45 protein-coding genes and 1 tRNA gene are annotated in these 43,409 nt (G+C 32.3%); 9 read left to right on the top strand and 37 right to left on the bottom strand.

Annotated features, from left to right (window positions below; all coding sequences use genetic code 11):
* Positions 1–203: 203 nt before the first annotated feature.
* From LQ693_RS08545 to zapA, 17 genes are all read right to left on the bottom strand, one after another.
* Positions 204–398, bottom strand: coding sequence for an LSM domain protein (locus LQ693_RS08545; protein WP_107596691.1), 195 nt, complete (start codon positions 396–398; stop codon positions 204–206).
* Between the two features lie 420 nt (positions 399–818).
* Positions 819–892, bottom strand: a tRNA-Arg gene (locus tag LQ693_RS08550).
* 122 nt (positions 893–1,014) lie between these two features.
* Positions 1,015–1,230, bottom strand: a complete 216-nt coding sequence (locus LQ693_RS08555; RefSeq protein ID WP_037587508.1) for a hypothetical protein — start codon at positions 1,228–1,230, stop codon at positions 1,015–1,017.
* A 182-nt stretch (positions 1,231–1,412) separates the two neighbouring features.
* Positions 1,413–1,919: a metallophosphoesterase family protein gene (locus LQ693_RS08560; RefSeq protein ID WP_037587506.1), complete on the bottom strand. Its 507-nt coding sequence runs from the start codon at positions 1,917–1,919 to the stop codon at positions 1,413–1,415.
* A complete protein-coding gene (locus LQ693_RS08565; protein ID WP_107596692.1) occupies positions 1,916–2,500 on the bottom strand; it encodes an XTP/dITP diphosphatase in 585 nt (194 codons plus the stop codon). Before LQ693_RS08565 ends, LQ693_RS08560 begins: the two co-directional genes overlap by 4 nt.
* Positions 2,501–2,512: 12 nt before the next feature.
* Positions 2,513–3,310 carry a glutamate racemase gene (racE, locus tag LQ693_RS08570; protein ID WP_107596693.1) on the bottom strand — a complete coding sequence of 266 codons (798 nt, stop codon included), beginning with the start codon at positions 3,308–3,310 and terminating at the stop codon, positions 2,513–2,515.
* Positions 3,307–3,741, bottom strand: coding sequence for a MarR family winged helix-turn-helix transcriptional regulator (locus LQ693_RS08575; RefSeq protein WP_025904623.1), 435 nt, complete (start codon positions 3,739–3,741; stop codon positions 3,307–3,309). Before LQ693_RS08575 ends, racE begins: the two co-directional genes overlap by 4 nt.
* 149 nt (positions 3,742–3,890) lie before the next feature.
* Positions 3,891–4,700, bottom strand: a complete 810-nt coding sequence (gene sdhB / locus LQ693_RS08580) for a succinate dehydrogenase iron-sulfur subunit (RefSeq protein WP_037587502.1) — start codon at positions 4,698–4,700, stop codon at positions 3,891–3,893.
* 2 nt (positions 4,701–4,702) lie between these two features.
* Positions 4,703–6,466, bottom strand: coding sequence for a succinate dehydrogenase flavoprotein subunit (gene sdhA / locus LQ693_RS08585; protein ID WP_107596694.1), 1,764 nt, complete (start codon positions 6,464–6,466; stop codon positions 4,703–4,705).
* 32 nt (positions 6,467–6,498) lie between these two features.
* Positions 6,499–7,110: a succinate dehydrogenase cytochrome b558 subunit gene (locus LQ693_RS08590; RefSeq protein ID WP_025904626.1), complete on the bottom strand. Its 612-nt coding sequence runs from the start codon at positions 7,108–7,110 to the stop codon at positions 6,499–6,501.
* Positions 7,111–7,305: 195 nt separating this feature from the next.
* Entirely contained in the window at positions 7,306–9,087 is a 1,782-nt protein-coding gene (uvrC, locus tag LQ693_RS08595; RefSeq protein ID WP_107596695.1) for an excinuclease ABC subunit UvrC, read from the bottom strand.
* A 150-nt stretch (positions 9,088–9,237) separates the two neighbouring features.
* A complete protein-coding gene (trxA, locus tag LQ693_RS08600; RefSeq protein ID WP_025904628.1) occupies positions 9,238–9,552 on the bottom strand; it encodes a thioredoxin in 315 nt (104 codons plus the stop codon).
* 111 nt (positions 9,553–9,663) lie between these two features.
* A complete protein-coding gene (locus LQ693_RS08605; protein WP_107596696.1) occupies positions 9,664–10,410 on the bottom strand; it encodes an enoyl-CoA hydratase/isomerase family protein in 747 nt (248 codons plus the stop codon).
* Between the two features lie 120 nt (positions 10,411–10,530).
* Positions 10,531–12,879: an endonuclease MutS2 gene (locus LQ693_RS08610; RefSeq protein WP_119475373.1), complete on the bottom strand. Its 2,349-nt coding sequence runs from the start codon at positions 12,877–12,879 to the stop codon at positions 10,531–10,533.
* Positions 12,880–12,905: 26 nt separating this feature from the next.
* The gene (polX, locus tag LQ693_RS08615; RefSeq protein ID WP_198472247.1) at positions 12,906–14,609 is read right to left on the bottom strand and encodes a DNA polymerase/3'-5' exonuclease PolX; all 1,704 of its coding nucleotides are present in this window, start codon (positions 14,607–14,609) and stop codon (positions 12,906–12,908) included.
* Between the two features lie 61 nt (positions 14,610–14,670).
* Complete coding sequence (locus LQ693_RS08620) at positions 14,671–15,198, bottom strand: CvpA family protein (RefSeq protein WP_037587489.1); 528 nt, start codon at positions 15,196–15,198, stop codon at positions 14,671–14,673.
* Positions 15,195–15,467 (bottom strand): cell division protein ZapA, encoded by a 273-nt coding sequence (zapA, locus tag LQ693_RS08625; protein ID WP_107596699.1) that lies wholly within the window; start codon positions 15,465–15,467, stop codon positions 15,195–15,197. The genes LQ693_RS08620 and zapA overlap by 4 nt, the downstream gene beginning before the upstream one ends.
* Before the next feature lie 177 nt (positions 15,468–15,644).
* On the opposite strand from zapA, the gene rnhC reads away from it, so the two are divergent.
* On the top strand, positions 15,645–16,571 hold the full coding sequence (gene rnhC, locus LQ693_RS08630; protein ID WP_107596700.1) for a ribonuclease HIII: 927 nt from the start codon (positions 15,645–15,647) through the stop codon (positions 16,569–16,571).
* A 172-nt stretch (positions 16,572–16,743) separates the two neighbouring features.
* Here rnhC and pheT read toward each other — a convergent pair whose 3' ends face one another.
* From pheT to LQ693_RS08655, 5 genes are all read right to left on the bottom strand, one after another.
* On the bottom strand, positions 16,744–19,149 hold the full coding sequence (gene pheT, locus LQ693_RS08635; RefSeq protein ID WP_107596701.1) for a phenylalanine--tRNA ligase subunit beta: 2,406 nt from the start codon (positions 19,147–19,149) through the stop codon (positions 16,744–16,746).
* On the bottom strand, positions 19,149–20,207 hold the full coding sequence (gene pheS / locus LQ693_RS08640) for a phenylalanine--tRNA ligase subunit alpha (RefSeq protein WP_025904636.1): 1,059 nt from the start codon (positions 20,205–20,207) through the stop codon (positions 19,149–19,151). Before pheS ends, pheT begins: the two co-directional genes overlap by 1 nt.
* Positions 20,208–20,504: 297 nt before the next feature.
* Positions 20,505–21,245, bottom strand: a complete 741-nt coding sequence (locus tag LQ693_RS08645) for a TrmH family RNA methyltransferase (protein WP_107596702.1) — start codon at positions 21,243–21,245, stop codon at positions 20,505–20,507.
* A 122-nt stretch (positions 21,246–21,367) separates the two neighbouring features.
* Entirely contained in the window at positions 21,368–21,541 is a 174-nt protein-coding gene (gene rpmF / locus LQ693_RS08650) for a 50S ribosomal protein L32 (RefSeq protein WP_025904638.1), read from the bottom strand.
* Between the two features lie 38 nt (positions 21,542–21,579).
* Positions 21,580–22,122, bottom strand: a complete 543-nt coding sequence (locus LQ693_RS08655) for a YceD family protein (RefSeq protein WP_107596703.1) — start codon at positions 22,120–22,122, stop codon at positions 21,580–21,582.
* Positions 22,123–22,247: 125 nt separating this feature from the next.
* Here LQ693_RS08655 and LQ693_RS08660 point away from each other — a divergent pair, with 125 nt between their 5' ends.
* Entirely contained in the window at positions 22,248–23,393 is a 1,146-nt protein-coding gene (locus tag LQ693_RS08660) for a nucleotidyltransferase (RefSeq protein ID WP_107596704.1), read from the top strand.
* Between the two features lie 19 nt (positions 23,394–23,412).
* Here LQ693_RS08660 and coaD read toward each other — a convergent pair whose 3' ends face one another.
* Positions 23,413–23,907, bottom strand: coding sequence for a pantetheine-phosphate adenylyltransferase (gene coaD, locus LQ693_RS08665; RefSeq protein WP_025904641.1), 495 nt, complete (start codon positions 23,905–23,907; stop codon positions 23,413–23,415).
* On the bottom strand, positions 23,900–24,454 hold the full coding sequence (gene rsmD, locus LQ693_RS08670) for a 16S rRNA (guanine(966)-N(2))-methyltransferase RsmD (RefSeq protein WP_049319326.1): 555 nt from the start codon (positions 24,452–24,454) through the stop codon (positions 23,900–23,902). Before rsmD ends, coaD begins: the two co-directional genes overlap by 8 nt.
* Before the next feature lie 81 nt (positions 24,455–24,535).
* Between rsmD and LQ693_RS08675 the strand changes: the two genes are divergently transcribed.
* Positions 24,536–24,925, top strand: coding sequence for a DUF7147 family protein (locus LQ693_RS08675; protein ID WP_025904643.1), 390 nt, complete (start codon positions 24,536–24,538; stop codon positions 24,923–24,925).
* Here the strand turns inward: LQ693_RS08675 and LQ693_RS08680 are convergent, their stop codons facing one another.
* The gene (locus tag LQ693_RS08680; RefSeq protein ID WP_037587474.1) at positions 24,926–25,192 is read right to left on the bottom strand and encodes a DUF2129 domain-containing protein; all 267 of its coding nucleotides are present in this window, start codon (positions 25,190–25,192) and stop codon (positions 24,926–24,928) included.
* Between the two features lie 158 nt (positions 25,193–25,350).
* Here LQ693_RS08680 and LQ693_RS08685 point away from each other — a divergent pair, with 158 nt between their 5' ends.
* Positions 25,351–26,265 carry a glycerophosphodiester phosphodiesterase family protein gene (locus LQ693_RS08685; RefSeq protein ID WP_107596705.1) on the top strand — a complete coding sequence of 305 codons (915 nt, stop codon included), beginning with the start codon at positions 25,351–25,353 and terminating at the stop codon, positions 26,263–26,265.
* Between the two features lie 49 nt (positions 26,266–26,314).
* Here LQ693_RS08685 and LQ693_RS08690 read toward each other — a convergent pair whose 3' ends face one another.
* Both LQ693_RS08690 and LQ693_RS08695 read right to left on the bottom strand, forming a co-directional pair.
* On the bottom strand, positions 26,315–26,755 hold the full coding sequence (locus LQ693_RS08690) for a YlbF/YmcA family competence regulator (protein WP_037587470.1): 441 nt from the start codon (positions 26,753–26,755) through the stop codon (positions 26,315–26,317).
* Positions 26,756–26,769: 14 nt separating this feature from the next.
* On the bottom strand, positions 26,770–27,837 hold the full coding sequence (locus LQ693_RS08695; protein WP_025904647.1) for a CAP-associated domain-containing protein: 1,068 nt from the start codon (positions 27,835–27,837) through the stop codon (positions 26,770–26,772).
* A gap of 168 nt (positions 27,838–28,005) precedes the next feature.
* Between LQ693_RS08695 and LQ693_RS08700 the strand changes: the two genes are divergently transcribed.
* Together LQ693_RS08700 and ytvI are read left to right on the top strand one after the other, a co-directional pair.
* Positions 28,006–28,377, top strand: coding sequence for a YugN family protein (locus LQ693_RS08700; protein WP_025904648.1), 372 nt, complete (start codon positions 28,006–28,008; stop codon positions 28,375–28,377).
* 80 nt (positions 28,378–28,457) lie between these two features.
* Positions 28,458–29,504, top strand: coding sequence for a sporulation integral membrane protein YtvI (gene ytvI / locus LQ693_RS08705; protein WP_107565744.1), 1,047 nt, complete (start codon positions 28,458–28,460; stop codon positions 29,502–29,504).
* A gap of 51 nt (positions 29,505–29,555) precedes the next feature.
* Here ytvI and LQ693_RS08710 read toward each other — a convergent pair whose 3' ends face one another.
* From LQ693_RS08710 to cyoE, 7 genes are all read right to left on the bottom strand, one after another.
* Positions 29,556–30,017 (bottom strand): DUF420 domain-containing protein, encoded by a 462-nt coding sequence (locus LQ693_RS08710; RefSeq protein WP_180991487.1) that lies wholly within the window; start codon positions 30,015–30,017, stop codon positions 29,556–29,558.
* A gap of 11 nt (positions 30,018–30,028) precedes the next feature.
* Positions 30,029–30,982: a cytochrome c oxidase assembly factor CtaG gene (ctaG, locus tag LQ693_RS08715; protein ID WP_025904651.1), complete on the bottom strand. Its 954-nt coding sequence runs from the start codon at positions 30,980–30,982 to the stop codon at positions 30,029–30,031.
* A gap of 150 nt (positions 30,983–31,132) precedes the next feature.
* The gene (locus LQ693_RS08720; RefSeq protein WP_025904652.1) at positions 31,133–31,486 is read right to left on the bottom strand and encodes a cytochrome C oxidase subunit IV family protein; all 354 of its coding nucleotides are present in this window, start codon (positions 31,484–31,486) and stop codon (positions 31,133–31,135) included.
* A 1-nt stretch (position 31,487) separates the two neighbouring features.
* Positions 31,488–32,117, bottom strand: a complete 630-nt coding sequence (locus LQ693_RS08725) for a cytochrome c oxidase subunit 3 (protein WP_025904653.1) — start codon at positions 32,115–32,117, stop codon at positions 31,488–31,490.
* Positions 32,117–34,018, bottom strand: a complete 1,902-nt coding sequence (gene ctaD, locus LQ693_RS08730; RefSeq protein ID WP_025904654.1) for a cytochrome c oxidase subunit I — start codon at positions 34,016–34,018, stop codon at positions 32,117–32,119. The genes LQ693_RS08725 and ctaD overlap by 1 nt, the downstream gene beginning before the upstream one ends.
* A 23-nt stretch (positions 34,019–34,041) precedes the next feature.
* Positions 34,042–35,109: a cytochrome c oxidase subunit II gene (gene coxB, locus LQ693_RS08735; RefSeq protein ID WP_025904655.1), complete on the bottom strand. Its 1,068-nt coding sequence runs from the start codon at positions 35,107–35,109 to the stop codon at positions 34,042–34,044.
* 38 nt (positions 35,110–35,147) lie between these two features.
* On the bottom strand, positions 35,148–36,053 hold the full coding sequence (cyoE, locus tag LQ693_RS08740) for a heme o synthase (RefSeq protein ID WP_239743665.1): 906 nt from the start codon (positions 36,051–36,053) through the stop codon (positions 35,148–35,150).
* A 357-nt stretch (positions 36,054–36,410) separates the two neighbouring features.
* On the opposite strand from cyoE, the gene LQ693_RS08745 reads away from it, so the two are divergent.
* Positions 36,411–37,322: a COX15/CtaA family protein gene (locus LQ693_RS08745; protein ID WP_107573150.1), complete on the top strand. Its 912-nt coding sequence runs from the start codon at positions 36,411–36,413 to the stop codon at positions 37,320–37,322.
* 51 nt (positions 37,323–37,373) lie between these two features.
* Here the strand turns inward: LQ693_RS08745 and LQ693_RS08750 are convergent, their stop codons facing one another.
* The 3 genes from LQ693_RS08750 to LQ693_RS08760 all read right to left on the bottom strand — a co-directional run bounded on the left by LQ693_RS08750 (position 37,374) and on the right by LQ693_RS08760 (position 42,498).
* A complete protein-coding gene (locus tag LQ693_RS08750) occupies positions 37,374–40,820 on the bottom strand; it encodes a pyruvate carboxylase (RefSeq protein WP_025904658.1) in 3,447 nt (1,148 codons plus the stop codon).
* Between the two features lie 136 nt (positions 40,821–40,956).
* Entirely contained in the window at positions 40,957–42,156 is a 1,200-nt protein-coding gene (locus LQ693_RS08755; protein WP_103360517.1) for an FtsW/RodA/SpoVE family cell cycle protein, read from the bottom strand.
* Between the two features lie 66 nt (positions 42,157–42,222).
* Positions 42,223–42,498, bottom strand: a complete 276-nt coding sequence (locus LQ693_RS08760) for an Fpa/YlaN family protein (RefSeq protein ID WP_025904660.1) — start codon at positions 42,496–42,498, stop codon at positions 42,223–42,225.
* Between the two features lie 142 nt (positions 42,499–42,640).
* Between LQ693_RS08760 and LQ693_RS08765 the strand changes: the two genes are divergently transcribed.
* Together LQ693_RS08765 and LQ693_RS08770 are read left to right on the top strand one after the other, a co-directional pair.
* Entirely contained in the window at positions 42,641–43,123 is a 483-nt protein-coding gene (locus LQ693_RS08765; RefSeq protein WP_107565748.1) for a hypothetical protein, read from the top strand.
* A gap of 5 nt (positions 43,124–43,128) precedes the next feature.
* Positions 43,129–43,281, top strand: coding sequence for a DUF2197 domain-containing protein (locus LQ693_RS08770; protein ID WP_080690503.1), 153 nt, complete (start codon positions 43,129–43,131; stop codon positions 43,279–43,281).
* Positions 43,282–43,409: the final 128 nt, after the last annotated feature.

Genomic DNA, 43,409 nt, shown 5'->3' on the forward strand with positions numbered 1-43,409 from the left:
ATTCGAAGACTACAGGCTGAGAACATGCCCGCGAAAAGCATGCGCATAAAAAAATGCCGGCAAAGTCTAAGACTTTGTCGACACTCTGAAAGCACCTTAGCCAAAAATGGCTAGGTGCTTTATCTTTGACCTTTTATACTATTTATTATTTATTATAATCTTTTGGTTTACTTCATTAACTTCATGTTTAGTTGTCCAGGTACCTAATCTAAGATTTCTATAGATTTTATTTCACTTTCATCAAAATCATATAATGACTTACCGACAGACAAGTGCATAGAATCTTCGCCAGATTCGTTATCTACTTCATCATCGTAATTTGTAACTTTACCAATAAATTCTTGACCATCCTTTAAAGTTACCAATGCATTTTTACCAATATAAGTCCACAATTTCAACGTTGATTTTCCTTTCTTATTAAAGAATATATCATTATAAACCTATAGCGTTTCAATATTTCTAAAGTAATTGTTAAAAAACTTATTCATAAGGACTTTTATTCTTTTAGTACTCTCTCAAATATAATATATTATAAATTTACCTTATTTCCACTTTATGTAAATTACAGAAAATAATCTACAACATAAATACTTGATGATCCATGTTGTACATTATTATACTTTTGACACTTATTTGACACATGCACCCTTCTTTACTATTACTAATCTTCTATAGAATACCCTTTGTAGTTAATACAATTTTTATAACGTTGGCGTAAAAGTTCTAATACCACATATAACAAGGTACAAACATATACAAAAAAATCCCGTCATATCAACGTTACAAGTAACGAGATACAACGGGATATTGGTAATTTACGTCCTGGGAGGGATTCGAACCCCCGACCGACGGCTTAGAAGGCCGTTGCTCTATCCAGCTGAGCTACCAGGACATTTTCAACACAAGAATAATTATATCGAATAGATACTGATTTATCAATACTTTTTAAAAAGAAAAAGGTTTATTAAATCGCTTTCGAAGTATTATTACACGTTTAGTTATTTTATTTTACTTTTATTCGGTGATAACTATGTCATTAACTTTAACTGTATTGGCTTTTTCGGCTTTACACAAAGATTTATCTTCAAATATTTCTATAACACTCGCATGTACTAGTCCATTTGCTGTTAATACATATATGTTTTCGTTCTTATGTAAGTCGTTATATTCGTTTTTATTTATACAAAACTCATCATCATTGATAACTGATGTAACGTGTGTTCTGCCCATTTCTACCCCTCCTACGTATCATAACTTATTAGTTTTTACATAAAATTAACGACATTCATAATTATAAAACAATTTTTGTTTAATTGAAAGTTTATTCTAAATTTTTAATAAAATTGAGATATTCGTAAGAATATCTCAATAAATAAAATCTATTTGCCATTTTTGTTTTGCAAAATATATATTTAAAGTGCTAATGATAATTTTTCTATTTCTTCATTATTTCTATTTAAATATGTTAAAGTTGCATTATTTAATGCTTCGTCGAATTCGATGATCGCATATGTTTCTTCCCACTGTCCTCTTGTTTGAGAGATGCTTCCTGGATTGATACAATAAACGCCATCTATTGACTCACATAAAGCTATATGACTATGTCCATAAAATGCAAATTTAGCATGGTTATTTTTAGCATGGGCACTTAATACTTCTCTAGATGCTTTAATATCATATCTATGACCATGTGTATAGAAATAACCAATACCTTCTATTTCACCTTGTTCTTCTATTGGAAATTGTGGATCGAAATCACAATTTCCTTTAACTCTTTGATACAAACTTAGTTCTGTATCGTTATAGTCGAATTCAGAATCACCTAAATGTAAAAATAAATCTGCGTCTTTATTTTTTTCGTATATTTCATGAAGTATGCCTTGTTCGCCATGATTATCGCTAACAATTACCCATTTCATTGGAATCGCTCCCCTATGTCTTCATTCATTAATTTAATTGCATTACCACGGTGACTGATTGCACTTTTTTCTGCAGCAGTTAATTCTGCCATCGTTCTGTCTTGTGATGGTACAAAGAAAATTGGGTCATAGCCAAATCCATTTTCCCCTCGTGGTTCGTCTATAATTTCACCAGGTGCTTTACCTTCATATGTAACAGTTTCTTTACCAGGCTCACTTACAGCAATGGCACAAACAAATTCTGCTGCTCTATCTTCTATACCCTTTAAGTTTGTTAATAATTTTTCTATATTATCTTGATCATTTTTTTGTGCGCCTGCATATCTTGCTGAATAAATACCTGGTTCACCATTTAAAGCTTTTACAGATAATCCGCTATCATCAGCAATAACGATTTTATTTAATTGTTTTGAAGCCGCTTCTGCTTTCAAAATTGCATTTTCTTCAAATGTTGTACCTGTTTCTTCTACATCAAAATCAGGTGCAATTTCAGAAATACCTATAACATTTGCTTTTGGAAAAATGGTTTTAAAGTCATTTATCTTTCCTTGGTTATTTGATGCAATAATAATATCTTTCATATTTATCTCTCCTTACAATGTTATTCGTTCAACACGAGCATCTTCTATATGTAGCCACTCTTTTATCGTTCTCGTAATATGTTCAACATCACCATTTGCAAAAAATTGATGTTTCGGATTTGGTGTATAATATGAATGCTCATTACTAAAAGTCAATAATGCACTTACTTCTCTTGCTGTTTCTAAACCTGAAGATATAATTGTCTTGCCATCATCAAAATACTGATGAATCGCATCATATAGTAGTGGATAATGTGTACATCCTAAAATTACTGTATCTGAGTCATCATATCGCCACTGTTTAAGCGTTTGATGGATAACAATACTCGTAATCGTCGGATCTTTATATCTCATTTGTTCAACTAAAGGAACGAATCCTGGACAAGCGACGCCTTTAACTTCTACTTGAGGATTAATAGATTTGATACTTCGTCTATATGCTTCAGATTTAATTGTCCCTTCAGTACCAAGAACAAGTACACGATTATTTTTAGTTGTCATAATTGCTGTTCTTGAACCTGGATCAATAACTCCAATCACGGGTATTGATAACATTTCTTGTAAAGGTTTCAAAGCAACCGCAGTAGCTGTGTTACATGCGATGACTAGCATTTTAATATCTTTTTCAACTAAAAAGTTAGCTAATTGAATGGTAAATGATTTAACTTCTTCTCTTGTTCTCGGGCCATAAGGACACCTTCCTATATCACCTAAATAAAATATCGTCTCATTTGGCAATTGTCGCATGATTTCTTTAGCAACTGTTAAACCACCAATTCCTGAGTCGATTACGCCAATTGGTTTATTCATTCATCTTCACTTCGCATTCTTTTCAACATAATTTCTAACGCTTCATTAAACTTTATTTTATCTTCATCTTCCATAATAGATAGAAGATCTTCAGTATAAATTTGTCTCGCTTGAACAACTTCGTCAATAAGTGCCGTGCCTTTTTCTAATAATTTGACGTGGAATACTCTTTTATCTTTCTCAGATTGAATTCTTTGAACGAGTTCTTTTTTCTCAAGTTTATCTACTATATCTGTTGTTGTAGAATATGCTAAAAATAAACGTTTAGATAACTCACCAATTGTAATTTGATCATGCTCATTGAGCCATTGTAAAGCAATAAATTGAGGCGGTGTTATATCATAAACCTTTAACTGACCTCTTGATTTTAATTTCGTTCTTTCTACTATATGTCTTAACGAATATTCAATCTGTTTTGTAATTTCTTCCATAGTTGTTTGTACCTCTTTTCTCATCAAACTTATATTAATAATAATAACACATACGCTTATTTGCAGTTAATGAATTGGTCTTTATGTTATATAAATAAACAAATAAGAGGCCAAGACATAAAATTATGTCCCAGCCTCTCATATCTTTATTAGTTTACTTCGTGATCTGAACCGAAGAATGATTTAAACATTTGGAAAGTAGCCTCTCTGTTCATTGCTGCGATTGATGTTGTTAAAGGAATACCTTTTGGACAAGCATTTACACAGTTTTGAGAACTACCACACTCTTGTATACCACCATCAGACATAAGTGCTTTAATACGTTCATCTTTAGTCATGCTTCCAGTTGGATGCAAGTTGAACAAACGAACTTGAGATATTGCTTGAGCCCCCATGAAATTATTATTCACGTTTACGTTCGGACAAACTTCTAAACATACACCACATGTCATACATTTAGAAAGTTCATATGCTGTTTGACGTTTTTTCTCAGGCATACGAGGTCCTGGTCCTAAGTCATAAGTACCATCAATTGGTACCCAAGCTTTAACTTTTTTCAAGTTATCGAACATACGAGAACGGTCAACTTGTAAATCACGAATAACTGGGAATGTCTTCATTGGTTCAAGTTTAATTGGTTGTTCCAATTGATCAATAATAGCTGAACATGATTGACGCGCTTTACCGTTAATAACCATAGAACATGCACCACAAACTTCTTCAAGACAGTTCATATCCCAAGTTACTGGTGTCGTCTTTTCACCATTTGACTTAATCGGATTTCTTTGAATTTCCATTAAAGCTGCAATAACGTTCATATTTGGTCTATAAGGAATCTCAAATTTTTCTTCATAAGGTTGAGATTTATCATTTTCTTGACGTTTGATAATGATTGAAATCGTTTTGTTTTCTTGGTTTTGACCTTGTGCATTGTTTTCAACTGTTTGAGTGTCTGCCATAATTATTTACCTCCTTTAGATTTCTTAGAGTAATCACGTTTACGAGGTTTAATGTGACTAATATCCACTTCTTCATATGAAAATTCTGGTGCTTCTTTAGGTCCTCTAAATTGAGCAATCGTTGTTTTTAACCACTCTTCATCATTACGGTCTGGGAATTCTGGTTTGTAATGTGCACCACGTGATTCGTTACGATTATATGCACCAATCGTAATAACTCTTGCTAACACTAACATATTCCATAATTGACGCGTAAAGAATACAGCTTGGTTACTCCAAGTAGATGTATCTTCCATATCAATATTTTGATATCTTTCCATCAACTCAACAATTTTCTTATCTGTTTCTAGAAGTTTATCATTATGACGAACAACTGTAACATTGGCTGTCATAATTTCTCCTAATTCTTTGTGTAACTTATAAGCATTTTCTGTACCTTTAAGTTGTAATAAATGATCGAATTTTTCTTGTTCTTCATTTATACGTTTTTGGAAAATTTCTTCATCTAATTCTGTATATGATTTTTCAATATTATTAGCATATTTAACTGCATTTGGTCCTGCAACCATACCACCATAAATAGCAGATAATAAAGAGTTTGCACCTAATCTATTTCCACCATGTTGTGAGTAGTCACATTCACCAGCAGCGAATAAACCTTTAATATTTGTCATTTGATCAAAGTCTACCCAGATACCGCCCATTGAATAATGAACTGCTGGGAAAATTTTCATTGGGACTTTACGAGGGTCGTCACCAGTGAATTTTTCATATATTTCTATTATACCACCAAGCTTAACATCTAACTCATGTGCATCTTTGTGTGATAAATCAAGGTATACCATGTTTTCACCGTTAATACCAAGTTTTTGGTTCACACAAACATCAAATATTTCACGAGTCGCAATATCACGAGGTACTAAGTTACCGTAATCAGGATATTTTTCTTCTAAGAAATACCAAGGTTTACCGTCTTTATACGTCCAAATACGTCCACCTTCACCACGAGCTGATTCACTCATTAATCTTAATTTATCATCACCAGGAATTGCAGTTGGATGAATTTGAATAAACTCACCATTTGCATATTTAGCACCTTGTTGATAAACAACAGAAGCTGCTGAACCTGTATTAATCATTGAGTTAGTAGATTTACCAAATATGATACCTGGTCCACCAGTTGCCATAATTACAGCATCTGATCCAAATGATTCGATTTTAGAGTCTGTTAAGTTTTGGGCGATGATACCACGTGCAGCATCTTCCTCATCTTTAACAATACCTAAAAATTCCCAACCTTCATATTTTGTAACTAAACCTTTAACTTCATAACTTCTAACTTGTTCGTCTAATGCATATAGTAATTGTTGTCCAGTTGTTGCACCTGCATATGCAGTTCTATGATGCAAAGTACCACCAAATCGACGGAAATCTAAAAGTCCTTCTGGTGTACGGTTAAACATTACACCCATTCTGTCTAATAAATGTATGATACTTGGTGCTGCTGCAGTCATATTTTTTACAGGTGTTTGGTTAGCGAGGAAATCTCCACCATACACTGTGTCATCAAAGTGAATGTCAACAGAGTCGCCTTCACCTTTAGTATTGACAGCTCCGTTAATACCACCTTGAGCACAAACAGAGTGTGAACGTTTAACAGGTACTAATGAGAATAAATCAACATGCGCACCTTGTTCAGCAGCTTTAATAGTTGCCATTAGTCCTGCTAAACCACCACCGACAACAATGATTTTGTTGTTTGCCATAAAAATTGTCACTCCCCTAAAAAGTATAAATCCTATACGAATGCAAAAATAGCTCTTAAGCCAATAATACTAATTACGATAAATACAAATAAAGTTACATAAGTCATAAAACGTTGTGATTTTGGTGATTGTGTAATTCCCCAAGTAATGAAGAATGACCATAAACCATTTGAGAAATGGAATATAACACTTAATACACCAATAACATATAGCGTTACAGAAATTGGATTAGATAAAATATCTGAAACCATATCAAAGTCAACGTGATGACCTAATGCAGCTTGAATACGCGTTTGGTAAACATGAACAGCTATGAAAATAAATGATATGATACCAGTTAAACGTTGTAATAAGAACATCCAGTTTCTAAATAGTGAATGCCTTCCTACGTTTTCTTTAGCTGTAAACGCTATGTATAATCCATAAATAGCGTGGAATAGTATAGGAATATAAATAACTACAACTTCTAATACAATTTTAAATGGTAAATTCCACATAAAATCTGATGCTTTATTAAAAGCTTCTGGACTTATCGTTGCAAAATGGTTAATAACCAAATGCTGAATTAAGAATATTCCTATAGGAATTACACCTAATAATGAATGAATACGACGTAAAATAAACTGTTTTTCGCTTGACGCCAAAAGAAGTCCCCCCTAACTTTAATCTATGGCTCTATCGTTATATTAAGAATATAATAATCTGAAAACGATTACATACATCCCAAAAAAAATTCGATGAGCATTTACATGTATATTGTAACATCATTAAGTATGAATTTGGGCATGAGAATTATTCTCATACCCAAATATATAGATTTTTTGTTGTAATTTTACCATTTATTTACTAAGCTTATCTACTAAGTTTTGAGCAACCTTTTTCGGAACACCAATTTTAACAAAATCCTCTAAATTCGATTCTCTCATTTTTTTAATTGAGCCAAAATGTTTTAATAATGTTTGTTTACGTTTTGGTCCAATACCTTCTATTTCATCTAAAGCTGACTTAAGTGATGTTTTTTGTCGTGTTGATCTATGGAAACTAATTGCAAATCGGTGCACTTCATCTTGAATGCGTTGAAGTAAATAAAATTCTTGAGAATTTTTCTTTAGTGGTATAATTTCTGCTTGTGATCCGTACAATAATTCTGAAGTTTGGTGTTTGTCATTTTTACTTAGACCTGCAATTGGTATATCAAGTCCTAGTTCATTTTCTAATACATCTCTCACTGAAGACATATGTCCTTTACCACCATCGACAATAATTAAATCAGGAATTGGTAGTCCTTCTTTTAATACTCTTGTATATCTTCTTCGAACCGCTTCTTGCATTGACTTGTAATCATCTGGACCTTTTACAGATTTAATTTTATATTTGCGATAGTCCTTTTTACTTGGCTTACCATCCACAAAAGCAATCATAACAGACACTGGATCTACACCTTGAATATTAGAATTATCAAATGCTTCAATTCTAATCGGTGTTTGAATACCCATAGCCTCTCCTAAGTTCTCAATAGCTTTGATCGTTCTAGATTCATCTTTCGCAATTAATTCAAATTTATTTTTAAGTGAAATGCTCGCATTTTTTATCGCAAGATCCACCATTTCTTTTTTCTGACCTCTTTTAGGCTGAACCACTTTTGAATCAACGACTGACTCAACTGTTTTAATGTCTAAATTTTTCGGAATATGAATTTCCTTAGGCGTTAAATGTTGATTTAAAGAATAGAATTGTCCAATAAATGTATAGAATTCTTCTTCAGCAGTTTGAATAATAGGTATCATAGATGCTTGTCTTTCAATTAATTTACCTTGTCTAATAAAGAATACTTGAATACACATCCACCCTTTATCAACAGAATAACCAAATATATCCCTCATTGTCATATCTGCTGACATCATATTCTGTTTATAATTTAACATTTCAATATGTTGTATTAAGTCACGGTATTCTTTCGCTTCTTCAAACTTCAAAGCTTCACTCGCTTGATTCATCTTCTCGTTTAAGTCATTGACGATTGTTTTGTCATCACCATTTAGAAAATCAGTAATTTCTTTAACCATCGTTTGATACTCGCTTTGTTCGACTGGATAAACGCAAGGTCCTAAACATTGGCCAATATGATAATAAAGGCATACTTTATTTGGCATTGTGACACATTTTCTTAACGGATAAATTCTATCTAGTAATTTTTTCGTTTCATGTGCGGCATAAGCATTAGGATATGGTCCGAAGTATTTACCCGAATCTTTTTTTACAGTTCTCGTCACGATAAGTCTAGGGTGTTTTTCTTTTGTAATTTTTATAAATGGATAACTTTTGTCATCTTTTAATAATATATTATAACGTGGTTGATGTTTTTTAATTAAGTTAAGTTCAAGTAATAAAGATTCTATTTCACTTGAAGTCACGATAAATTCAAAATCTCTAATCTCCCCTACGAGTCGAGTTGTCTTTTCATCATGTGCACCTGTGAAATAGCTACGAACTCTGTTTCTTAATCGTTTAGCTTTTCCAACATATATAACCGTTTGTTGTCTATCTTTCATGATGTAACATCCAGGATCTGTTGGTAAAACTTCAAGTTTTTGCTTAATTTTCTTTTGGTAGTCTTCCACCTTTATCACCTACCTTTTTAAATTCATTATATCAATAAAATTTACATTGACCAAAACATATGTTCTATATAAATATCTATCATCACACAAAAACTGCCTACAAAGTCATATGCTTTGTAGACAGTTTGGATTAATCATAGGTTGTAACGATTAATAATGTTTAGATAATACTTGTTCTAGTTGTTCTTTAGGTTGGAAACCTACTACTTTATCTACAGCTTCGCCATCTTTAAATACGATTAAAGTTGGGATACTCATAACTTCGTATTTAGCTGCTGTTGCTTGGTTTTCATCAACGTCTAATTTAACGATGTTAGCTTTACCTTCAACGTCTTTAGCTAAATCTTCTAATACTGGCGCGATCATTTTACAAGGTCCACACCATGGTGCCCAGAAGTCCACTAAACTAACGCCTTCTTTGATTTGTTCATCGAAATTTGCATCTGTTGCTTTTAATAATGCCATTGGAAAAATCCTCCTTGTTAACTTATGATAATGAGAGTATAGCACGCTTTATTTTGCAATGCATGTTGTTTGCTCAAAGTGTATTGTACTTGATATGAACTATATTAGCAATCACTTAAATTCAGGTTTTCTTTTGTTTATAAATGCATCAATACCTTCTTTTGCATTGTCGCTTTCAATAATATCAACAAAATGTCTTTCTTCAATTTGATCACTTTCTAATGATAAATCTAAATTAGACATTTGCTTGATGACTTTAATAGAGTCTAAAGATTTAGAAGCGATTGTAGTAGCTAATTTTTCAGTAGCTTGTTCTAATGCTTCTTTATCTTCGACTATTTCATTAAATAAATGTTTCACTTCTTCTAAATTGATATTCTCACCAGTTAACGCAGCTTGTAAAGCTTTATGTTGTCCTAACATTGCGGATAATCGTCTGACACCACCAAAGCCCGGGAATATACCTAAGTTAATTTCAGGTAATCCTACTTTTGTATCTTTCGTGATTAATCTCATATCACATGCTAAAGCAAGTTCAAAGCCACCGCCTAAACAAACACCATGAATTGAACTGATAACTGGCTTATGACATGTCTTAATCAATCTAAATAATTTAGCACTTGTAGAAGCTAAATCTAATCTTTCATGTTTAGTTAGTTCTGGGAATGATTTAATATCTGCACCTGCAGAGAAACATTTTTCATTACCTTTTATAACGATGACTTTCACATCTTCATTGAATCCTTCTGTTTCAATTGCTTCAATAATGCTATTTAATACTGCCTCATTTAAAGCATTTACCGGACCATGATTTAATTGTATATAAAGAACGTGGTTTTCGACATTTGTATTTATCAAGAAAATTCCTCCTTATAAAAATATTAAGTATGCAATACCTGCTATAAATGTTAAAGCAGAAATAACGAGTAATACTTTAGCTAGTTTATACATATCAAAATTATCCAATATGTTTCCTCCTTATTTCAATGTTACAACAGTAACACCAAATCCACCTTCTGAAGGCATACCTGTACGATATGATTCTACAGAACGATGTTTTTTAAGATGGTCAGCTACACCTTTTTGTAATGCACCTGTACCTTTACCATGAATAATGTTCACTGTACCGTAATTAGAAAGTACTGCTTGATCGATATATTGGTCTAATTCTAACATAGCATCTTCATATCGGTAACCTCGTAAATCTAAATCCATTTTTATTGTAGAGCGATTCGTTCTAGGAACAACTTTGCTTGGTTGTTGTTTCTTTTTATCTAGTTTTTCTAAATCTTTTACTTCTATTTTCATTTTTAGTATACCCATCTGAACAACAACTTCTTCATCGCTGATCACATCGATAACTTCACCTTTTTGACCGTATGATAATACTTTAACGTCATCACCTTTTTCAATCTTATCGTGACGTTCTTTTTTAACATTTTGTTTCAGAGATTGCGATGTATATTGATTATCAAGTCGTTTCTTTCGCTCAATCAATTCATGCTCTTTTACATTTGCAGCTGAATTATCTCTCATATCTCTTAGTTCTTGAAGGATTGTTTCCGCTTCTTCAGTCTTCTGTTTAACTTCTTGATTGGCTTTATTTCTCGCTTCATCCATCAATTGTGTTTTGAAGTTTTCAAAGCGTTGTAATTCTTGCGTTAATGATTGATGCAAGTCTATAGATTCTTGTTTTAATTTTTCAACTTCAATACGATCATTTTCAACAGATTTAGCATTTTTCTCAAGTGATTCTATCATGACATTGATTTCTTTTTCATCTTGACCAATCAGTGATTTTGCATGATTGATGAGTTCATTTTTTAGCCCTAATTTTTTAGAGATTTCAAATGCGTTTGAGCGTCCTGGTATACCCATTAATAATTTATAAGTTGGTCTTAATGTTTCAACGTCAAATTCAACACTTGCATTCATCACTTTCTCTCGATTATAGCTATATGCTTTAAGTTCAGGATAATGTGTTGTTGCCATGATTAAAGCATCTCTTTCAATCGTATAATCTAAAATACTCATTGCTAATGCTGCACCTTCACTCGGATCAGTTCCTGCTCCTAATTCATCAAATAAAATTAATGAGTCTTTATCCGCTTGATCAATAATGTTGACGATATTTTTCATATGTGATGAAAAAGTCGATAACGATTGTTCAATAGATTGTTCGTCACCAATGTCACAAAATACTTTCTTAAATATTGTTATAATTGCGCCATCTAATGTCGGAATTAACAAACCAGATTGTGCCATTAACGTGATTAAACCAACTGTTTTTAAGGTAACGGTCTTACCACCAGTATTAGGACCTGTAATAATAACAGCATTAATGTCTTCTTTAAATTCAATCGTATTGCTAACAACTTCTGATTGATTAATTAATGGATGTCTTGCTTTAGGTAAATATATTGCTCTATCTTCAGATATGATTGGTTTAGTAGCTTTAATAGTTGCACCAAATTTAGCTTTTGCTGTCACAAAGTCTAAATGCCCCATAACTTCTGTACTTGAAAGTAATTCATAGCCTACTTCGCTTACTTGTTCTGTCAGTATATATAACAATCTATCTTTTTCTTCTTTTTCTTTAGCTTTAACTTGAGCAATTTGATTATGCATTTCAACAATTGCACTTGGTTCAATATATAATGTTTGGCCAGATGCAGATTGATCATGCACGATACCATTAAAATCTTGACGATATTCTGCTTTAACCGGAAGTACATGTCTATCATTTCTAACCGTAACAATTGAATCCGATAATTTCTTCTGATTAGCTGAAGATCTAACCATTTGCTCTAATCTTGATTTAATGCGATCGTTCGTTTTTTTAATTTGATGTCTCAATTCAGCTAATTTCGGACTTGCTGTATCAAACAAATCGTGCTCATCACACTGTTCACTTATTTGATTCAGCAAGTCACTTAATACTGGCAATTGCGCTACATAACCATCGATATTTGGATAAAGGATTGCTTCATCTTCATCAACGATACTAGCGTAAAATGTTTTGAATCTATTTTGAACTTGAATATTACGTTTAATTTGGTTTAATTCTTCAACGTTTAACAAACTGCCAATTTCTGCACGTCTTACATAAGACTTAATATCTTTTAGGCCTGAATAACCAGGTACTCTATGTTTATTATAAATTTGAGTCATTTCGTCTGTTTCATTTATACTTTGCTGAACTGTTTCAAGTTCATCACTTGGTTTAAGTTCGTTAATAAGGCGTTCAGCAATATCACTTGTCGCATGAGTAGACAATTGTTGAATAATTAAGGGATATTCAAGAACTTTTAATGTTTTCTCATTCATATTATCTTCCCTCTTCTTTTAATACTTTATTTTGTTGATTGGATCCATTTTTTAAATGCCTCACGTGATTTAGCATTAATAACTTGTGATTTTTTAACCCAACCTTTTTGAGCCGTTCCAACACCATATTTCATGAAATCAAAATGATCAATATGATGGGCATCCGTATTAATTGTAATCATTAGGTCAGGATTATTTTTTAATACGTCAGCGTTTAAATCTAATCGTTGTGGATTAGCATTCAGTTCTAATACTGTATTAGTATCTCTTGCCATTTTAATAAGTTCATCAATATTAGGACGATATCCTTCTCTTCTGCCAATAATTCTACCTGTCGGATGTGCTATATGTCTGACATATTGATTTTCACATGCAGTTCTAAGTCTATTCATAATCTCCTCTTCAGATTGATTGAAACTTTGGTGGATTGCTGCAATCACATAATCTAATTCTTTCAATACGTCATCTGGATAATCTAAACTACCATCTGGTTTAATATCCATTTCTGTACCACTATAAATATCAATTTCTTTATATGATTCATTTAGTTTTTTAATTTTTTCGTTTTGTTCCAATAAACGTTCAATAGATAATCCATTTGCTACTGCTAAACTTCTAGAATGGTCTGTAATACAAATAAATTGATATTGACGTTCAATTGCCGCTTCAATCATTTCTTCAAGTTTAAATGCACCATCACTATAAGTTGTATGCATATGAATATCACCATTAATATCTTCTAACTGTATGATATCTTGAATATCTTTATCAAATTCTGTACCATCCTCACGCATTGTTGGTGGTATATATGGCACGTTAAAATGATCATAAATTTCCTTTTCACTTTGATAAGTAATGATATTACCATTTGCTTCTTCTATACCATACTCACTTACTTTTTCATTTTTTTGTTTAGCAAGTTGTCTAATTTTTATATTATGGTCTTTAGAACCTGTAAAATGTTGCAATGTATGATAGAAAGCTTCTGGTTGAATCAGTCTAAAATCAACACCAATAACATCATCTTCAATTTGTAAATCTAGAGAAACTTTCGTTTGTCCAACAGCAATTTGTTCTTTAATATCTGGAAAATCAAGTAGTGCTTGTTGTACTTTTGTAGGTTCTTCAGTCGAAATAATATAATCTAAGTCTTTGCTCATTTCTTTCATTCTTCTGAAACTACCTGCAACTTGATATTGAATAATGTCTTCAATATTATCTAAAAATTGATTAATAACTTCATGTGCTTTAATCATAGTATTGATTGGATATTTTTCAGGTCGTTGCCCTAACACTTTCGCTTCTTCAAGAAGTTTTTGTTCAGTCTTTTTCGCAAAACCTGGTAATTCAGACACTTGATTATTTTCACACGCTTTGATTAAATCTTCTTTATTTTTTATATCTAATTCTTTATATAATTTCGCAATTTTTTTACTACCTAATCCAGGTATTTTTAATAATGGAATAAGTCCTTCTGGAATTTCTTGTTTTAACTCATCTAAATAACTTTGTGTCCCATTATCTATATATTCATTTATGACATCGCCTACACCTTTACCAATGCCTTTTAATGATGTCACATCTTCAATTTCGTTTAACGTTCTTTCATCTGTTTCCAATGATTGACTTGCTTTTCTGTATGCTGATACTTTAAATGGATTCTCACCTTTAATTTCCATGTATATTGCAATTGTTTCTAACATTTTTACGATATCTTTTTTTGTTAACATGTCTATTCCTCCGTAAAAAAAGTCATAGGTTCTCCCATGACTTTTTTCAATATGAATTCATTTAATTTGAAAGCCATTTTACTAATTGATCAGATAAGAATGGTGTCTTTGTTAATACTGCATTTCCAATAGAAGACTGTTGTAATGCATCTATAAAAGGTGCTACGGGGATTACCGCAACTGCTGCTAGTATGATAATTACAACTAAATATGCTTCTATAAATCCAAGTACGATACCATAATACCTTGCATATTTACCGCCAAATTCCATTTGATGATAAAAATCAAATACTGTTGCTACAATTTGTAAAATTATTTTAGTAAAAACAAATAAAATGAGAATCGCCATAATATTATAAAATGCATTCTCATTATTAATACTGTTAAATATTGCATTCTTACCTTCTGTAGACGCACTCGGATAAGGTAATATTAAATGCAATTGCTTGCTAAATGGTGCGTAACAAATGCTGGCAATCACCAATGAACTAATCGTGCCGATAGAATGTAATGATTGTAATACTAAACTACGTCTATATCCAATGATGACACCTATAATTAAACATAAAAATATAAGTAATGTTATCATTCTAAATGTCCTTTATTTTTTAATTGTTTGATTTCTTCTCTTAAGTTTTCATTTTCTTCTTCTAATTTAACATATTCATGCATAACATTAACAGCTGTAAGAACAGATTTACGCGTTGTATCCAAGCCTGCATTTAATTGCCCGAGCGCTTGCAACTTTTCATCCACTCTACCAGCTACATATCGAATATGTGATGGATCGTCTTCACCAATAATTGTATAATGTTGATCATTTATAACCACTGTCACTCTATTTTTATTTTCACTCATTATACTACCCCTGTTCAAATTATAAATGGATTTCTATATATGTAATCATACTATATTATACATGACATAAGTTCATTTGTGTATGAATATCCACCAACTTGATTTGAGAAAATTCGTTTATATCATAAATTTATGCTACTCTATTTATAGAAAAAATTAAAAAGGCAGGACTTAAAAGTGGCAAACATCGTAAAAACAATTGACTCCAATACAATCGATCAACTTATAAAACAATATAATATGGAAACAAAGAACTTACCAACTGGCACTTTAGCCCGCAAGAAAATAAAAAGTACACAAGTCCAAATATACCGTTCAAAAAAAATAATGTTTCAAGGTAAAGATGCAGAACAAGTAGCAAGTGAAGTACTTAAACAAAACATAACGTCATCACCATCTAAAGCAACACCAGCTCCAAAAAAACATGAATTTGATATACATAATACAATTGGTAGTGATGAAGCAGGCAGTGGCGATTATTTTGGCCCACTCACAGTATGTGCAGCATATGTATCTAAACAAAACGCTAAAATATTAAAAGAAATCGGTGTGATGGACTCCAAGTCTTTAACTGATCCAAAAATTGTAGAACTAGCTGAACAAATTATACAAATATGCCCTCATTCTCTAATTGTACTTGATAATCCCAATTACAATACAAAGCAAGCAGAAGGTTGGAGTCAAGTTAAAATGAAAGCAGTTCTTCACAATCAAGCTATTAAAAATGTCATCTCACGAATCGACGAACAAGAATTAGAACAAATTGTGATTGACCAGTTTGTACAAGCAAGCACTTATGAACGATACATTATTGGTCAAATGCCACGTAAAGACATTACACACTTTGAAACAAAAGGTGAATCAAAATCTATCGCAATTGCTGCAGCAAGTATTATCGCAAGATATGCATTTGTTAAACACATGGATCAATTAGCAAAATCTTTAAATGTCATTATTCCTAAAGGCGCAAGTAATAAAGTAGATCTAGAAGCAGCAAAAATCGTCCAAAAATATGACATGCAACAGTTAGATAAAATTACGAAAACACATTTTAAAAATAGAGATAAAGTATTAGACCTTATTAATCGAAAAAGGAGAAATTAATATGTTACTTATTACATTCAGTTGGCAAGTCATACTTGCTCTAATCATTATTTGCTATTTAATTTGGTTTATCGGTAAACAACTGACAAATTCAACAAACAAGCGGAAAAAATAATATAAAAACACAGCAATCTGATATGATCCTTCAGATTGCTGTGTTTATTTGTATATCTTATGCTCTTAATGTCGCACCATTTTGTTCTAATGCTGTTAAGATTTGCTCGTGTACTGCTGAAACTTTATCTTCTGTCAATGTTTCATTAACGTCTAAATAATCTAAGCGAATTGCGACCGATTTCTTGCCTGGTTCCATATGTTCGCCTTCGTAAACGTCAAATACTTCTGCGTTATTTAATATATCTGCACCATTTTCATTAATTGTATGAATAAGTGTAGCTGCCGTAACTTCTGTGTTAACAACTAGTGCAATATCTCTTGAAACTCCTGGGAATTTTGGAATCGCTTCGTATTCAATTTTGCCAACAGGTTGTCCTAAGATTTTTGTGAAGTTTAACTCAAACACATAAGTGCGGTCTAAGTCATTTTCTTTTTCAACTTTAGGATGTAGCTCTGCTATTAAACCAACAACTTCATCATTCAATTTAACGTATGCTGTTCTACCTGGATGTAATAAGTCTAATGTCGTCGCTTCATAAGTGAACGTTAAGTTTAATTGTTCTGCAAGACGTTCTACAATTCCTTTTACTAAGAAGAAATCAACAGGTTCATCTTTTTGTTGCCATTTATTACTTGTATATTGTCCTGTTAAAATACCACTTAAAAATTCAACTTCTGTTGGTAATTGATCTTTTCCGTTACTATAGAACACTTTACCAAGTTCATATAAAGCAACGTTTTTATTCTTACGCGCAACATTATAACGTGTAGCGTCAACTAATCTAGGTAATAAACTTTGACGTAATACAGCTTGATCTTCACTCATAGGCATCATAAGTTCTACAACTTCTTGTTGTTCTAAAGTATAGTTTTGAGCAACATCTTTACGAACTAATGAATACGTAATAGCTTGATCTAAACCAGCACCTTCAAGAATTTCTTTAACTTTTCGTGTCTTCAATTGGTTATCTGTTAAATAGCCAGCAGTTGCATTATCAAAGTTTGGCAATGTCGAAGGTAATTGATCATATCCGTAAATACGCGCAACCTCTTCGATTAAGTCTGCTTTAATCGAAATATCATTTCTTCTTGATGGCACTTCTACTTTAAAGGCATCGTCAGATACAATCGTTTCAAATCCTAAACGATTAAATATTGTATTAATTTCATCTGTAGAAAGGTCGAAACCGATTAATTGATTAACATCTTGTGTCGTAATGTCTATCGTACGAGACAATTCTGGTAAATTACCGTCTGATACAACTTCACTTAACACAGTTCCACCAGCAATATCTTGTAATAATTTTGCTGCTCTATCTAAAGCGTCGAGTACTCTTTCACTCGCAATACCTTTTTCGAATCTGCTTGAAGCTTCACTTCTTAAGCCTAATCGTCTTGATGTTTGTCTAACATTTGTAGCATTAAATAATGCACTTTCGATTACGACATTTTGAGTGTTTTCTGTAACTTCTGAGAAATCGCCACCCATTACACCAGCGATTGCAATTGGTTCTTCACCATTTGTTATAACAAGGTCTGAAGTTAGTAGTTCTCTTTCAACATTATCTAATGTTGTGATTTTTTCATTTTCATGTGCATAACGTGCAACAATTTGATCTGACCCAATTTGATCTTGATCAAACATGTGTAACGGTTGACCATACTCTAAAAGTACGTAATTCGAAACATCTACCACGTTGTTAATTGGACGGATGCCAGCTTTCATTAATCTAGACTGCATCCATGATGGAGATGGTGCAATTGTTACATTTTTAACAACTCTAGCTGCATAGAATGGAACACCTTCTTGATCTTGAACAGTCACTGATAATGATTGACTAGCTTTCTCTTCAGATTCATCTAAAGAAGTATTTGGGTATTGTATGTCATTGCCATATAATGCACTCACTTCATGTGCAGCACCAAGCATACTTAAACAGTCTGCTCTATTTGGTGTCAAATCAAAGTCTAATACATCGTCATTTAATAATAATGCTTCTAGAGCATCACTACCAGGCGTTGGTTCGTTTGAGAAGACGTAAATGCCATCTGCATATTTTTTAGGCATAACATTTGGATCAATACCTATTTCTTGTAATGAACAAATCATACCTTCTGATACTTCACCGCGTAATTTAGCTCTTTTAATTTTAACGCCACCAGGTAAACGACCACCTACTCTTACAACGATGACATATTGATCTTTATCTACATTTGGTGCACCACAAACGATTTGTACGGGTTCTTCTTCACCAACATCCACTATACAAATATTCAGTTTATCTGCTTCTGGATGTTTCTCTTTAGAAACCACATGTCCAACGACTAATTTTTTAATATCGTCTCCATAATGTGTAACACTATCAACTTCAATACCGCTTCTTGTAATTTTCTCAGCTAAATCTTCAGTATTAGCATCTATATTTATATATTCACTTAACCACTCTTTACTTACTAACATTATGCTTCACCACCATCTTCTACAGGCTTAAATTGTTCTAAAAATCTCACGTCATTTGTATAGAAATGTCTAATATCTTCAATTCCATATTTCAACATTGCCATTCTGTCTGGTCCTAAACCAAAAGCAAATCCAGAATATTTATTTGAATCAAAGCCTGCCATTTCTAATACATTTGGATGTACCATTCCTGAACCAAGAACTTCTATCCAACCTGTTTGTTTACAAACGTTACATCCTTTACCTTTACATTTGAAACATGACACATCTACTTCAACTGACGGTTCAGTGAATGGGAAGAAACTTGGTCTTAGTCTAATTTCACGATCTTTACCAAATAATTTACGTGCTAATAATTCTAATGTTCCTTTTAAGTCACTCATCTTGATATTTTCAGCTACGACTAAACCTTCAATTTGTGTGAATTGATGACTGTGCGTCGCATCATCAGAGTCTCTACGGTAAACTTTACCTGGACAGATGATTTTAACTGGTCCAACACCATTACGTTTTTCTAAAGTTCTCGCTTGTACAGGAGATGTATGTGTACGCATTAAGATTTCTTCTGAAATATAAAAAGTATCTTGCATATCACGTGCTGGATGAGACTTTGGTAAATTAAGTGCTTCAAAGTTATAATAGTCAGATTCTACTTCATAACCTTCAACGATTTCATAACCTAAACCAATAAATAAATCTTCTAAATCTTCATTGATTTTAGTTAGTGGATGTTTCGCACCTAAACTTACTTTTCTACCAGGCAACGTTACATCGATTGTTTCATTCTCTAATTGTTGGTTTAATGCTTCCTCTTCTAAAAGTACTTGTTTAGCTTCGATTTCTTTCTCAACAGCTTTACGTACTTCGTTCACAAGTTGACCAAATTCTGGTCTTTCTTCTTTAGGTAATTCTTTCATTTCTTTCATAAGGCCTGTAATAACGCCTTTTTTACCTAAATAATTTACTTTCACGTCTTGTAATGATCTTTCTGCTTTTGCTTCATTAATTCTTACAAGCGCATCTTGTCTTAATTCAGATAACTTTTCTCGTAATGACATATATATCCTCCTATTTTGGTCGAAAAAAAGACTCCGCCTCCTCAAATATAGAGGGACGAAGTCTTCCGTGGTACCACCCAAATTTATACATAGTTATGCATACACTTATATGTTGATAACGGATCTACATTCCGACTTAAATTTCTTTAAGTAGCTAAAAAGATGAAAAAAATTAAGTTACAACATAGGATTTTTCAGTCTCGAATCCATTCCCTTGTCATGTGTAAACATTAATTTACGTCCTTTTGTAAGCTCATATTGATTATGAAATCATTATATTAAATATTATATAATTGGTCAACCTTTCAAATGATAAAGCAAGATACCACAAGATACAGCTACATTTAAACTTTCAGCTTTGCCATATAGCGGTATATGAAGATTCTTAGTCGTTTGTTCAAGTATCTCTGAATCAACGCCAGCACCTTCATTCCCCATGATTAACGCAAAGTTTGTATGACTTTTGACTTCTCGATATTCAACTGCATTTTGAAGACTTGTTCCGTAAGTTTCGCCATCAAATTGTTCCATAAATTCAAATATATCTTGCTCAACAACTGGTAAATGAAAGACACTACCTTGTGAAGCACGTAATACTTTATCTTGATACGGGTCTGCACTACCTTTTGAATAAATAACAGCGTCCATACCTGCAGCGTCAGCGTTACGAATCAACGCGCCCATATTACCTGGATCTTGTACTCTATCTAATACAAGGACTTGTTTAAAATTACTCGTTTCGTATGTAGGCATTTCGACAACCGCAAATATACCTTGAGGTGTCGTTGTGTCAGATAATGATTCTGCCACTTTAAAATTAATGACATATGCTTCCTTTGCATATTCAACAATTTTCTCATCAACTCTTGCATAATCTACTGCTAATAATGTAACGATATTCAGTTGACTATGATAAGCTTCTTCAATTAAATGAAAACCTTCAATAAGAAATTGCCCTTGTTTAACTCGTTCTTTTTTCTTTTTTAATTTATTCATTTGTTTAATTTTATTATTTTGAACTGAAGTAATTTCTTCCATAGTAACACCTCATCTTCTCATTATGATATAAAAATATTATATACGAAAAAAGACTGCCAACAAAGTCAAAGACATTGATGACAGTCTTAAGCACCTTAGTTTAGGTGTTTAAATATTAATTATTATTTAGAAACGACTTCTTTACCTTTGTATGATCCACATGCTTTACATACACGGTGAGATAATTTCATTTCTCCACAGTTTGAACATTCTACCATACCTGGTACTGAGATTTTGAAATGCGTACGACGTTTTCTTTTAGCTGTTTTTGAAGTTCTTCTAGCTGGAACTGCCATGTCTTATTCCTCCTTAAATTTTATAAACACTTTTCCGATTATTTTTCGTCATCGAAGAATTGTTGTAATTTTTGAAGTCTTGGATCAACTTTCTTTTCAGTTTCTTGTTCTGAATCTTCGGTTGACTCAATTTGATCTTCGCCAATAACTTCCCAACCATCGCCTGCCATTGAAATATCTTCGCTACCTTCAGAGAATACTTGTAACGGTTTCTCTAAAATAACAAGTTCTTCAATGATTGGTAATAAATTAATCATGCCGCCTTCGAGTTTATGTCTCAATTCGTCATCATTATTATTACTTTCACTAAATTCATCTAGCTCAAATATTTCTACTGATGTAGTATCAAATGGTAGCTCTACTGGCTTTAAAGTACGGGCACATGGTAACGTCAATACACCATTAATGTCAAGATTGACAATTATCTCATGCATTCGCACTTGAACGTCTCCTGTTACTTTTATTGGAGATATATCGATAAGTTCATCTACCCTATCAATAAGGTATTTCATATCGATTTCTTTATCAAAAGTAAATGGTTCGTTTTGGTATTTTTTAAGTTGTGTTATTGACCACTTCATCTGGGTTCACCTCTTACAAACACAAAAATTATTGTAACCTTAACGACAATGTTTGTCAAGATTTTTTCTTAACATTCATTATCTGATACAATACTTATGATGAAGTGAAATGGGAGGAAATGCAAATGAAAAGTGTTGCTTTAATAACAGAATATAATCCATTTCATAATGGGCATGTATATCACGCAGAATCTTCTAGAAAATTAACAGAAAGTGATGTTGCTATTTCTATTATGAGTGGTTCTTTTACAATGCGTGGAGAACCAGCAATTTTAAGTAAGTTTAAGCGTGCCGAAATGGCCATTCAATATGTAGATTTAGTCATTGAATTACCACTTGTATATGCCATATCATCTGGTGATTTATTTGCTAAAGGCAGCGTTCAAATAGCAGAACAACTTGGATGTGACACATTATCTTTCGGAAGCGAATCTGGAAATATTGACGATATTAAACATGTCATTAAAGAAATAGAACAAGTATCTAAAAGTGAAAAATACAAACAAATGCTGAAAGAAGGTAAATCACACCCGAGAATTATTTCAGAATTAATACCTCATAATCAAATGCTTAAAGGTTCAAATAATTTACTCGCAATTGAATATGTGAAACATATTATGCAGCATAACTTAGCAATAGAACCAACAACGATTCAAAGAATAGATAATATGTATTTAGATGCTCATTTAAACGAAACAACACACATTTCAAGTGCAACTTCTATACGTAACGCCTATTTCAGACAGGACGATACATATCAATTAAGTTTACCGACAACAAGTTCAAATATATTAAAACACGCTCATGCAGTTAACTGGGATCACTTTTTCCCATTATTAAAATGGACAATATTAAGAGCTACCCATGAAGAATTGCGAGACATATATATGATGACTGAAGGATTAGAATATAAAGTTAAAAAAGAAATTAAAGATAGTACTAACTTTGAAATGTTTGTACAAAAGCTCAAATCTAAGAGATATACGTGGACAAGAATACAACGCTTGTTAACCGCAATTTTATTAAATGTTACGAACGAACAAGTTTCTGAATATAATCCAACTGCCATACGTGTACTTGCAATGTCTAAAAAAGGACAAGCATATTTAAAATCTATTAAAGAATCATGTCCATTACCTATCGTTACAAATGTTAATAAACAAACAGCAACTCACTTCACTAATGAAATTAAAGCAACAGATTTATATCAATATATTTCAGGTGATTCTGATACTGATTTTAATAAACCAGTCATAATAAAAAACGCATGACATATGCATGCGTTTTTTATTATGACTCTTTATTTTTAATTTTTTCTTTCAGTGCTTTATTCACATTTTCAGGAACAAATTCCGAAATATCGCCGTCAAATTGTGCAACTTCTTTCACAACACTTGAACTTATAAATGAATAATGATTATTTGTCATCATATATAATGTTTCAATGTCATCATCTAATTTTTTATTCATAGATGTCAATTGCATTTCATACTCAAAGTCGCTAACAGCTCTTAATCCTCTTACAATCGTGTTAGCATTTATTTCTTTACAAAAGTCTACAAGTAAACCATGAAATGAATGAACCACTATGTTTGGTACATCTTGTACCGCTTCTTTAATTAATTCAACACGCTCTTCAGTACTAAATAACCCTTTTTTAGAACTGTTTTTCAATACAGAAACATGAATCTCATCAAATATTTTAGCACTACGCTTAATAATATCAATATGTCCTAATGTTATTGGATCAAAGCTACCTGGAACAACTGCTATTCTCTTAGTCATTGTCTTCTCCTTTTGTTAGCAACATAACATGCGTCAGTCCATATTCATACTTTTTGAGAACTTTGAACGCACCCGTATCTATGTCTTCACTTTTATCAAATTCGCAAATTATTGTACCATTTACATTTAATAAGTCAAACGCTTGAATTTTTTCTAATGATTGATCAATAAGCGATTTTCTATAAGGTGGATCTAGAAATATATAATCAAACTTAATATCGCGTTTATTTAAAGCTTTTAACGCTCTAATTGCATCATTTTTATAAACTTCGTATTGAGTTTCAGGTATATGTAATGTGTTTAAATTTTCTTTTATCATTTTAGTTGCTTTGAAATTACCGTCCACAAAAATCACTTTATCTAAACCTCTAGATAATCCTTCGATACCAAGTCCACCGCTACCTGCAAATAAATCTAACCCGATACCTTCTAAATCTTGAAGGCCATTAAAGATATTCTCTTTCACTTTATCTGTTGTCGGTCTCGTTGATTGACCATCTATTGTTTTTATATGAAGTCTCTTGTATTTTCCACCTATTACTCTCAATGTTAATCATCACTTTCTTTATTATTAATTATTATTTATACTTATCCTTATAGTATTTAAACGAAAACGAGGTTTATAAAAATGAAACAATCATTTATCGTCATCGGTCATGGTCTAACTGATTTATTTGAATTTCAAACGTTAATCGAATATAACCATGAACGTATTTCCGACATTATTATGTTACACACACCATTATCTAAGGAGAAACTATCTTCAGCTTGTATCATTATGAAGCCTACTAAAGGTCAACATTTCCAAGCGATTTACATGATAATGGAAGGTATTAAATATCCGTACCCTGATTCAAATAAGAAATTCGATTTAATCAATGAATGGGCTAATGCATATCACATACAAGTTAAAGGTCTTGATGTTAAATCACGTGCTGATTTCGCTGAAGATGAACTTTACTTCGCCTATTTAAAAGGTGTATTAAGACTTGAAAGATACTTGCCACCGCTTCAGTAGTTAAAAGTTTAAATACTCTTTTTTGTCCGTATTTGAATTAGAGTAATCTCTTTTAACATATTTAAATGGTGAAACTTTTACATCTTTAACATATTTTAGTTTCATTAAATGTTGAACAGTATCGTCTATTTTATCTTCATTTGTATATAACATGACGTATTGTTCTTTTCTATGTGCAAAGTATATATTACCAAACTTGCGTAATTGTCGTTCGTGTTTCATATTCTTTAAATATACGACAATACTGATTCGTTCTACTAATTCCATCAAAATAACCTCCTAACGCTTTTTATTTTTATATTAGCACTTTCTATAAAATGATGAAAGAAGATAACTTCAAGCGTATGTGACTTGCTTTCTTATCTTAAATCAATTTGATAGAATATATATAAGTCTTTATTTGCATTTCGAAAGGATAGGATAACATGTCAAAAATTAATTTATTAAAAACAACAGGTCTTATCGGAGGCATTGTTGCGGGTTCTTGGATTGTGACAAAAGCAACATCAAACGTTAAACCACGTACAATTAAACCATTCTTTACACAACCAGCTCCTTATGTATTCGCTCATCGTGGAGGTATGGCGTTAAGACCAGAACATACACGCTTAGCTTTTGATCATGCACTCAAATACGAAGTAACTGGATTTGAAGTAGACGTTCGACTTACTAAAGATGAAGTACTTGTCGTAACACATGATGACACTGTTGATCGTACAAGTAACGGTTCAGGCTATGTAGGTGATCATACATTAGAAGAACTTCGCCAATTAGATTTCGGATACCACTTCAAAGATATTAATAACGAGCATCCTTATAGAGGAGATGCAAAAGCTAAAATCGTCACTTTAAAAGAGTTATTAACTGAATATCCAGATGTCTTAGTAAATATAGATATTAAAGACCACCCTGAGTCATATAGTGGTAGTTTAGCACCATCACACTTATATCGTTTAATTACAGACCTTAAAGCTGAAGATCGCGTTAATATTACGAGTTTCTATGATAAACAAATTGATCGCTTTAATTTATATGCTCAAGATTCCATTGCATTAGGTACAGGTCAAAGCGAAGTGGCTAAAGCGTTCTTAGCTTACCAATCAGGATATGGTCATACGTATCAACCTAAATCTGATACATTCCAAATACCAACACAAGCTAAAGGCCTTCCTTTAGACTCAGAAGGTTTCATTCAATTTTTAACATCACTCAATATATCTGTTGCTTATTGGGTTGTAAATCAAATCGATACAATGGATGATTTAATCCAAAAAGGCGCACATACGATTGTAACCGATCGCCCAGATACTGCGCACTTCTTAATAAAAAAACAATACTAATTTAAAAAGCTTTCCATCTGTCAAATGACAAATGGAAAGCTTTTTTATGTTATGTTGAACATCCACAAGAACCACCAGTAGAACAACCGCCACCATGTGACTCACTACTAAAGAATGGATTACCCGTATCCACTTTAACATTGCTGGAGACTGAATAAGAAACAATGCTAATCACTTCATCTAATAAATCTTGTAATGCAGTTTCTTTAGTCTTAAATTCAGAAACAACTGGATGCATTTCATATGCCCTCTTTTGTTGTCTTGTTTCTTTCATGACTCTACTGTAATCAGGATGATATCTGCCAAATCTTAAACAATCATCATAATGTGATTTTATTTGATCAAATTTTTGTCTTAATATTTTAACTTCAAAATTTGTTTCCAGTTGATGTTTTGCTTCGATATATTCTTGATAAATATATGAATCTTTAATACATGCGCTTAGTTCATCTGATTGATCAAGTATATCAACTGTTTCTGCAGTAAACATAATATGATTCCCCCTTATTCTTTATTTTCTTTAAAAACAAGTGAATAGTATTCGCGAGAATTACCAGCACCAAATTCATCATATTGACTACCTAATAACTTTTCTCTATAAGTATTGTTGTTTAACCAGCTATTGATAAGTGTTGGTACATCATAGAAATTGTAAGCTAAATTTTGGTTAATAGATTCATATTCAATTTTTTGATTATTGATATGTTTTGTGATGCCGTCTTCTAGGGATTTAACTGCCTCTTCTTCATCTATATCATCTTCAATTAAATCTGCTTCCATTTGTGTTATATACGTAAGTTGATCATTAATCTGTAATGGTTTGACATCTTTCATTTCTCTAATTTCATTTACGATTTCAAGAAGTGATAAATCTTTATTTATATGAGCTTGGAAGTCTTGTTTGTCTGTTCTCTTTAGTTTGTGCTCTTTATCACCTTTTATTTTAGACATTGAAAAAGGTGCATTTTCAATGACAACATCTGAATCCATAAACTGTACGCCCATCACTTCATTTGTTTCACTATCAATTAAGACTTGTGTATAAACATTGCCATATTTAATCAATAATTGTGTCTTGATATCACGTTCAGATAATTCTAATTGATATTTACCATATGTACTTTCAACAACTGGTTCCATATCTATATTTGTACCATTAAAAAGCTTTGTTGCATCTTGTTTCATTTTAATTGGTGAAACATTCACTTTATTTCCTGTAGCAAATACTGAAGAGACTTTATCATTTTTAGTAGATATTAAATAATAATGCTCTTTATTTTTAAAGACATAATTCTTTCTACCGTGCTCTGCCTTATATACCCTATCTGGTTGTCCTAAATCATTTATGACTTCTTTAATATTTTTATAGACATATGTACCTACGCCTTCTTTCAACTTTGCATTGCCAGTTGATTTCTCGGCTTGTTGCTCATAATAATTCTCATTTGCTTTATCATGAGAGTAGTTAGGATTCTTTAAAACATCAAATTCTAATTTAGGTGAATAGAATAAATAAAAGAGTACAATGATTAAAATAGTTATTGCTACAACTTTTATGATAATATTTTTCAACTATTTACCTCCTCATTTATTCCTATATTCAATTATATCATTTTACAGGAAAACATTTACCTAAATCAATCGAAATGTTGTCATATTTGTTAAATATAAATGTACATTGCAACATTGGCGCTTTTATCATAAAATAAACTTAAAGGTACTTAGAGGGAGGAAAAATACATGGTATTTGATAATACAGGTCTTGAAAAGGTTATCATTGAACAAGAGCTATTAAAAGATGTTATGAATAAACATGGTTTTATTGCTGGAGGACATTGGGATTATGAACGTATTACTTATGATTTTAAATATGAAATAAGTGAAGGCGTCTATTACCTAAGAATTCCAGGTTATGCACTTAAAGGGGACATTGGTGCCAATAACGCAACAATTCAATTAATGGATCCATATCTCGGTAAACACTACTATCCAACAGGTGTAGAATACGGAGATGATGAAGTTTACCCAGATAATTTAGTTGCACATTGTAACTTATTAATTGAACGTATCACATCAGATATTAATGCATTAAATACATTAGGTGCGCATTAATTAAAATAATACTAACAGAGTAGAGACGTGATATTTCACGTCTCTTTATTTATATATAAATGAGCAAAGAGGTCATCATTATGAAAAGATGGATAAACAAACGAAACATAAGCATATTTATCATTATAGTTTTATCTATTCTATTTATTTATTTCATTTTACCGATATCAATACCTTTAATAACAGCACTTGTTATCGCATTAGCACTCAATCCGCTCGTTAATAAACTTACACATAAAATTAAAAGCCGGAAATGGAGCGTAACGATTATTTATACGTTACTCCTTACGATAACAGGATTTGTTATATTTTTATTTTTAACAAAATTAATAGACCAGATTGTGCTATTTATTAAAGATTTGCCTAATAAAATTAATATACTCATCACTGTAATTGAACAATACAATGACAAAATGAAAGCTATTTTACCGGATGAAATGGCAGTTACTATCAACAAAGAACTGCAAAATTTCGTTGCTTCATTGAGAGATTCAATTGCAAATTATTTAAGCGTTGAAAATATAACAGAAGTTGTATCTTCTTTACCTGGTTTCATTATTAGTCTTGTTGTGTTTCTTGTAGCATTGTTCTTATTTATGCTAGAAATACCAAATATTCATAAATTTATTAAACAACATCTATATCCATCGACTTATCATGAAGTTTATAAAATATACAATAAAATAGGTCATTCTATTATTGGTATGATATCTGCTACCGTCGTATTAAGCTTTATTACTTGGTTATTTACATACGTCGGTCTACTAATCATTGGTGTAGATTCAGCGTTTATTATCAGTTTATTTATATGGTTTATAGATATCTTACCGATTATTGGTGCAACAGGTTTTACAATTCCGTGGGCAATTTATGCTTACATAGTTGGAGACCCAACGCTCGGTATTCAGCTGATTATACTATCTGTTATTTTACTCGTTCAAAGAAAAATATTAGAACCTAAAATATTCGGTACAGGTGTTGGTTTATCTCCACTACCTACTTTAATATCCATGTTTATCGGTTTAAAATTACTAGGCTTTATTGGATTCTTTATTGGACCATTATTCTTAATCGTTATCAAAACAATACTAGAATCTGGTCTTATAAAAACAGACTTTAAAATATAATATATGCAAAAAACCTCTCAACCCATTATAAACGGATTGAGAGGTTTTAATTTAATGTCCTAAAATTGCTTTTATCATAGATGTTGTATCACCACCATGATAGAACACATATAATAATAAATAAACGGCAACACCTGTAATAGCTGTACAGAACCAAATAATAGATGTTACTGGCCCAAATTTACGGTGTCTATCCAGTTTGTTAGTCCAACCTAAATAAATCGTATAGATCCCCATCACTGCCCCGACAGTCGCTAGTGTTATATGGAAAATCAAGAAAATTGTATAATAAATTTTGATATTATCCGGTCCACCAAATGAAGTATTTCCAATAAATACTGTTCTACTAGCATAAATGGTAAAGAATACGACTGCAGAAACTGCAGCAGATATCATAAATTTTTTATGTGTTTCAATTTTTCGTTGTGCAATAAAGTACCATCCGATAGCAACTAAAATTGCGCTTAATACGATGAAAGTTGTACTTATTGTCGGTAAAATTGGTAAATTCATTTTCATACATCCTATCTAAATTGATTATATAATGCTTTTTGCTCTTGTAATTTTCTCAAGCTATCTTCAGTGATTTGCTTTTCATTTTTTCTCTCATATCTAAACCATCTCATGAAAATGATATATAAATAAATACCAAACACGATTTCTTGCATAACTTTCATGATGACGCCACCTGTTTGCTGATCTTCTAATGGTGTGAAATTCGTGAAGTATTCTGGACCAGATAATCCTGTTCCTTGGACGACTGTATTTAACGTATCAGCTGGTACACATAAAGTCATCGCACCAAGCCATGCTTTACCTGACGTGTATGTTTCATACATTGCAGTTCCACTAAATATGATAAGTCCACATGAAGGTGTTAACAAGACACCGATAAAGAAGATATATAAGATTTTCTTAATGTTACTCATGTGCAGTTCTTCAGGAATATGTTTGTTAAATATTGGATGCCACATAAACCATGCACTTATGAATAGAATAATCGTATATAACTCATGCAAAACTAGATCTTGTTTTAATGTATCTAACACAAGTGGTATATGATATACAGAGAATAAACCGTTAAAAAGAAAAATTGCTAATATCGGCTTTGTAAATAATTTAACAATCTTATTAATTACAGGTAGTTCTTCCACATATTTGATGATGTATTCTGGGATAGCAAAATACAGCAATGGAACTACAATTAAAAATAATAAAGCCATTTGCAACATATGGAAACTAAATATGATATGTGAAAGCAGATCAATAGGTCCACCTTCTAAAAAGTATATCGTTAACATTAAGATAACGAAAAGTGTCGCTTCACCTTTTCTTAAAGGTCTTCCACCTGGTATATCTTTATACCATTTTCCACAAATCAAAAAGTATAAGATAATTACACATAATACGCCTACAAAGAAGAATGGCGTCCAGTTTGCCCAAAAACCGAATATAGATATTGAGGTTAAGTTACCCATCTCTTTACACTTCCCCACTTAGTCATTACTTTTATTATAAAATTTAATGAACCGTTAAACAACCCAACAATGTAAATAGTTATGACAATGATATGACCAAATAAAAAGACTCGAGAACTTATATAACAAAGTTCTCGAGTCTTTTATAAATTATTTTGTTTTTACGAATAATGGATCGCCTAACCATACGATGTAAATAAATGTTACAACGAACGATAATCCGAAGAATACACCCGTAATCATAAATAATTTTGATATACCATGCTTTTCAGCTTTCATATGCATGAAATAATAGAATTGTAATACAACTTGTAGTACTGCTAATCCTAAAATAACCGGTATAACGAACTCTTTAGGAAGTTCAGCAGCAACTAATGCGAAAGCAATAAAAGTAACAAAAATCATAATAGCGAAGTTTGTAACTTGCATACGCATTTCTTTTGTACTTTTACGCTTCTTATAATCTCTAAGTGCTTGTGCGTCATGATTTAATTGTTGACTCATATTATCCTAACGCTCCCATCAAGTATACTACTGTAAAGATAAACACCCATACAACGTCAATGAAGTGCCAATATAAAGCAGCAGTATTAAATTTATGTGCATTATAAATACTTAATCCTCTAGCTCTATTACGGAAGATGAGTAATGTTAACCATACTAAACCTATAAGTACGTGGAATCCGTGTGTTCCTACTAAGAAGTAGAAGGCACTACCGAATGCACTTGAACGGAATGTATGACCTTGATGTACATACTCAACGAATTCATAAATTTCTAATCCTAAGAATCCTAATCCTAACAATATTGTAATACCAATCCAAAGGAATAATCCTTTAGCATTGAAATTACGCATATGATATAAAGCATACACACTTGTTAGAGATGATGTTAATAATAACATCGTCATTACGAACGCTAATGGTAAATGGAATAAATCTTTAGCTAATAAATGATCTTCACTTGGTACAGCATCTTTTAGTGCTAAGTAAGTAGCGAATAGTGATGCGAATAATGCAACCTCTCCACCTAAGAACACCCAAAATCCTACGAGTTTGTTCTTGCCTTCCATAGATGCTGTTTCAGGATGGTTTGGCCAATTGTCAGCTGTAAATTTTGCTTCTTCATGTGACATTAACGCTCACCCCTTTCATACTCTAATAACTCTTCTTTAGAAATATGATGACCGTGATCATCTTTAAGTGATCTTACAATCATACTTCCTGCAGTAATACCTAAACCAAGAATCAATACGTATACTGCCCATGGTTTTTCATGTAAATCTTTAACTGCATCTAAAGCCCATTCTTTACCATCTGCAAAGTATAAAGCACCGAATGCAGCTACGAATAAACCGAATGCTTGCATAAATGGAATAAATGAATTATTAGGCATATGAATCTCATCTAAAGATTCAGCTGGAAGAATTTTTCCGTCACCTTGAGTTTTTTCAATCCATAATGCATCTAATCCACGAACTAATGGTGTTTGTGCAAAGTTATAATGAGGTGTTGGTACTGGTAACGCCCATTCTAATGTACGACCGTCTCCCCAAGCATCTTTTCCAACTTTTTCACCTTTAGCTAATGTCATGATTACATTGATTACTTCAGTAATAACAGCTACTGCCATGAATAGCGCACCAATTGTTGATACTAAGTTTGGTATGTCATACCCTTGACCAGGTAAGTATGTAAATACTCGACGTGGCATACCCCATAGTCCTAAGAAATGTTGAATTAAGAATGTTAAATGGAAACCAATAAAGAATAACCAGAATGTTACTTTACCTAATTTTTCACTTAACATTTTACCAGCTATTAGCGGGAACCAATAATGTAAACCAGCTAATAATGCGAATACTACACCACCAACAATTACGTAGTGGAAGTGAGCAACGATAAAGTATGAGTCATGTAATTGATAGTCAGCTGGTGCTGATGCTTGCATAACACCTGTTACCCCACCCATAACGAATGATGGAATAAAGAATAACGCATATAACATAGGTGTTGTGAATTCAACGCTACCGCCCCATACAGTCAGCAACCAGTTGAATATTTTAACACCGGTTGGAACAGCAATTGCCATTGTTGCAACAGCGAATATTGCGTTAGCTACTGGACCTAAACCTACAGTGAACATGTGGTGAGCCCAAACCATGAATCCTAAGAATCCGATTAATACTGTAGCGAATACCATCGCTGAATAACCGAATAAACGTTTTCTAGCAAATACAGGTATAATTTCAGAGAATATACCAAATGCTGGTAATACTAAAATGTAAACTTCTGGGTGTCCAAAGATCCAGAATAAATGTTCCCAAATAATTGTGTTACCACCTTGAGATGCAACAAAGAATGATGTACCAAACATTCTATCGAATATTAATAAGAAAATACCGATAGTTAATGGTGGGAATGCAAATACGATTAATGTAGAAGCAACAAATGTTGTCCAAGTCATTAATGGCATACGCATATACGTCATACCAGGTGCTCTCATGTTAACGATTGTAGCTACAAAGTTAATACCAGCAATTAATGTACCAGCACCAGAGATTTGTAACCCTAGAGCATAGAAGTTAATACCATGCCCTGCCGATTCTAAAGATAAACTTGCATAAGATGTCCAACCTGCGTTAGGTGCTCCACCCAAAATCCATGATAAGTTTAAGAATATTCCACCGAAGAAGAATAACCAGAAACCTAATGCATTTAAGAATGGAAATGCAACATCTCGTGCACCAATTTGTAATGGAACAACTGCGTTCATATAACCGAATAGTAAAGGCATTGCGGCTAAGAATATCATTGTTGTACCATGCATTGTGATAATTTCATTAAACAGTCCAGCTGTAACAAAGTCGTTTTCTGGAACTGCTAACTGGATACGAATTAACATTGCTTCGATACCACCGATAGCAAAGAATAATCCCCCAGCAATTAAATACAAAATAGCAATTTTTTTGTGGTCGACTGTTGTTAAATAGTCCCAAATAGTCGATCCAAACCCCTTTTTACTTTGAGTAGACACTAGAGTAACCTCCCTTTCAATTCTTACTTATCAACTTTTCTTTCCATTAAGTAGGCAGATAAAGCGTCAATGTCTTCATCAGAAACTTTATATTGACCAGTCATCTTATTACCAGGTTTAACGCTTTCTGGGTCTTTAATCCATTTTTTAAGATTTTCTTCATCATGTTTTAAGTAACCTGCAATTAAATCACGATCACCAAAGTTAGTTAAGTTAGGGCCTTTAGCGCCATCTCCAGTTGGTGTAACAGCGTGACATCCTGCACATGATTTGTTAAATACCTTTTCACCTTCTTTAGCTTGGCTAGAAGTAGCGGCTACAGGTTTTTTAACGTCTTTCATATCTTTAACCCATTTATCAAAATCATCTTGTGGTAGGGCTTTCACTTTAAAGTCCATTAAAGCATGTGATGGTCCACATAACTCAGCACACTTACCATAGAATAGATTTTTGACTTCTTTAGCTCTTTTATCATCGAATTTTAAGTAGAATTTATTAATACCTTCTACGTTAGTATCCAATTTTCCTCCAACTGCTGGTACCCAGAATGAGTGTTTAACATCAGCTGAATGTAATCTGAAGTAAACTTTCTTATCTGTTGGTACAACCAGTTCTTGGCTGGTAACAATTTTTTCATTTGGATAACTAAACTCCCACCAATAAAGGTTAGCAGTTACATCAATAACAAGTTCTTTACTTTTACCTTTTTCATCTACTTTGTCGATTGCTTTCGTATCTCCAAGTGAGAACGTAAGCATCACAGTAGGAATTGCTAGAATAATAAGTAAAATGATTGGGATGATTGTCCAAACCAATTCTAATTTATGATTTCCTTCAACGTCTTTAGGTACATAATCTTCACCTAATTTTTTACGACGGAATTTAATCATTGCAAATAAGAATATAACAACAACTACAATAATAACTAGCAACATAATGCCTATTGAAAGCATTAGTAAAAAGAATTGTTTATCAGCAACTTCACCAGCTGGGTGAAGTACTGATAAATGTTTTTGTCCACAACCTGCTAATACAAACAGCAAAGTAGCAAGCAAACCGAACATTTTCGTGTTTTTTAAACGTGTCTTCATTCGTTTAACCCCTCTTTCATGCATTCATTCATAATTAATTATATTAATTGTATAACAGTTACGATAACTGTCATGACAAAGAAAATAACAAGATAATTTAAAGAAAAAACAAACATACTCGTAGCCCATTTTGATTTGTTTATTTCTTTTTTAAATCCATATAAAGCTAATAACATCCATGCTAAGTTGAGCAGTGTTGCAATAACGATAAACACTGTACCAAGTTGCGTCATTAAGAACGGTATCGGTAATAATAGAACTACCCAAAACAACATACTTAAACACGTTCTATTGAAGCTTTTAACTGACGGTAACATTGGTATATTAGCTAAGGCATATTCATCTTTACGACGATAAGCTAAAGCATAAAAATGAGCAGGTTGCCATGCAAATAACACTAAGAATAGTGTCCATGCTAATGGGCTTAATGATGGATCAATACTCGCCCAACCGATTAACGGCGGTATTGCACCTGGAAAACTTCCTACAACTGTATTCCAAACGGTATGTCTTTTTGACCATATTGAGTACAGTACTACATATCCAAATATACCAAGTAATCCAATTATGCCAGTTGGAATATTTATCATGAATAATAAAATTTCACCCACAACCATTAATCCGAAACTTAATTGTATTAAGTGGCGATTACTAATACGTCCATTTACTGTAGGTCTCTTTTGTTTTGAAGGCATGATAGAATCGATATCTTGATCGTAATAATTGTTTATAGCACATGCTCCGCCCATAATTAGGGTTGATCCTACCATCATTAATAGAACAACCGGTAAACTGTGGAAGAAGTTAAATCCACCAAATACTATTGCAAGCCACGCACCCGCAAATGTTGGAATCAGATTTCCTTGAACAAGACCCATTTTAATGATGGCTTTAATTTCATACAAAGTGAGACGTCCAGTTTCTATTTCTTTCTCAGAAGTCACACTATATTGATTTTGTTGCAATTTTGTCCCTCCTTCCATTATCTTTCACATATAACTCAATGATATATGAAAATTGTCACATAATCTATACATTTTTGAAACAAAATTTTGACATTTTATTACTTATACTTTGTTCGCATAAAAAGTCATTATTGTGTAACATTTACAATGCACATTCATTGTTATACTATATATATTAGTGTTTAAATTAGAATCGTATTAAAGTAAGAATAGTTGTTAATACGTTGTTCTCTTAAATTCTATCATATTTTGACATATAAATAAGGTTTATTTTAGAATAAAACTCATTTTATAGTACTATAAATATCAATTTTAATTTTACTTGAGGTGTTCGAATTGTTTAGTGATAAATTTTTAAAATGGCTATCTACTATAACGACAATTGTGATGCTCTTTGTCCAATTAGGTGGCGCATTAGTTACTAAGACTGGCTCCGCTGATGGTTGCGGAAACTCTTGGCCATTATGTCATGGCTCTGTTATACCTGCAGATTGGCCAGTTGAAACGATTATAGAATTAGCACATAGAGGCGTATCTGGGTTAGCACTTATTCTTGTTTGTCTACTTACTTATATAAGTTGGGTCAAACTTGGTCATATTAGAGAAGTTAAACCACTTTGTATTACAAGTATTGCATTTATTTTTGCACAAGCTTTAATTGGTGCAGCTGCTGTAATTTGGCAACAAAATGATTTTATTTTATCTCTACATTTCGGAATATCACTTATTAGCTTCGCATCAGTTTTATTATTAACATTAATTATTTATGAAGTTGATCAAAAATTCGAAGCTACAAGCTTAATAATAGATAAACACTTAAATTTCCACACTTATGCTGTTACATTATTTATATATTTTGTGATTTATTCAGGCGCACTTGTAAGACATGCAGATGCAAGTTTAGCATGTTTAAGTTGGCCATTATGTAGAAACGGTGAAGTCGGACTACCTCAAAACTTTTATGAATGGGTTCAAATGTCACATAGAACTTTAGCTTTCATCATATTTATTTGGATATTATATATATTCATTCATGCTTTCAAAAATTATACACAATACCGCGTTATTAAATACGGTTGGACATTAGCTTTTGTACTAGTTTGTTTACAAGTAACAACAGGTGCTTTATCAGTTATCACACGTGTTAATTTATTTATCGCACTCTTCCACGCATTATTTATAACAATGTTATTCGGATTATTATGTTACTTTATTATGCTAATATCACGTTCTAAACGTCGAAGTTAACTTACAAAAAGCCGCTTAAATCATCAATTGATTTAAGCGGCTTTTATTTTATTATGCTTTATCGATTGTAATAATCAAATCTTGTGTTTGAATACTGTCACCAGCTGAAACGTAAATATTGCTTACCGTTCCATCAAATGGTGCTTGTATTGTAGTTTCCATTTTCATTGCTTCAGTAATGATAAGTGCATCACCTTGTTTCACTTCATCACCTTGTTTTACTTTCACTTCTGAAATTGTACCAGGCATTTGAGCACCGATATGAGATTCATTACTTAAATCTGCTTTTTGTAGTACTGCCTCAGATACTTTAACATGTTCATCTTTAACGTATACTTTTCTAGGCTGACCATTCAACTCATAGTATACCCAACGATGACCATCTTCGTATACATGACCAATAGAAAGTAATTTAACGATTAAGATCTTACCTTTATCAATTGTTATTTCTACCGTTTCATTTTTCTTCATACCGAATAAGAATGTAGGTGTGTCTAACAATGATAAGTTTCCGAAACTTTCATATGTCTTAATATATTGTTCGTAAACTTTAGGATAAATGGCATAACTGATTAAATCTTGTTCCGTTACTTCCTCTTGTTGTTTAGCTTGTAGCTCTTCACGCAATGCATCAAAATCAACAGGCTCTAATAATTCACCTGGTCGTTTTTCAATTGGTTGTTGCCCTTTTAAGATGACTTTTTGTAATTCTTTATTAAAGCCATTTACCGGTTGACCAATTTCACCTTTAAAGAATGAAACTACTGATTCAGGGAAATCTAGTGAACGTCCACGTTTAATGACACTTTCTTCATCTAAATCATTTTGAACCATGTATAATGCCATGTCTCCAACTACTTTAGAAGAAGGTGTTACTTTTACGATATCTCCAAATAATAAGTTAACACGTTTATACATGTCTTTAACTTCATTAAATCTTTCACCTAATCCTAAACTCTTAGCTTGTTGACCAAGGTTAGAATACTGTCCACCTGGCATCTCATGTTGATAAATCTCAGTATGTGGAGAACGAATATCACTTTCAAAATCAGAATAATAGTTTCTAACTGTATCCCAATATTGAGATAATCTTTCAAGACCATCAATATTTGTTCTAACATCTCTTTCATTTCCACTTAATGCATAGTATAAAGAGTTAGCTGAAGGTTGTGATGTTGTACCACTCATACTTGCTACTGCAGTATCGATAACATCGACACCTGCTCTAATCGCACTTTGATAAACAAGTAATCCGTTACCGCTCGTATCATGAGTATGTAAATGGATTGGAATATCAATTTGTGTCTTCAATTCACTAATTAATTCATAAGCTGCTTTAGGTTTTAACAATCCAGCCATATCTTTAATGCCCAGAATATGTACACCTTCACGTTGTAATTCTTTAGCTAGATTAATGTAATACTCTAAAGTATATACGTTAGATCTTTCAGGATTTAAGATATCGCCTGTGTAGCAAATTGCACCTTCAGAAATTTTACCTGATTTTTGTACCGCTTCATTTGCGACTTTCATTTGATCTAACCAGTTTAATGAATCGAATATTCTAAATACATCGATTCCAGCTTCAGCACTTTCTTTAACAAATTTTTCAATCACATTATCAGGATAGTTTTTATATCCAACTGCGTTTGATGCTCTTAATAACATTTGGAATAACACATTTGGAATTTTTTTACGTAATCTTGTTAAACGTTCCCATGGATTTTCTTTTAAGAAGTTGTATGCCACATCAAATGTTGCACCGCCCCACATTTCTAATGAAAATGCGTCATTTAAATATTTAGCTGTTTCAGGTGCAATTTGTAACATATCGTATGTTCTCATACGTGTTGCTAATAATGATTGATGTGCATCTCTAAACGTCGTATCCGTCAATAATACTTCTTCTTGTTCTTTTAACCATTTACTTACTCCTTCAGGTCCATGTTGTTCTAGAATTTGTTTCGTACCTGATAATGATGCAATTTCTTCATTAGATACTTCTTCTAATTTGAACTTTTCAAAGTGTGGTTTTTCTCGTTTTTCAACACCAGGGAATCCATTTACCGAAATGTTCCCGATATATTGTAACGTCTTTGTACCTCTATCTCTAGTCGGTGTAATATCAAATAGTTCTGGGTTGTTTTCTAAGAATTTAGTTGTATATGTACCCTTCGCGAACTTCTCGTGATTTACCACATTATATAAGAATGGAATATTTGTTTTAATACCTCTTATTCTCATTTCTTTAAGAGAACGTAGCATTTTTTCAGTCGCTTGTCTTAATGACATAGCATGTGTTGAAACTTTCACTAATAATGAATCGTAATAAGGTGAAATTTCTGCACCTTCAAATCCATCACCAGCATCTAGTCTTACACCGAAACCACCACTTGAACGGTAAGCAATAATTTTACCTGTATCTGGCATGAAGTCATTTAATGGATCTTCAGTTGTGATACGACTTTGAATTGCGAAACCTAAAGTAGTAATGTCTTCTTGTTGTGGCATTTCAATTTTGTCACCAAATAATGATTCACCTTCAGCAACTAGAATTTGCGTCTTAACAATATCAATACCTGTTACCATTTCAGTAATGGTATGTTCTACTTGTACACGTGGGTTAACTTCAATAAAGTAGAATTCATCACCAGATACTAAGAACTCAACCGTACCTGCATTTACATATCCGATTTTCTTCATTAAGTCTAATGCGACATTACAAATACGATGTCTCAGTTCATCACCTAATGAAACAGATGGTGCAACTTCAACGACTTTTTGATGTCTACGTTGTACTGAACAATCTCTTTCATATAAATGAACTAAGTTTCCGTGTTCGTCACCTATGATTTGAACTTCAATATGTTTTGGTTGATCTATGTATTTTTCGACATAAACTTCACTATTTCCGAAAGATTTTCCAGCTTCTGATTTAGCTCTTTGGTATGCATCTTCTAATTCACTCGCATTATTGACGATACGCATGCCTTTACCACCACCACCTGAAATGGCTTTGATGATAACTGGGAAACCGTGTTCTTTTGTAAATGCTTCTACTTCCTCAAATGATTCAACCGCACCATCAGTTCCTGGAATAACTGGAACATCTGCAGCTATAGCTGTCGCTCTAGCTTTTACCTTATCCCCAAACATGTCTAAATGTTTAAGTTCTGGTCCGATAAATTTAATACCTTCTTCAGCACATCTCTTAGCGAATGTTTCATTTTCACTTAAAAAGCCATACCCCGGGTGAATCGCATCGACGCCTGCTTTTTTGGCAACTTTTATAATTGCTTCTATATTTAAATAACTTTCAGTTGGCCCTAGGTTTTCATCTACTAAATAAGACTCATCTGCTTTATATCTATGCAATGCCCCTAAGTCTTCATTAGAATAAATCGCTACCGTTTCAATATCTAACTCTGTTGCTGCTCTAAAAATTCTGATTGCAATTTCGCCTCGATTGGCTACTAATAATTTATTTATTTTGCTCATATTTGGAGGCTCCCCTCAATGTATTTGAATTTTCTAAAAACAATATATTAGTCCATTATATAAAAATTGCGGATTATATTCTACTATAATCCGCAATTTTTATATAATTTATTAATTTGATTGATTAATTATGCATTTATCTCGTGCTTTGACGACTCTCAATTCTTATCTGTTTAGCCGTTAATAATAGTATACCTGTCGCGATACTTAAGCTTAACATTGAGGATCCACCAAATGTCATAAATGGCAATGGAACACCTGTTAAAGGAATTGTTCCTGAAATACCAGCTAAGTTTACAAAAGTTTGAATACCAATATAGCTTGAAATACCTACACATACTAATTTAAAGAAATATGAATCCGTAAGGGCTGCATATAAGAAACCTTTATATACAATGAACCCAAGTAATCCTATTATGAATAACACGCCGACTAAGCCTAGTTCTTCTGCAATAACTGCAAAAATAAAGTCTGTATGCGGTTCAGGTAAATAACCTAATTTCATTATGCCATTACCTAGCCCTTTACCAAAGAGACCGCCGTTACCGATTGCTAATAATGAATTAGCTAAGTGATATCCAATACCGCTTTCGTAGTTGAAAGGATTTTCAAGTACATGAAATCGGTCTGCTTGGTGTTGTGACAGAATGCCACCTTTAAACACTATACTAAAGATAATGAGTAATACAACACCTGCAAAAATTGGACCAGACCATTTTAAAATTGCTTTAATACCAATACCTGAATATGCGAAGATACATAATACGATCATACATAGTATCAACGCTTGACCTGTATCATTTTGTAATAAGACTAATCCAATACAAGTACCAATTAAGAATAAAGGCATCATCAGTGCAAGTTTAAATTGTTTAAGTCGATTTCGTCTTTTATCAATAATGAATGATAAGTATAAAATCATTGCAACTTTCAATATTTCAGATGCTTGTAAGTTCATAAAACCTAAGTTAATCCAACTTTTTGCACCGTTAATTGTCGTACCAACAAGTAAAGTTAACACGAGCAAACCAAATATTGTAAATATAACAATTTGTTGTACTCTTTTATTTTTTAAAATGTTAATGTGCATAAAATACGACATAAAAAACACAATAAAAAATCCAACTATACAATATAGTAACTGCCTCACAAAAAAGTAAGTACCCGATACTGGGATACCACCTGTTAAAGTACCTTTTGTAGCAGCTACCATACTTGCGCTGTATACCATCACTAAGCCAATGAATGATAAAATGATATAAGTAATTAACAATGTGAAATCTATGTATTTTGAGTAATTCTTAATGTACTGGAAAAACCTCTTAATATATTCCATCGACTCATTCCAATTCTAAAAAAATAAGTCTAAAGAAAGATTTCTCCTCTCTAGACTTTGTATAATTTAAGCATTTGTGAAAGCATCATGCAATTTAGATAGTTCCTTTTCTAAACTTGCCATAAGTGTCTGACCCTTTTCTCTATCAACAAGTCCAATTTGTACTGCAAAATCTACTTCCTTTTGAAGACCAAACATTTGCGTATCTAAAACTTCCTCATATAAAGGACATTGTGGCATAGTTAAGTTGTCCATTTGTACCTTTATTAACTGAAGGATTTTTTCAGAATCGTTATATAATTGGTCATATGCCCTTTGACAAATTTCTGAATCGTAATGCATGACATACTCCCCCTTAATCTTTTTTAAGTTTCTATACTTATAAAATTTTAGACTACAAATCTGAAAATTGCAAGCGAAAACAGAAGGTTATTAATTACAAATATGTTAAAATTGAATTGTGAGATTGATAGGAGTGAAAAAATTGATACAAATTAAAGGAAATACGAAGTTTAATATTACGTTAGATGCAACAACATGGATTTTTGATGATCGCAAAGTAAAAATTGAAGATTTAGAGCAAGGTATCTTTAATGGCGAAAAGCCAATTGAATTTGAAAATAATGTTGCATGGAACCGTGCGATCCTTGAAGGTGCTACAAATCCTCCAACATTAAATAGTGAAACAACTTATAAAAGACGTTCATTTTTAAAAGATACTTATGTTATAAATGCGATGCCTTTTATCAAAAATGCTGAACCAAATGAAAACGCTACAAAAGTAGTCTTAAAAAATGATCAAGATTCAATTGATATTCCAATTGAACAATGGCCATATTTATTTTTCCAATTCTCTAAAGAAGGAAAAATGATATATAAAGATGGTAAAATCGACGCTTTTACTTATGATCAAGAAAATGGTTACCAAAATAAATTCAGTTATGTTTCAGACATAGAGGTTGTTTAACCATGATTATGAAAGTAAAATGTATTATTTGTGATTCTGTCGTTAATTTAGATTCTAAATCTAAAGAAGCAAAAAGATTAAGAAATCACCCAATCCGTACATTTATGTGCGATGATTGTAAAGCAAGACTTGATAAACCTAAATCAGAATACAAATAAAAAAGGCAGCTCTTAGGCACTGCACCCTTACTAAGGAAGCTCAATAAAAACACTATTTTCTAGGCTGCTAATTCCCTATATTCTATAGGGGATAAGTAGCCTAGTTTTTGTTGAATTCTAACTTTATT

This window comes from Mammaliicoccus sp. B-M6, from assembly GCF_022386965.1.
GTDB lineage: Bacteria > Bacillota > Bacilli > Staphylococcales > Staphylococcaceae > Mammaliicoccus > Mammaliicoccus sciuri_A.

What these genes read in the sequence shown, in the direction of transcription:
- pheS (WP_025904636.1), bottom strand. Translation starts at nt 20,207, where the DNA reads ATGTCATTACGAGAAAAGTTATCTGAATTAAGACAAGATGCGCTTGTA.
- polX (WP_198472247.1), bottom strand. Translation starts at nt 14,609, where the DNA reads ATGTTAACAAAAAAAGATATCGTAAAAATGTTAGAAACAATTGCAATA.
- LQ693_RS08710 (WP_180991487.1), bottom strand. Translation starts at nt 30,017, where the DNA reads ATGAATTTACCAATTTTACCGACAATAAGTACAACTTTCATCGTATTA.
- pheT (WP_107596701.1), bottom strand. Translation starts at nt 19,149, where the DNA reads ATGTTAGTAAGTAAAGAGTGGTTAAGTGAATATATAAATATAGATGCT.
- LQ693_RS08555 (WP_037587508.1), bottom strand. Translation starts at nt 1,230, where the DNA reads ATGGGCAGAACACACGTTACATCAGTTATCAATGATGATGAGTTTTGT.
- coaD (WP_025904641.1), bottom strand. Translation starts at nt 23,907, where the DNA reads ATGACTAAGAGAATAGCAGTTGTTCCAGGTAGCTTTGATCCAATAACA.
- LQ693_RS08560 (WP_037587506.1), bottom strand. Translation starts at nt 1,919, where the DNA reads ATGAAATGGGTAATTGTTAGCGATAATCATGGCGAACAAGGCATACTT.
- LQ693_RS08760 (WP_025904660.1), bottom strand. Translation starts at nt 42,498, where the DNA reads ATGCATTACGATTCAGAAATTTGTCAAAGGGCATATGACCAATTATAT.
- LQ693_RS08690 (WP_037587470.1), bottom strand. Translation starts at nt 26,755, where the DNA reads ATGTTTACTGCAGAAACAGTTGATATACTTGATCAATCAGATGAACTA.
- sdhA (WP_107596694.1), bottom strand. Translation starts at nt 6,466, where the DNA reads ATGGCAAACAACAAAATCATTGTTGTCGGTGGTGGTTTAGCAGGACTA.
- LQ693_RS08680 (WP_037587474.1), bottom strand. Translation starts at nt 25,192, where the DNA reads ATGGAATTAGTAGAACGAATCAGTATTGTCGTATATTTAAAGAATATG.
- rpmF (WP_025904638.1), bottom strand. Translation starts at nt 21,541, where the DNA reads ATGGCAGTTCCAGCTAGAAGAACTTCAAAAACAGCTAAAAGAAAACGT.
- zapA (WP_107596699.1), bottom strand. Translation starts at nt 15,467, where the DNA reads ATGAGTGAAAATAAAAATAGAGTGACAGTGGTTATAAATGATCAACAT.
- LQ693_RS08660 (WP_107596704.1), top strand. Translation starts at nt 22,248, where the DNA reads ATGAAAAGTGTTGCTTTAATAACAGAATATAATCCATTTCATAATGGG.
- LQ693_RS08755 (WP_103360517.1), bottom strand. Translation starts at nt 42,156, where the DNA reads ATGGAATATATTAAGAGGTTTTTCCAGTACATTAAGAATTACTCAAAA.
- trxA (WP_025904628.1), bottom strand. Translation starts at nt 9,552, where the DNA reads ATGGCATTATTAAAAGCAACAGATGCAAATTTCGATGAACAAATCAAA.
- coxB (WP_025904655.1), bottom strand. Translation starts at nt 35,109, where the DNA reads ATGAAGACACGTTTAAAAAACACGAAAATGTTCGGTTTGCTTGCTACT.
- LQ693_RS08610 (WP_119475373.1), bottom strand. Translation starts at nt 12,879, where the DNA reads ATGAATGAGAAAACATTAAAAGTTCTTGAATATCCCTTAATTATTCAA.
- ctaG (WP_025904651.1), bottom strand. Translation starts at nt 30,982, where the DNA reads ATGGGTAACTTAACCTCAATATCTATATTCGGTTTTTGGGCAAACTGG.
- LQ693_RS08685 (WP_107596705.1), top strand. Translation starts at nt 25,351, where the DNA reads ATGTCAAAAATTAATTTATTAAAAACAACAGGTCTTATCGGAGGCATT.
- LQ693_RS08565 (WP_107596692.1), bottom strand. Translation starts at nt 2,500, where the DNA reads ATGAAAGATATTATTATTGCATCAAATAACCAAGGAAAGATAAATGAC.
- LQ693_RS08725 (WP_025904653.1), bottom strand. Translation starts at nt 32,117, where the DNA reads ATGTCACATGAAGAAGCAAAATTTACAGCTGACAATTGGCCAAACCAT.
- LQ693_RS08655 (WP_107596703.1), bottom strand. Translation starts at nt 22,122, where the DNA reads ATGAAGTGGTCAATAACACAACTTAAAAAATACCAAAACGAACCATTT.
- racE (WP_107596693.1), bottom strand. Translation starts at nt 3,310, where the DNA reads ATGAATAAACCAATTGGCGTAATCGACTCAGGAATTGGTGGTTTAACA.
- LQ693_RS08675 (WP_025904643.1), top strand. Translation starts at nt 24,536, where the DNA reads ATGAAACAATCATTTATCGTCATCGGTCATGGTCTAACTGATTTATTT.
- LQ693_RS08750 (WP_025904658.1), bottom strand. Translation starts at nt 40,820, where the DNA reads ATGAGCAAAATAAATAAATTATTAGTAGCCAATCGAGGCGAAATTGCA.
- LQ693_RS08645 (WP_107596702.1), bottom strand. Translation starts at nt 21,245, where the DNA reads ATGGAAGAAATTACTTCAGTTCAAAATAATAAAATTAAACAAATGAAT.
- LQ693_RS08575 (WP_025904623.1), bottom strand. Translation starts at nt 3,741, where the DNA reads ATGGAAGAAATTACAAAACAGATTGAATATTCGTTAAGACATATAGTA.
- sdhB (WP_037587502.1), bottom strand. Translation starts at nt 4,700, where the DNA reads ATGGCAGACACTCAAACAGTTGAAAACAATGCACAAGGTCAAAACCAA.
- LQ693_RS08620 (WP_037587489.1), bottom strand. Translation starts at nt 15,198, where the DNA reads ATGATAACATTACTTATATTTTTATGTTTAATTATAGGTGTCATCATT.
- LQ693_RS08720 (WP_025904652.1), bottom strand. Translation starts at nt 31,486, where the DNA reads ATGAGTCAACAATTAAATCATGACGCACAAGCACTTAGAGATTATAAG.
- LQ693_RS08700 (WP_025904648.1), top strand. Translation starts at nt 28,006, where the DNA reads ATGGTATTTGATAATACAGGTCTTGAAAAGGTTATCATTGAACAAGAG.
- ytvI (WP_107565744.1), top strand. Translation starts at nt 28,458, where the DNA reads ATGAAAAGATGGATAAACAAACGAAACATAAGCATATTTATCATTATA.